Source organism: Mycolicibacterium phocaicum (genome assembly GCF_010731115.1).
Taxonomy (GTDB): domain Bacteria; phylum Actinomycetota; class Actinomycetes; order Mycobacteriales; family Mycobacteriaceae; genus Mycobacterium; species Mycobacterium phocaicum.
The window spans coordinates 3763156-3820826 of the sequence record NZ_AP022616.1; the positions used below are offsets into that span (position 1 = coordinate 3763156).

Below are 57671 nucleotides of genomic sequence, written 5' to 3' on the forward strand. Positions count from 1 at the left end.
CGTGGCAGCTCTCGACAAGCTCGCCAAGTGGAGCCTGCCGCTCCTCAAAGTCGACGGACGGATGCTGGCTCTCAAAGGGGAGCGAGCAGCCGATGAGATCGTCGAACACCGTCGGGCACTCAACTCACTCGGTGCTGTGGACGTAAGGGTGGTGAAATGTGGCGTGAACTATTTGACTCCGCCCGCAACCGTGGTCGTGGCGAAGCGCGGAGCCAAGCGCGCGGCAACCGGCCGGCCGGCCAAGAACCGGCGATGACATCGTCGGCCCGGGGGAGCGACAAGTCCGCCGAGGTTTTGGAAGCGGTCGACCCGGCCGCCACATCAGGAAAGGCAGTGAGCGATGCCAGGGGCGAGCACAGCGACGGGAAGACTGATGTTTCACGTGAAACGTGGTCAAGCGTGACGATGGATACGCCGATCGGGGCGGAAGCCGAACGTGCAGTCCAGATCCTTCACGGCGCAAAGGGTCAGCAGCTGCCGCGCCCGACACACCAGCGGGTGTTCACCATCGCCAACCAGAAGGGCGGGGTCGGCAAGACCACCACTGCGGTCAACATGGCCGCGGCCCTGGCCCTGCAGGGTCTCAACGTTCTGGTCATCGATCTGGATCCCCAGGGCAACGCGAGCACCGCGCTGGGCATCGAGCACCGACCGGGCACCGCTTCGTCGTACGAGGTGTTGATCGGTGAGATCACCCTCGAGAGCGCGCTGCAGCGCAGCCCGCACAACGAGCGGCTGTACTGCGTCCCGGCGACCATCGACCTGGCCGGCGCCGAGATCGAGTTGGTCAGCATGGTGGCACGTGAAACCCGGCTGCGGAACGCGCTCGCGACGCTCAAGGACCACAACTTCGACTACGTCTTCATCGACTGCCCGCCGTCGTTGGGTCTGCTGACCATCAACGCGCTCGTGGCGGCGCCGGAGGTGCTGATCCCCATCCAGTGCGAGTACTACGCACTGGAAGGCGTGGGCCAGCTGCTGCGCAACATCGAAATGGTCAAGGCGCACCTCAATCCCCAGCTGGACGTCACGACCGTCGTCCTCACGATGTATGACGGCCGCACCAAACTCGCCGACCAGGTCGCGATGGACGTTCGGGACCACTTTGGCGATAAGGTTTTGCGGACCGTCATCCCACGCAGCGTCAAGGTTTCCGAGGCACCGGGGTACGGCATGACGATCCTGGATTACGACCCGGGATCACGTGGAGCAATGAGCTATTTGGACGCCAGCCGTGAACTCGCCCAACGCGGCGAGTCGGGAGTGAGGAAGTAACGATGTCGCAGCCGAAGAAGCGTAGCGGACTCGGTCGGGGGCTGGCGGCGCTCATCCCGACCGGCGCACCCGAGGACGGGCAGCAGGACACCTCGCTGCGAATGGGGTCTGCGGCTGCCGATGTGTTGATCGGCGGCGGTCCGGCCGCTCCGGTCAACGGCGCCGCCGCCGCGGAATCGGCCGCGGCCGCCAGGGCCGAAGCCGAGGCGATCGGCGCGGTGTACCGCGAGATCGAGCCGTCGGCCATCCAGCCGAACCCGCGCCAGCCACGCAGCGTCTTCGACGCCGACGCGCTCGCGGAACTGGTGCACTCCATTCGCGAGTTCGGGCTCATGCAGCCCATCGTGGTGCGCGAGCTGAGCCAGCCGTCCGGGCCGCACCGCTATCAGCTGATCATGGGTGAACGGCGGTGGCGCGCCTCGCAGGAAGCCGGCCTGACGGCCATCCCGGCGATCGTCCGCGAGACCGCCGACGACAACATGCTGCGCGATGCGCTGCTCGAGAACATCCACCGGGTCCAGCTGAATCCGCTCGAAGAGGCATCGGCCTACCAGCAGCTGCTGGAGGAGTTCGACGTCACCCACGAGGAACTGGCGACCCGCATCGGTCGGTCGCGGCCGGTGATCACGAACATGATCCGGCTGCTGAAGCTGCCCATCGCGGTACAGCGCCGCGTTGCCGCCGGCGTGCTGTCGGCCGGCCACGCCCGTGCCCTGCTGGCGCTCGAAGGGGGACCGGAGAAGCAGGAGGAGCTCGCCGCCCGCATCGTGGCGGAGGGCCTGTCCGTCCGCGCAACCGAGGAAGCGGTCACCCTGGCCAACCGCGACGGTGACAAGCCGGCCCCGGCGCCGAAGCGCAAGCCGATCCAGATGCCCGGTCTCCAGGATGTGGCCGAGCAGCTGTCGACCGCGTTCGACACGAAGGTCACGGTGAGCCTCGGCAAGCGCAAGGGCAAGATCGTCGTCGAGTTCGGCTCGGTCGACGATCTTCAGCGGATCGTCGAGCTGATGAAGACGGAACAGGGCTAACCGACCCGATTTTGGGGTTGCGACAACCCGACCGGGGACATGGCCTCGTTACGTCACTGTGACAGTGACGTCTGAGGACGTGCGGGACGGGGAGGGGAACCGCGATGTTTCACGTGGAACAGTTTGTTGTCCGGCCGCCGTCGATCCCGACTGAACAAATCGGGTCGACGGCGCCGGCGTCTTTTATCCTGGAAGGGCAGCCTGAGTCGGTCGGGCGGACGACGGGAGTCTGGTGACATCACGAATCACGCCGCTGCGCCTCGAATCATTCGAGCGGCTGCCGAAGCATGCGCGGCGTTGTGTGTTCTGGGAAGTCGATCCGTCGGCGCTCGGGGACAGCGACCATCTCAGTGACCCCGAGTTCGAGAAGGAAGCATGGCTGTCGATGGTCATGCTCGAATGGGGATCGTGCGGACAGCTCGCAGTGGCCTGCGACCCGGACCGCGCCGAGGACCCCAACGATGACGCGCCCTGTCTGGGCTATGCGTTCTACGCGCCGCCCCGCGCGGTACCCCGGGCGGGCCGCTTTCCCACCGGACCGGTCAGCCCCGACGCGGTCCTGCTGACCACGATCGGTGTCGACTGCAGTGACGACGGCGACGCGTTGTCGCGCCACCTGATCGCCGCCGTCGTCGCCGATCTGGTTCGTCGTGGTGTGCGCGCGCTGGAGGCGTTCGGTCGCACCAGCGAGGTCGCCCAACTCGGTGGCGCGCAGGCCTGCCCGGCGGAGCTGGCGGCGACCGTCGAGGCATTCGGAGAGTGCGCTGTGGAGCAGTGCGTGATCGAGGCCGACTTCCTTCAGGACAACGGCTTCGAGATCGTCGCGCCGCATCCGTACTTCCCACGGCTGCGACTGGAACTCGAACAGGGCCTCGGCTGGAAGGCGGACGTCGAAGCGGCGCTGGAGCGACTGCTGGAGAGCAGCGCGTTGCAGCAGCCTGTCGGTGCGGTATCCAGCCCCGTGCTGTGGACGCCGCACACCGGTCGATAGGGGAGCGGGCCTCCACGGTGAACACGCGTGGCTGACGTCCCGCCGATGCCCGGCGACTGCGGGCTGCTCGACGTCGGTGACGGCAACCGGATGTACTGGGAGACCCACGGCAACCCCGCGGGTGCGCCGGTCCTCATCGTTCACGGCGGCCCAGGCGCCGGTAGGTCCCGCCGCGCTCATAAGCAGTTCGAGCCCGAACTGTTCCGCATCGTGCTCTTCGATCAACGCGGATGCGGCGACAGCGTGCCCAGCGCCGCGGATCCGTCGACCGACATGTCGTGCAATACGACCGCGCATCTGCTCGCCGACATGGAAGCGCTTCGTCGTCATCTGGGGATCGATCGGTGGCTGCTGTACGGCGGCTCGTGGGCGTCGACGTTGATCCTCGCCTACGCGCAGCGGCATCCGGATCGCGTGACCGGGGTCGTGCTGATCGGCGTGACGATGACGCGGCCGCAGGAGGTGGACTGGTTGTACCGCGGTCTCCGGCTGGTGCGCCCCGCCGAGTGGCAGCGGTTCCGTGACGGCGTGCCCGAAGCGGATCGGGACGGGAATCTCGTCGAGGCCTATCGCCGGTTGATGGAGCATCCCGATCCCGCCGTGCGTGAGCAGGCGGCGCGGGACTGGTGTGCGTGGGAGGACGCCGCGATCGCCCACGAGACGTTGGGGAAGCCCGGCCAGTACTCGGCCAAGATCGACGCCGACCGTATGGCCTTCGTCCGGATCTGCACGCACTACTTCGCGCACACGGCGTGGTTGGAGGATGGCCAACTGCTGCGGGATGCGCATCGATTGGACGGCATACCCGGCGTGCTGATCCACGGTCGCCTCGACCTGTCAGCGCCCGTCCGGACGGCCTGGGAACTGGCTCAGGCATGGCCTGGCGCCGAGCTCAGAATCATCGAGGACTCAGGCCACACCGGTAGCCCGGCGATGGCGGCGGCGATCGCAGAAGCCGTCGAACGGTTAACTCCGCCGCGGAGCTGATGCGGCGGTTCCACGTGAAACATCGGCCAAGCCGACGGAAGTCAGCGGGGCCCGCAGCACCGAACACCCGTGCGTGAAGGCAGCCCGCACGTCCTCGACGCGAGCGACCTCCGCATCGCCCCAGTAGCGCGGTGCGGAGGTCGGGCAGGGGAGGAGAGCCGAATGCAGCACCCCGACGCATTCACACCGAGCGGCCTACTGGCCGTCCAGCAGTTGGACGATGCGTGCGCGGCGGAGATTCAGGTCGCCGATGCGGGTATCCATCTCGGCCAGTGTCTGCCTGATGGCGGCGGCGATGGCCGGGCACATGTCGACCGTGCTGCCGTCGATGCAGGGCAGTAACTGTCGAATGGTGCGTACGCCGAAACCGGTGTCGATCAGCATCCGGGTCCGGCGCACATCTTCCACGGTGTCGGCGGGGTAGTCGCGGTAACCGTTGGACCGGCGTTGCGGTGCAATGAGACCCTGAGCCTCGTAGTAGCGCAGCGACCTGACCGAACTGCCGGTTGCCGCCGCTTCTTCACCGATCCGCACGCGAGCTCCTCTTGGGTTGACCTTGACGCTGATGTCAGGGTTTAACTTCGCCGCATGCCCAACGATTCCCTGCTTTCCACGCTGACGGTCACCCGCGTCGGCTCCGGTCCCGCCCTGCTTCTCGCGCATGGAGCAGGGGGCTGCGTCGCGCTGAATTTCAGCCAACTCATGGACGAGATGGCCGGCGAGCGAACGTTGATCGGCGTGGACTATCCGGGTTCGGGAGGCAGTCCCTTGACCGCGAATTCCTACCGCGTCGACGATCTGGCTGACGCGATCGTTGACGCCGGGCGGGCGGCCGGCTTCGACCGATTCCCCATACTCGGGCTATCGCTGGGCTCCGCGGTTGCCATCACGGCGGCACTCCGTCATCCCGAGACCGTCAGCGCCTTGGTCCTGACTGTGGGCTTCGCACACGCCGATCCGCAGTTGCGGTTGGTTGTCGATGTCTGGCGCTATCTGGCCGCACACGACCGCGACATCCTGGCGCGGTTCCTGACAACAGTGTCGTCGCCGTCGGCGTTCGACGAGACCGGCAATCTCGACGACATCGTGGCCAACGTCCGTGCGAGCATTCCGGTCGGCAGTCCGCAGCAGGCTGCACTGGCCGCCGAAATCGACCTCCGTGACCGTCTCGCGGAGGTCGTGATCCCGACGTTGGTCGTGGCGGCGGGTGGGGACCGCATCGTGCAGCCGTCCTCCACTCGCGCTCTGGCAGCGGGCATTCCTGGCTCAGTCCTGATGGAATATCCAGACGCGGGTCACATCTTCACACCGGACGAGGGGCGGACATGGATCTCCGATATCCGGACGTTTCTGCTGGCGCACAACCTGTGACGGACGGGTGGCACTGGCGGGTGGCCGTACTGTCTGCCGCCGCCTTCGTCTACCTCGCCGCGGAGATGTTTCCGGTCGGCGTCGTCCCGCAGATCGCCGACGGACTGCACACGACAGTGCCCGCTGCTGGCCTGCTGGTGGGTGTGTACGCGGTGGCTGCTGGTGCGGCAATCATCCCGGTGGCTTTGGCGACCCGTCGCGTCGAGCATCGCGTCATGCTCACCGCCGCCTTGGCTTCGCTGTCGTTGTCGCAACTGCTGCTGGCCGTCGCTCCGACGCCCGGGTGGGCGGTCTTCGCCCGGGTCGTCGGCGCGGTTTTGCATGGTTCGGTGTGGTCCCTGGCGCCGGTGCTTGCCAGTGCCCTCGCACCGGCCGGCCGTGCGGGGCAGGCGACCGCGCTGGTGTTCGTCGGGGCAGCGCTGGGGTTGGCTGCGGGATCGCCGCTTACCACGCAGCTTTCCCTACTCATCGGGTGGAGAGCCGCGTCTCTGGTGCTGGCGGCGCTTGCCTTGATCTTGGCGGCGGCGATTGCGGTCCTGGTTCCCCGCCATATCGGTCGTACCATGGCGGCGCCGGCCGCCGGCCGATCCTGGGAGCCGCACACTGTCGCGGCGGTCTGCGTACTGACGCTGCTGGTGGTGACCGCCGCCTATGCGCCGTATTCTTTCATCACGGTGTTGGCCGGCGACATCGGGATCCCGGCGGCCGGCCGCCCGGTTCTGCTCCTGGGCTATGGCGGTGCCGCGCTGACTGCGGTCGTCGTCGCCGGACGATTGCTCGACCGACACCGCTACGCTGTCGTGGTCGCGGCCCTGACGGGTCTGTTGATTGCATTCGCGACGCTGAGCCTGACTGGCTCGCGGGGGTTGTTCGTCGCGGCAGTTCTGTTGTGGGGAGCGGCCTTTGCGTGTTGGGCGCCGGCGATGCAGACGATCCTCATCAAGCGTTGCCCCAACGCCGCATTCGCGTCCTATCTGTACGTGCTGGCGTTTCAAGTCGGGATCTTCTCCGGCGCCTGGGCGGGAGCGCAGCTCGTGGCCTCAGACGCGGTGGCATCGCTGACAGTGCTCGCGCTGATCGGTATCGGGTGCGCGTCACCGGTGGCGGTGTTGGCCCGACGGTGGTTGTGATCGGGAGAACCAATTCCGGTGAGCGATATCGGGGGATTTCCAAGTCGGAACACCCGCCAGTGGGGCCCGAATCACGATGACCCAGGACCAACCGGAACAAGCGTCACGTGACGCCATGCCGCACTTGCCCTTCAACCGCGGGGCAGCCCGGCTCTAGGAGTCTGCTGAATTAGTGGGGTTTGGGGCGGGGCGTCTCAAGCGCTCGGTGGCGCGTGGGTGAAGTCAGGCCCGGAGGTCGACAGATGCGAGATCACCCCGCCACCATCGACTGTGGCATCGGTTGCCTGGGGTGGCAAGAGGTTGGTCACCTGCTGTTAGGCGATGGCCCAGGTGGTGCCGTTGTGGCCAAGGCCCAGGGCGATCAGCCGTCGAAGATTCAATGCGGCGGCGCGGTGGTGCAGCCAGTGGTCGTTTTTGAGGGTTCCGCGGTAGCGGACTTTGCGGTTGCCGCGGGCCAGCCAGGCGATGGAGCGTTCCACCATGGGCCGGTGCCGGCGGTACTCGTCCTGCCAATCGGGGTCGTGGGCTTGGCGGCGGGCGGCACGCATCAGCGGTTCGTGCTCAGAGACGGTCAGCTGTCGTCCCCGTTTGGCCGTCGTGCACTTGGTCATCAAAGGGCAAGCGCCACAGTATTTTCCGAACTTCACACCACCACGAGGCGCGATACCGACAGTATGGCCGGCGGGGCAGGTCACCGTCCGCGCGGTGAAGTCGACGGCGAAGTCATCGATGGTGAACCCACCGGGCACCGCGGCACGCAACGGCAGCGGTTTGATCACCGCAACATGCTTGCGCTCGGCCAACTCTGCCCGGGCTGCGCCGGTGCCGTAGGCCGAATCACCGAGCACCCGCACCGGGGCATCCTCATCGGCAAGCAATCCCAGCCCGACGACCGCTTCGTGGTTATCGGGGCCGCTGGCTTTGGTCAGCGCGCAGTCGGTGATGATCCCGGTATCGGGTTCGATCGCGATGTGGGCCTTGAAACCGTCCTGGCGCCGATGCACCGTCTTATGAGCGTGCCGGGCCTCAGGATCCACCGTCGAGACGACCCGGTCCGGGGCGACCTTGTGGGCGATGCGCCAGTGCCCGTCGGTGCCATCAGAACCCTCAGCCGGTTCGACATCCTGGCCGGCGATCAACGCCAACAGCGCCACCGCTTCGGCGGCGCGTGGCCCCAGTTCCTGTTCGGGCAGATGCCCCAGAACCCGGTGGGCGTCGCCGACCAGGGCATCGATGAGCTGATCACGGGCAGCCTTGTCGTTCCAGGCGATCGCTGGTTTACCCGGATCATCGTAATTGTGTGCCGTGCACTGGGTTTCGATGACCTCGGCGGCGCCGGGGACCTCACGCCGGACTCGCCGGATCGCGGCGATCAGCTGGGTCACGGTGTCCTGGGTGGCCACCGCGTCGTCGAGGACCGTGGAATCGAGCGCCCGCCGGGTCTTGCCTGCCAACACCGCGGTCTGCGCGACCACGGTGCGCACGGCCTCGAAAATCCGGTTCGGTCGATCCGAGGCCGCCAGCCGGCGCCGCCAATAGGTCAAGGTGGTGGAGTGAAATGCCGGTGCGGTGACCGGCAGCCCGCACGCGGCTTTCCACCGCAGATCGAAGGTGACCGCATCCACGGTCTCGTTGTCCGAGAGCCCATGCAACGCCTGCAACACGATCACCGAGGCCATCACCTCGGCCGGCACACTGGGCCGGCCCCGCCGCGACGGAAACAGATCCGCGAACATCTCCTCGGGAAACAACTCGTGGCGATGGGCCGCCAGGAACGCAAACACACTGTCGGGCTTCAGAAGATGCCCGGCCACCGATTCGGCATCCAACAACTCACGCTGATCATCAGAGCGACCCTGCACCCACCAAGGATCCCAGATACCACCGACCAACCCGCCTTCCGCCACGCGGACTTTTCAGCAGACTCCTAGGGCGCCGCGGAGTCGATCCGGGACCCTTTGGGTGCCATCTGCTTCCTGGTCCACCAGGCGGGCCATGAGGCGTCAGTGGCGGCCCCACGGGACGCGATGGGGGATAAGGAGTTCGGCGCCGCGTGAGCCGAGGGAGGCGGGACGGCACGCGTGATGCATGGCATTACCGCGCCGCCTCGGCGATATCGATCAGGGCGTCGATCACCTTCGGCAGTGGCCGGGTCGTGTCGATCTCGTGGGTGGCCGACCGCCGCAACAGGGGTTCGACCTCGGCGATGTCGGCCAGGATCCGGGCGCGCTCGTCGACACTCTTGCCGAAGGGGTTGTTCGTGCGGCGCTGCACCCTGTCCAACACGACATCGGTTGGGGCGGTGAGGAGTACGACCGCGTCGAAGCGGTTGTAGAAGCGCCACTGGTTGGCCACGGTGCCCTGGACGAACAACGGCCCGTCGCGTCGGCGGTTCAGCAGCTCGTCGATCAGGGACTCACGCCAGAGCGGCTCGCCGTCGACGACGTCGATCCACGCACCGTCGTCGGTGTCGACGGTGGCATAACCCCGCTGGGCAAGGCCGACGAGTGCCGTCGACTTACCGACCCCGGACATGCCCGTCACGAGGACCGCGGCGTGGCGACTCATACCGACTGATTCAACCAGCCTTCACCCGGCGGCGCCGCGAACGTGCAAACAGCGCGCTGCACAACGGATTTGGGCGATCTCACCGCACACTCGCGGCGGGGACGAGTGAAACTACGCGCCGGCCTGGCCGGCCTGCTCCACCGACATCTCGTGCGCCAGCAGCTCGGCGAACGTGAAAGTGCCTGTGGGACGGTCGTTCTTGCCCAACAGGTACAGCCGCTTCACGGCAGCGAGGATGCCTTCGGCGATGGAGTCGCGGTGGCCGGGAGAGGTCAGCAGCTCACGGTCGTGTGGGCTGCTCACATAGCCGATGTCGACCTGCACCGTGGGCATCCGGGTCAGCCGCAGCAGATCCCAGGTCCGTCCGTGGGTCCGGCAGTCGCGGAAACCGCTGCGCGCCACGACTTCCCGCTGGATGAAGTCGGCGAGGTTGCGGCCGATGGTGGACACCGAACCGTGCGAGTTACCGAAGTAGAACGAGGCGACGCCGTTGGCGGCCGGGCTGGGCAGGCTGGCGCACCGGAGGCTGATCATCAGATCGGCACCGACGGCGTTGGCCGTCGCGGCCCGCTCGGCGTCGGACGGGCTGCCGCTGACGGGGCGCGACAGGAACGTGTCCATGCCGATGGCCGTCATGCGGCCTTCCAGCCGGCTGGCCAGATCCCACAGGACGTCGGCCTCACTGACCGGGCCGGAGCGGCTGGTCATGATGAGCCCGCGATCGTCACCGCCGCGGCCCGGATCGATGATGATCCGCTTTCCGGTCAGGCGGGGGCCGCTGCGCCGCACGAGTTCCTCTTCGCGGATGGCGTGCGGCGAACCGCCCGTCACCCGCGAACCGAGGAAGTACAGCGAGCGCAACGTCTCCGGACCGCAGATGCCGTCGGGGAACATGCCGTACTCACGCTGGTACGACATCAGGCCGTTGTGGGTCTGCAAGCCGAAATGACCATCGACGAGACCGGTGTAGAAACCGAGATCCTGCAGCCGGGCCTGCAGGGTGGCGACGTCGTCGCCGTACATCGGGGCACCGAACTGGTGCGAGAGCGTGCGCGCCCCCAGCCGGTACGAGGCCTCTTTCAGCGCGCGGTACGTGGCTTCGCCGACCATGCCGTCGACGAGCAGCCCACGCTGCTGCTGGAAGGCACGCACGGCCTGATCGAGTTCTTCGTCGAAGAGGTCGAGAGCGACGTGCTTGCCGGTGGTGAGATCCGCGTCGGGACTGTCCAGCAGTCCCAGGGCGGCCAGTGCGGCCCGAATCTCGGTGACCGAACCTCCCCGGTCACCGCGACGCAGTATCGACATTCCTGGCCTTTCAATCACGGACGCCAGGCGGGCGGACAGCTAGCGCACTGGCGGGACGCCTGCACCCATTGTCGCAGACGCTCCTCAGGATTCCGCAACTTCACAGGCAGCAGCGGTGCGCCCCGCCGAATCCGGCGGGTGCGCAGCCGCTGCCGCGATCAGAGTTCGTCGGCGATTTCGCGCAGCAGGGCGGCCTTGCCCTTGGCCCCGACGATGCGCTTCACCGGCTCGCCGTCCTTGAACAGGATCAGGGTCGGGATCGAGACGACGTTGAAGCTGCGGGCCGTCTCGGGGTTGGCGTCGACGTCGAGCTTGGCGACCGTCAGCTCGCCCGCCTTCTCGCCGGCCAGTTCCTCGAGCACCGGGGCGATCATCTTGCACGGTCCGCACCAGGTCGCCCAGAAGTCGACCAGCACCGGGGTGCCGCTCTTGATGACGTCGGTGTCGAACGAACCGTCGGTGACGGTCAGCGTTGCGCTGCCCTCGCTCATGTACTGCTCCTCTCGGGTGAACTCTGTGGGGGAAGGACGATCAGCCGTGGTGCTCGGCCAGCCAGCGTTCGGCGTCGATGGCCGCCGCGCAGCCGCTGCCGGCCGCGGTGATGGCCTGCCGGTAGGTGTGGTCGACCAGATCGCCGGCGGCGAACACGCCGTCCAGCGACGTGCTGGTGGTGCGCCCCTTGACCTGTACGTAGCCCTCGTCATCGAGATCGACGAGGTCGCGCACCAGCCCCGACCGCGGGTCGTGGCCGATGGCGACGAACACGCCGGTGACCGGAAGCTTGCTCTCCTCGCCGGTGGCGGTGTTGCGCAGCAGCAGCCCGCTGACCTTCGAATCGCCCTCCACCGCAACAACTTCGGTATTGGTGACGAAGGTGATCTTCTCGTTGGCCTGGGCGCGCTCGAGCATGATCCGCGAGGCGCGGAACTCGTCGCGGCGGTGGATCAGGGTCACCGAGCGGGCGAAGCGCGTCAGGAACGTCGCCTCCTCCATGGCGGAGTCGCCGCCGCCGATGACGGCGATGTCCTGGTCGCGGAAGAAGAAACCGTCACACGTGGCACACGTGCTCACGCCCTGCCCGATCAGCTCCTGCTCACCCGGCACACCGAGGTGACGGGCAGCCGCGCCCATGGCGAGGATGACGGCGCGGGCCTGGTGGGTCTCACCGTCGACCGTCACGGTCTTGATGGGGCCGTCGAGGGAAACCGCCTCGACGTCCTCCATGCGCAGGTCGGCGCCGAACCGCAGCGCCTGCTCGCGCATCTCCTCCATGAGCTCGGGGCCGGTGATGCCCTCCTTGAAGCCCGGGTAGTTCTCCACCTCGGTGGTGGTCATCAAAGCGCCGCCGAACTGGACACCCTCGAAAACCAGCGGCTTGAGCTGGGCACGAGCCGTGTACACCGCAGCGGTGTAGCCGGCCGGCCCCGAGCCGATGATGATCACGTCGTGCACGGTGTCTTGGGTGGTCATGGCCGCCTTTCATCTGGCTCTGGTCAGGCTCATACCTGGTTGGCCTGCTGCCAGAGTCGGTACGCCTATAACACCAGGGTAAGTGCCGGTGTTCCCGGCCGTTTGGCGGGCTCCGGGGGCGCTCAGCGGCCCGGTTGTGTCGGTGGCCCCGCAGCATCGGGGATGACGGCGTCGGCGATCAGGCCGGCGTCGGCCTCGTTGCAGCGGGGAGACACCACCAGGGCCATCACGGCGCCGCCATCGGCCTTCGGGAGCAGCAGGAGCACCTGGGCGCGGTCGTGCATGGTCAGGGTGGCGGCGCCGAGGACAGCCGTCGTGGGGGCGTAACCGAGGCCCGCCAGGCAGGAGCGCAGGCGCTCCGGTGCGGCGAGCGTCCCCAGCTCGGGTGGCCGGGTGCGCAGGCCCAGGATCTGCCGGTCGGGCCAGGGCATCCCGGCCTGACGCTGCACCGTCAGTGACGCTGCCTTGGGGCCGGCCGAGATACGGGCCGGTTCGTCGGATCCGCTCAACACCACGACGGCGCCGATGCCGACCGCGATCACACCCGTCGCGGCGGCGGCGACAACAGCGGGACGTGCGCTCCGCGCACCGTGGCCGGCCGAGCGACCGGGGACGACGGTGTGCCGTGCCGGCGGGGGAGCGGCGTTGCGCAGGGCGGACCCGATGCGCGCGGTGGCTTCCGGGGGCAGGTCACTCGCGGTGGTGTCGTCGGCCAGGTCGTGCAGATCGCGACGCACCTGTTCGAGCTCGGCGTAGCGACGGGCGAGTGCCGGATCGTCGCGGATGCGCCGGCGCAACCGGGCGGCCGTGGCGTCGTCGAGCAGCCCGGCCTGCAGGTCGGCGAGCTGCTCGAGGGAGACGGACTGATCGGCCTGGTCGTCGTCCACCTGCCGAAGCCTAATCCGGCTGGCGTCGGATGCGGTTCGGCCGTGTCAGTCGGCGAGATGTGCCAGTGACTGAGCGAGTTTCGCGCGGGCCCGTGAGCAGCGGCTCTTGACGGTGCCTTCGGCGATACCCAGCATCGCGGCGGTCTCGGCGACCGAGTAGCCCTGCATGTCGACGGCGACCACCGCCGCCCGCTGTTCGACCGGCAGCCGCAGCAGTGCCCGTTCGATGACGATGGTCGTCTCGATGCGCCGCGCGGGGTCCGCGGTCTGGCAGGTGGCGTCGCTGAGCTCTTCGGTGCGGTGAAACTTGTTGTGGCGCAGCCGATCCAGGCAGGAGTTCACCACGATGCGGCAGAGCCAGCTGTGGACCGAACTGTCGTGCCGGAACCGCGGCGCGTGGCGGTGGGCTTTGAACAGCGCGTCCTGCAGGGCATCCAGGGCGTCCTGCGGATCGTGACTCGTCAGGCGGGCCAGCCGGTACAGCTGGTGGCGGTGCCGATAGAACAACTCCTCGAACGCGTACCGCTCACCGGCGATGTGTGCCGCGAGCAATTCTGCGTCTGATGCGTCCGTCTGTGGCGCCCCGAAACTCCCCACTTCCGAACCATAAGTCGGGTCTCGGAACACACCTGACGCGAATTGACCGGAATCACCCTGACCTGCACAGATGGCAGGTCAGGGCCTGTGGATAACTTAGCCGGCGGCCTTGACGACCACGTTGGAGATGTCGGTCTTGCTCTTGCCGTCGACGGTCCCCAGCGTGGAGATCCAGATCAGCAGATGCTGTGTCGGCTGCGCGCCCGAGATCGTGATGGTGTTGGTCCCGGGCTTCATGGTCGCCGGCTGCGTCAGGACGGTCGTGGCGTCCAAGGAGGACGGGGTGGCCGTCTGGGCCGACCGGATCTGGACCGCGGTGCCGGTGCTGGTCAGGTTCAGGCTGACCGACGCGACGGTAGTCGCCTGGGGCAGGTTCAGCATGAGGCCGACGCCGTTCTTGAAGCTGGGGAACGGGGCCGGATCGGTGTAGACGTCGGTGGACCAGGCGTCGCCGGCGGCGCCGGTGATGGCCTTGCCCGCGGTCTCCGGCGAGTCGGCGCCGCCGCCGGGCGAGAACACCGTAACACCAACGGGTTTCACCACATTGCCGGGCGTCGGGGCGCCGCTGGAGGTCGGATGCTGACTGTTGAGGCCGAGTTGCTGCTTGTCCAGGCCGCCGCCGACGTCGCCGAAGATGCCCTTGAGCACCGACGCCAGCACCAGCAGGGCCACCACCAGAATCGCGCCGCCGACGCCCACCCCGATCATCAGGGCCCGGCGCCGCTTGGCGGCGGCTTCGATGGCTTCGGCATCGGCTTCGTCGAGGACCGCCGAGCCGTCGATGGGCTCCAGCAGTTCGGTGGTCTCGGCGACGGTGGTCGCTTGCTGAAGCAGGTTCAACAGCGTTGGGGCCGAACGGATTCCGCCACCGTCCTGGACGGCGCGCGCCGCCGCGGCGGAGATCTGGAACGGGATGGTGCCGTCGATCGAGCGCGGTTCGACGGGCTGGCCGGCGCTGTTCTGCGTCGCGGGCAGCATGCCGCTGAGGGCACCGGCCTCGGGCAGCGGCCACCGGTTGATCAGCAGCGCGTACAAGGTGGCGCCGATGCCGCGGATGTCGTCCTCGGGCGTGGCCGACGGCAGCGTGCCGGGGAAGGCGAGTACTACGTCGCCCTCGATGCTGACCCGGATCCGGCCCGGATGGTCGACAGACAGTGCGACGCCGGCCCGGTGCGCGGACTCGGCCGTCGACGCCAGGGACTGGATGGCGCGGGCCCCGCCCATCGGGGACGGATCGGTGGCCGCGACTTCGGCGAGCGAGCCGCCGCGGATCCATTCGCTGACCACCAGGCCACCATGGCCCAGCCGGGTGACGTCCAGGATCCGGGCCAGCCCGGGTCCTTCGATATGGCTCAGTTTGCTTGTCCGGGTGAGGATTTCCTGGACCATCGACTCGGGCAGCTCGGCATCGGCGTCGACGAACGTCAGCGCCACCTGGCGATCGAGCGCGATGTCGAGTGCGTGCCAGAACTGCAGATCGGGTGGTCCGCCGTGGAAGACGAGCAGCCGGTACCGGCCGTCGGCGACGACCGCGCCGGCCCGCAAAGCGACATCGTCGCCGCCTGAGGTATCCGGCGTGGGGGCGGATCCCTGGTCCGCGGGTGCGTCGGTCACCGCAAATCCTTTCCGAAGCCCGCCCGTGGTACCACCTTTCGGGTTTGCCCCTGGGGTGGCGGCCGCATCCTGCCGCCGTGGTACCGGAGGTGAATTGCCGTGTCCAGGGTACGGGAACCCGGCTCTCGCGGAGTCCGGTACAGCAGAGCTGACCTGGACTGCCGGGGTCGGCGCGGGGGTACCGCGGCCCAGTCGGCGCTGTACGAATGCGATGCCTGCCTGGGCCTCCGGCACCTTGGCGGCGACCAGCACCGCCACGATCACCGGCAGCATGATCAGGCCGAGCAAAACCAGCCGCAGCAACGATCCGCCCGCGCCGCCGTGCTCGGTCAGCCGGGCGAAGCCCAGCAGCTTGTCGGCCAGGTAGGCGAGCAGGCCGGCGCCGAGCGAGGCGCAGATGGTCACCAGGATGGTCCGGATCACCGGCAGCTCGATCATCCGGCCGCCCGGCGGCCGCAGCGCCGACCGCAGCAGCACGTAGCCGACGGTCGCGCCGGCCAGGAAGCCCAGCCCGTTGGCCAGGCCCAGGTAGCCGGCCACGAGTTCGCGATCGTCGGTCAGGTGGGGGACGATCAGCGAGCCGACGATCTTCACCACGGTGATCACGACGATCAGGACGATCGGGATCCACGGCTGTTCGCGCGCGTAGAACACCCGAAGTTCCAGCAGCACCATGGAATACGGGATCAGGGTGAACGCCGACAGGGTGATGGCCATGCCGAGGTAGCCGGCGTCGGTGGCCCCGAAGTTGCCGTACGCGAACAGGGCGCTGCCGATCGCGGGGCCGCCGACGGTCATGAAGGCGACGATCGGGATGAGCGTCACCATGGTCAGCCGGGTGGCCAGCGAGAAGTCGGCGAGCACCGCGGGGGTGTCGTTCGCGGCGGCGTTGCGGGACAGCCGCGGCATCACGACGGTCAGCACCGTCACGCCGATGATGCCGAACGGCAACTGCAGCAGCAGCCAGGCGTAGTTGTAGATCGCGGGGCCGGATGCGGCTGCGTGGCTGGCGATCTCGTTGCCGACGATCAGTCCGATCTGGCTGATCAGGACGTACAGCATCATGGCCACGGCCATGGTCCCGAACTTCTTGAGCCGCTCGTCGATGCCCCACAGTGGCCGGAGGTCGACGTGGTGCCGGTGCAGGGCGTACAGCAGCACCCCGGCCTGGGCCACGACGCCGAGGGTCGTGCCGATGCCGAGCACCAGCAGTTTGGCGTTGCCCATCTCGACGGGATCGATCGAGAGTTCGCCCGGGACAAGCACATACACACCGAGCGTGATGATCGCGACCACGTTGTTGATCACCGGCGCCCAGGCCGGCGGCCCGAAGACGTTGCGGTTGTTCAGGATTGCCATGTAGACCGAGGTCAACCCGTAGAAGATGATCTGTGGCAGAAGCAGATACGCGAAGGCCCTGGTGAGCGGCTGGTTCACCTGCGGGTCGCTGCCGAGCATCAGGCGCACCAGCAGCGGTGCCGCCGCGACCGACAACACCGTCGTCACCAGCAGCAGTGCGGTGGCCAAGGTGACCAGGCGCCGCACGAACGCGGTGCCACCGTCGGCGTCGTCGCGCTCGGCGCGCGCCAGCACCGGCACGAAGATCGCGGTGAACGTCGCCTCCAGCACCAGCGCGGCCACCATGTTCGGCAGCTGGTTGGCGACCGTGAACGAACTCGACAGCGCCGCACCGAGAATCGCGGCGAGCAGCACGATGCGTAGGAAGCCGGTGATGCGGCTGACGAGGGTGGCGACGGCCATGCCCCAGGACCGGGAGACGACGGCGGCGTCGGACAGTTCGGCGCGCCGGGGAGACGTGGCGGCGGGGGCCTCGCCACGGGGGGTTCGCGGCGCGCTCATGAGTCCTCCGGGGCGTGGGCGATGGCGGTGTCGAGCGGATCGGGCCGGATGGGCCGGGTGTGGTGCGGGCGGTCCAGATCGGCACGGTCGGGCTGACCGCGGAACCGGTGCCACAGCCGTCGGCCGGCCAGCAGGAACAGGACCGCGCCGGCGGACAGCGTGATGAAGAACAGCACCTTGCCGTACGCGTTGGAGTGCACCGACAACCGCACCGGTTCCCCGAGCGTCAGCCCGTTGGCGGTGCGCAGGGCGACATCGACCGCGACGCGCTGGGTGAAGTGCACCTCGATCGGCACCCGCAGCGGTAGGTAACCCGGCGGCAGTTCGATCTCACCCATGTCGGTCACGGTCATGCCGGGTGGCGCGTCGATGACCAGCCGCACCCGGATCGGCACGGGCAGGTCGTTGCGCAGGGCCAGGGGGAGGGGACTGCGCTCGGTGGCCAGCGTGTACGAACCGCCGGGGTTGACGACGGTCACGCCGTGGAACAGGTCGGTCATGGTGCGCTGCGTGGTGGTGATGCGCTGTTGGGCCAGGGCCTCGCGGACACTCGGCGGCACCGACTGGGTCAGCGCCCGCAGCATGTCCTCCCGCAGCGGCGCCGTGTACTGATCGCCGGTCAGTCCCGTCTGGGTGTTGACGGTCAGGGCGGCGGTCAGGCCCCAGATGCGCTCCATGGTGGTCGAGATCTGACTGGTGATGCCGTCGCCGTAGCGGGCCTTGGGGTTGCCGGTGCCGTTGTCCGGCGGGGTGGCCGACGGCGTCGGCGGCAGTGCCTGCGCGTCGGCGATCACCGCGGGCATCGGGCGGGCGACGGCCAGCCCGGAATGTACGGCCGTGGCCACCGACGTCAGGATCGCCTGGGCATCGTCGGGTGTCACGTCCCACGCCAGCGGCGGCATCAGGATCTGGTTGCGCGGTTGTGCGTCGGGTTGCAGGCCACGCCACAGCACCGAGGCGATGGCGTCCTGTCGGCGTGCCACCGGGGAGTCGTGGTTGAGCGGCACATGCAGCGAGGTGTCCAGGTACCCGGGCGAGATCGGGGTCCGGCCGGCGCCGGCCAGGGCCGCGGCGACGCATGGGTCGAACGGCGCCACGGTGACCTTGTCGCTGTAGCGGCGGGGCGCGGTGTCGGCGGGATTCGCGGCCTCGTCGGCGGTGATGGGGGCGGCCGCGATAGCGACGGTCGGTTCGGGCTGCGCGGACAGCAGCCGCACCGCCGGGCCGGTGAGCGGCCCGTCACCCACGACGGTGGCGCCGCGCAGGGACTGGACGCCGAGCAGTTGGTTGACGATCGGTCCCGCGTCGGTGGTCGCGGTGGCGCTCAGCACGCCGTCGCCGACGCGTTGCAGCGCCCGCAGGTCGGCCTGGGCGTACACGGTCGGGGTGACGCACACCCGCTGGGCCAGCTCGCGCAGCCGGTTCAGCCATTCGGTCGCGGCCTGCTGTCCGGTGCCGGGGTGGGTGGGCGAGTTCAGACCGGCCGCCGGGTCGTCGGACACGACGTAGCCGCCGCTCATCGCGTTGACGGTGATCAGCAGGTCGGGGTCGACGGCCAGACACATCGCGCCGCGCATGAGGCCGCCGGGATCCACCTGGTCGTTGGTGGCGAAGTCCGCCGCGGCCAGCAGGGTGTCCAGGCGGCCGCCGTTGGCCAGGGAGGCCGCGAGATCGTCGTCGGCGAGGCGTGCCGGTTCGGTGCGTCCGGGGACGCCGGCCGCCAGGTGTGGACGGTCGGCCAGTGGCCACAGCAGCGTCAGCGCGACGGGGTGCGCCGTGTCGGGTGGCACGACGGCGTCGATCGGCTGCTGACCACCGCTGCCGCCGGCGGTGGCCGGGGTGGCGGGCACGCCGAGTACCGGCAGCAGGAAGCGGGCGTCGTCCAGCCGCGCGGCCGACCCGTAGTCGGGCGTCCCGTTGACGTTGACCAGCAGGGGGTACACGCCCGGACGGTCGATGCCGATGGCGGGATGGTCGGTCGAGCGCACCGGGTACGCGAGCCGGAACGGCACGCTCTGCCCGCGCGCGAGGTCCTGCGACACCGTGGTGAAGTCGCCGACGGCCGAGAAGTCCACAGGTTCGCCGGCCAGGGTCGTCCGCAGCGCGGACGACGACGTCACCGCGGCCGCATGCTCGAGCCGCACCATGACGTCGTGCACCGGCCGGTCACCGACATTGGTGACGGTGCCGGTGACGGTCACCACCGGCTCACTGGTGGTGGTGACGACGTCGGGGGTGACGTGGTCGATGCGCAGCTGCAGGAACGTCGTCCCGCCGGGTTCCCCGGCCGACGAAAGTGGCGTCACCGGGGCGGTGAGCAGTAGCAGCAGGACGGTGACAGCGAGGACGCGCAGGAGTGCTGTCGTGGCCGGCCCCGACAGCACTCGGCTGACGCTCACGTCCCGGGTCCGCAGCCGTTCGCGCGGCGGCCGGGCTGGGTATGGGCGGAGTCGTCGGTGCGATGGTTCCGCGTACGGGAATGGGTCTGTGGCCGGCGGCGCGGCGCGGTGCGCGGCAGCGGCGGCAGGGCGCCCGGACCATCGGTGTGCAGTTTGTCGATGAGTTCGCCGGCCACCTCGGCGAGCTTGCGCTCGTCGGCGTAGGCGAGGCGGGACGGCAGCTCCCGCAGCGGCACCCACGCCACTTCGGTGACCTCGACGTCGTCGTCGGAGAGTTCGCCGCCCAGGAATCGCATCAGGTAATGGTGCACTGTCTTGTGCACGCGCCGGCCCTCGGTCACGAACCAGTAGTCGATGCTGCCGAGCGCGGCCAGCACACTGCCCTGCAGTCCCGTCTCCTCGGCGACCTCACGGATGGCGGTCTGTTCGGCCGTCTCGCCGAGTTCGATGTGCCCCTTGGGCAGTGACCACAGCATGCGGCCGCGGCGGTCGATGCGGCCGATGAGCGCGGCCTTCTGGGTGTCTTTGGGGCCGTCGAGCCCGTCGATCACCAGCCCGCCGGCCGAGGTCTCGTGGACGGTGCGCAGCCGGTCGTTGTTCGACTTGCGGGCAGCCGGGGTGGTGGTAGCGGCGGCCGGAGCCGCTTGAGTGGTGTTGTTGCGCGGGGGCGCCGCCGAATCGGTGTCGGTGGCCTGGGTGCTGTCGCTGGGCGGACCTGCCGAGCGTCGACCGCGACGTCGCCCGCGGCGTCGTCGTGGTTTGGCACGCTCGCCTTCCGACACCCAAGCGATAGTAGCTGCTCAGGTTGGGCGCTCTGTCCCCACTCGCCGGTCAGTGGCCCAGTTGTGACCGTGCCGCGATGGTCGGTACCAAACCGCGGGGTGGGCGCATTAGGCTCATCGGACGTGTCGAACGAAGCTAGCGCCGAGGTCGGGTCGGAGCGGAGTCCCAAGAGCGTGCCGTGCGACCCGTCAACTTTGCTGACCGCTGCCGCGGTCGCACTGAACAAGCATGCGGGTTTGCTCGTAGACCTGGGCCGGGTGTTCGCGGCGGCGGGTCATGACCTGTATCTGGTGGGCGGCAGTGTGCGCGATGCGCTGCTGGGCCGCGAGCTGAACGACCTGGACTTCACCACCGACGCCCGTCCGGCCGAGTTGCAGAAGATGCTGCGCGGCTGGGCAGAAGCGTTGTGGGACACCGGGATCGAGTTCGGGACCATCGGGGCGGCCAAGTACGGCCAGCGCATCGAGATCACCACGTTCCGCGCCGACAGCTACGACCAGGTGTCCCGCAATCCCGAGGTGGTGTTCGGCGACCGGCTCGAGGACGACCTGGTGCGCCGGGACTTCACCGTGAACGCGATGGCGGTCCGGATCAACCCGGACCTGCCCGGTGGCATCGGTGAGTTCCACGATCCGCTGGGCGGGCTGACCGCGCTCGCCGACCGGGTGCTCGACACCCCGTCGGCGTCGCAGGTGTCGTTCGGTGACGATCCGCTGCGGATGTTGCGGGCCGCCCGCTTCGTCTCACAGCTGGGGTTCGCGGTGGCGCCCCGGGTTCTCGAGGCCCTCATCGAGATGGCGCCGCAGCTCGGCCGGATCACCGCCGAGCGCGTGGCCGCGGAGCTGGACAAGCTGATGCTGGGCGCCGACCCCACGGCCGGCGTGGATCTCATGGTGCAGACCGGGCTGGGTGACGTCGTGCTGCCCGAGGTCGGCGCCATGCGGATGGCGATCGACGAACATCACCAGCACAAGGACGTCTACCACCACTCGCTGACGGTGCTGCGGCAGGCGATCGACCTCGAGGACGAGGGCCCGGATCTGGTCCTGCGCTGGGCCGCGCTGCTGCACGACATCGGCAAGCCCGACACCCGCCGCCACGAGCCCGACGGCGGCGTCAGCTTCCACCACCACGAGGTGGTCGGCGCCAAGATGACGCGCAAGCGCATGCGCGCCCTGAAGTACTCGAAGCAGATGGTCGACGACGTGTCGCAGCTGGTGTACCTGCACCTGCGGTTCCACGGCTACGCCGACGACAAGGGCACCGGCATGTGGACCGACTCGGCGGTGCGGCGGTATGTCACCGACGCCGGGCCCCTGCTGAGCCGGCTGCACAAGCTGGTGCGCGCCGACTGCACCACCCGCAACCGCCGGCGCGCGGCGCGGTTGCAGGCCAACTACGACGGTCTCGAGCGGCGCATCGAGGAGCTGGCCGCGCAGGAGGATCTGGCGCGGGTGCGCCCGGACCTGGACGGCAACGAGATCATGACGCTGCTGGGCATCCCGGCCGGGCCGCAGGTCGGCGAGGCGTGGCGGTTCCTCAAGGAGCTCCGGCTGGACCGTGGGCCGCTGTCGCACGACGAGGCCGTCGCCGAATTGCAGAAATGGTGGAACGCCAGAGGCTGATCAGCCGTCCATTCAGGTATGGACTATTGCCTGAGTGACGGGGACGGGTCGGCGTCGTGGTGGCCGGGGGAGCCGGCGGTGGATGCCGACGGTGACGGCACGCTGGACGGTGTGCGGCTCGATGTGGACGGCGACGGATTGTTCGACGACGCGCTCGCCGACTTCGACGGGGACGGCCGTGCCGACCATGCCGTGGTCGATGTTGAGGGTGCTCGGCACACGTTCACCGATGACGGCTCGGGCACCTGGGCGGTGGGCTCGGGGCTGCGGTGGTTCGGGCTCGACGGCACCGAGCAGAGCGGGGGAGCGGTCGTCGACTTCGACGGCGACGGCGCGGCCGATGACCGGCTGATCGACACCGATGGCAACGGACTCGCCGACCGGGTGCTGGCCGGGCCGGTGGCCTACGCGGACACCGACGGCGACGGGCGGTGGGATGTGCGGCTGTCCGACTCTGATGGTGACGGCACCGCCGACTCGGCCGGACCGGCGGGCGGTTAGTCCCGGCCCGCCCCGGGCGGTCCGGCGAAGGCCTGCGCGATGGTCAACCATTTCTGGGCGTCGTCGCCGACGGCCTTGACGTCGAGTTCGCGCAGCGGCCGCCGCTGGGTGACCAGCAGACAGAAGTCCTCGGCCGAGCCGGTGACCCGCTGCGCGGCGTCGTCCGGACCCCAGGTCCACACGGACCCGTCGGGCGCGGCAAGTTCCACGTGAAACACGTCGGCCGGCGGCGTGAGCTCGTGCAGCGTGAACGCGAAATCCCTTGTCCGGACCCCGATGTGCGCGATCGACTTGAGCCGGACCGTCGGCTCGCGCCGGACACCGAGCGCGTCGGCGACGTCCGCGCCGTGCGCCCAGGTCTCCATCAGCCGGGCGCTCGCCATGGATGCGGCGCTCATCGGCGGGCCGAACCACGGCAGCTTGCGGCCGTCGGCGACACCCTCCAGCGCGTCGTGCAGCGTGTTCCGGGTGGCGCGCCACTGTGCCAGCATCTCCGCCGGCGGTGTCTGCGCGAGTTCTTCGGCCGCCACGTCGACGAAGCCGAGCGGGTTCTTCCACGCCTCGGCGAGCGTCGCGGCGAAGGCCTCCTCGTCGGTCACCGCGAGCACCGACACCTTGTCGGTCCACCACAGATGCGCGATCTGATGGGCGATCGTCCAGCCCTCGGCCGGCGTCGCAGTGGCCCATCCGGCGGCGGGCAGCTCGGCGACCAGCCGGTCCAGGTCGTCACTCTCGGCACGCAGATCGGCGATCACACCGGCAGCAGCATTGGGGGCCATGGCAGCACCCTAGACGGTACCGCTGGTTCTGCTGCGGGCGTGTGCCGGTGACGGTTCGTCGGCCGGCGGCGGATGCGGCCCGGCAAAACAGCATTCGCACAGTGACCACAGAGGAACTTCTCAGTTTCGGGAACTTTTTGGAGTTCCGCCGCGACTATCCGAGCCGAAAGGTACTGGCGTCGAGGCTGTTTACCGAACACCTCGACGTGCAGGCAGGAATCGATGTGCAGGAGTGTGATGAAGCGATCGACCGGGCTGGCAAAGCAGGCCAGGGTGGCCGTCGGTGGTTGTCTGGCGGCGGTGTGCTTTTTTGCCGCCGCGCCCATGGGTCTGGCCGGTGCGCATCCCGGACATGACCACGGTGGTTCGAGCGACAGCGGTGGTTCGTCGGACAGCGGGGGTGCCGGCGGGTCGGCGAAAGGCGGCGGTGGTGGCAAGAACAACCGCTCCCGATCCCTGTGTCCGGGGGGCGTACCGCGACCGACGTCCAACGTCTGTTCGTCGGCAGGTCGCTGAGTAGCGCTCCTGCGCCAACGCGATGCCCGTGCCCGGTAGCGGCGTCACCGGCACGTATTCCCTTGATTCCACACGGATTTCGCCATGCCGTCGATGTAGTAGAGAAAGGCAGAACAATGTCAGTAGTCAGCCGCGGTGCCTCAGTGCCGGGTCTTGTCGGCGCCACCTTGGTCGGAGCGTTACTGGTGGTCGGCTCCCCGGCCGCGGGCTCGGCCGGCGCCCACGGTTACAGCACCGAATCCGGCGATGCGGTTGGCCGACCGGGTCTGAAGAATCCGGCCCCCGAATTGCGGGTGGTACAGGCGGTGGGAGACCGGGTCTTCAACCAGAGCACGCCGGCGAACCGGGCCCTCGACAACTCAGCGATGGGGACGTACTACCACGACCGCGTCGGGACGCCGAACTACGAGACGCCGACCCACGGCAGCAATGGCGACTATCAAACGTTGCTGAACAGCCCCAAGGTGTTCGGCGGGACCCCGGGGAAGCTGTACGACTTCGCCCAGGCCAACGGGGCGAACCTGCCGGATGAGGCGGACATGGACGCGTCGGTCCTGCGCCGGTTGAGCGGGGCCCCGGCATCGGATCACCACACGCACACGGTGTCGGTCTCAGGGCACACCGCCGCAGCGGCCGTGGCTCCGAGCAAGTGCGGCAAGGCCGTCGGCGGTACGACGATCAGCGCACAGGGCAGCTGCTAGGCGCGCTTGCCCAGCGTCGCGTGCAGGGCTAGGCCCACGAGATAGACCACGGCGCCGGCGGCCATCAGCGCCGACGACTTGCCGTCCGCGGGGATCACCGCCGCCGACGCCGTGATCGCGACGATGAACGCCATCCAGAACAGCGCGTCCTGGACCGCGAACACGTGGCCGCGAAGGGCGTCGTCGACGTCGAGCTGCATCGCCGAGTCCGCGCACAGCTTGACCACCTGCCCGGCCGTGCCCAGCACCAGACTGCAGGCGATCAGCACCGGTATCTGCAGGCCGACGCCGGCGAGCTGAACCACCGCCGCGATGGCGAGCGCCCCGTTCGCGGTCGAGTAGCGACCCCAGCGTCGGACCGCGGCCGGCATGACGACGTTGCCCAGGAACGAGCCGAGGCCCGCTGCGGCCACGAACACGACGGTCACCGCGAACCCCGCGACGTGTTCGCCGCCGCCGTGCCGGACGATCACCAGCACCATGAGGGTGTTGATGCCGAACACCATGCGGTGGGCCGCCAGCCCGGTCAGGGTGGCCATCACGGTCGGCACGTTCGCGACCGACCGGAGTCCGTAGACCCAGCCGGTGATGACGGCGTAGGTGACCGAGCCGTGGACCGCGCGGGCGCTGTCGTCGGGACCCAGGAGGTGGCGGTGGAAGCGCACCGACAGCCACAGCGCCACCGCGACGGCGACCGCCGCCAACCAGATCACCACGGCCGAGCTGGTGTCGCCCGCACCCAGAAGCCAGCGCGGCAGCAGCATCACATTGGCGCCGGCGAAGGCCGAGACGGCTCCGCACGCGGTGGCCACCGAGTTCATCGACACGACTTGTTCGGTGGGCACGACATGCGGCAGTGCCGCCGACAGCCCGGAGGAGACGAAGCGCGTGAAGCCGTTGACGATCAACGCGCCGAACAGGATCCGCTGGTCGGTCGCGGCGGTGGCCAGCAGCGCGCCGACGCAGATCATCACCAGCAGCCGGCCGAGGTTGGCGACGATGAGCACCTGCCGGCGGTCCCAGCGGTCGAGCAACGCGCCGGCGAACGGACCCAGCAGTGAGTACGGCAGGTAGAGCGCGGCGAAGGCCCCGGCGATGGCCAGGGGGGTGGCCTGCCGTTCCGGGCTGAACAGCAGACCGCCCACCAGACCGGCCTGGAAAAGTCCGTCGGCGAACTGGCTGACCGCACGCAGTTCCAGCAGCCGGCGGAAGTCCGGCAGGGCCTGCACCGCATGCAGGACGACGTGGTGGGGACGGCGGTCGGTCACTGGGATATTCGTGTCCTGATTTGAGAGTGCCGGGCGTGATTGAAGCGACCCGCTCCACAGTACAAATATCCCGGCGGGCCGTGTGCGTTGGTCACGGCGACGGCCCTCAAGTGCCATGATGGAGGGCGTGGCGCAGTCAGAGGAACCGGAGGATTACCGGGAATTCGCACCCGCCTCGCATGGGATTCGGGCGGGGACGCTACTGCTCGCCAACACCGATTTGCTGGAGCCGACGTTCCGGCGCAGCGTCATCTACATCGTCGAGCACAACTCTGGTGGCACCCTTGGCGTCGTCCTGAACCGGCCCAGCGAGACGGCCGTCTACAACGTGTTGCCGCAGTGGGCGAAGCTCGCGAAGAAACCCAAGTCGATGTTCATCGGCGGTCCGGTGAAACGCGATTCCGCGCTGTGCCTGGCGACCATGAAGGTCGGCGTCGATGCCGCGTCGGTCCCCGGACTGCGGCATGTGCAGGGCCGCATCGCGATGGTGGATCTGGACGCCGACCCCGAGGACATCGAAGGCGCCGTCGAGGGCGTGCGGATCTACGCCGGCTACTCCGGGTGGTCGGTGGGTCAGCTCGACGGTGAGATCGAGCGCGACGACTGGATCGTGCTGTCGGCGCTGCCGTCGGACGTCCTCGTGGAACCGCGGGTGGATCTGTGGTCGCGGGTGCTACGGCGTCAGCCGATGCCCATGGCGATGCTGGCGACGCATCCGATAGATGTGAGCCGGAACTAACCCGGCGAAATCAGCTGCAGGACAGCGTGCAACTGGCGCAGCTGCCGGCACAGCCGTCCCCGGCGGGGGCATTGTCGAGGGCCATCATGGCGACCCCGGCCTTGGCGCCCTGGTAGCAGCCGGCCGCGAAGGTGCCGACGGCCCCGATGACGCAGACCATCAGCACCATCATCCCGGTGCCGCGCGGTGCCACGAGCGCGGCGGCACCACCGGCGGCGAGCATGACGGCCGTCGCGAGCTGGATCGGTGCCACCGAGCGCAGCACGCGCGGCACGGTGTCGGTCGAATGGGGGCGGCGCAGCGACCAGGCGCCGACGCCCGCGGTCACCACGGCCGCGCACAGGCACAGCACCGCGGCGATCAGCATGCGTCTCAGGATAGGGGCGGCCGGGCGGCCGCTCCAAACCGGCGACCGGTCAGCGGCCCAGGCCTGGGATCGACGCGGTTAGCGGCACGGCGCCGGCGGTGTGCGGCAGGACGGCGGCCGGTGCCGGGACCATCGGCGCGGCCGGAGCCGGGGCGGGAGCAGGTGCGGCCGGCGCCGGCACTGCGGCTGGTGCGGGAACGGCGGCCGGTGCACCCGGCGCGCTGACCTTGAACCCGTTGACGATGGCATCGGTGGCGTTGCCGGACGCGACGGTCACCTGGGCACTTGTGGTCACCGACAGGGTGACCAAGTAGCGGTCTGTGCCCGACGTCGCGATGACGTGCCGCCGCGAGGTGTTCAGCGTCATGTTGTTCTCGCGGTAGGTGCCTTCGATGATCGACGACGGCATGCCGTAGAAGTCGGCCATCGAACCGTCGGTCGAGCGCCACGCGACCTGCTGCTGGCTGTCGATGAAGCCGTGGCTGATGGCTTCGCGCGGGTCGAAGTCGCCGACCAGCTTGTAGACCTGCAGCGCGGCGTTCGAGGTGTAGAGGCCGTCGCCACCGACGCGGTCCGCGATGACGGCGAAGGCGTCGGGCACGTTCGGATCGGGCACCGCGGCCCAGCCCGGGGGCACCGGCAGGACGATGTTCAGCGCGGTGAAGCCGGCGGCCGTCTGCCGCTGCATGGCGACGTTGTGGGCGCGGAAGAACTCGGCGATGGTGCCCGAAGCTGCCGGGGCGATGGCGGGTACCGGGGCCGGCGCCGGGGCGATGACCGGTTGCGCCACCGCGGGCTGGGGAAGCGTGGCCGGCTGAGGTACCCCGGCGGGCTGACCGGCGGGGATGAACGCCGGTCCGGCCGGTTGAGCGGCAGCCGCCGGCGCCGGCGCGGCCTGCACGGTGACCGTCTGAGTCACCGTCGCGGGAGCCGGGACGACGGGCTGGGGCGGCAGGGGATCGGCGGATGCGATGTTGCCTGCGAAGCCGACGACGCCCGCCAGCCCCGCGGCGACACCTCCTGCCAGAAGCCGCCAGTGGCGGGCGTTCTCGAACATGTGGCGTCGGTCCTTCCGCTTCACTTCTGTCTCACGCGTTGCACTGGAGCCGACTGTAGGGAGGTGTGCGCGGTGCCCACCAGATCCGGCGCGCACCTGCAACCGTGCTCTGACCGCACTGCAACGGAACCGAGACCAACGCCTATCGGCTGGCGTGATGCAGGTCGCGCCGGGGGTGTTGACTACCCTGTGCACGTGAGCGATTCCCCGAATGCGCAGGCCAACGTGCGTCCCGAGGCGGCCGTTGCCGTTGACGCCGACAGCCCGCAGCACCGTTACACGGCCGAACTGGCCGGCCGCATCGAGGCCGACTGGCAGCAGGTGTGGACGGACCGCGGCACCTTCAACGTGCCCAACCCGGTCGGATCGCTCGCACCCACCGACGGTTCGCCGGTGCCGGCGGACAAGATGTTCGTGCAGGACATGTTCCCGTACCCCTCGGGCGACGGCCTGCACGTCGGGCACCCGCTGGGCTACATCGCCACCGACGTGTACGCGCGCTACTTCCGCATGACGGGCCGCAACGTCCTGCACGCCCTGGGCTTCGACGCGTTCGGTCTGCCCGCCGAGCAGTACGCGGTGCAGACGGGCACGCACCCGCGGACCCGGACCGAGGCCAACATCGTCAACTTCCGGCGGCAGCTGGGACGGCTGGGCCTGGGCCACGACTCGCGCCGCAGCTTCGCCACCACCGACACCGACTTCTACAAGTGGACGCAGTGGATCTTCCTGCAGATCTACAACGCCTGGTTCGACGCGGCGCAGCAGAAGGCCCGTCCGATCTCCGAGCTGATCGCCGAATTCGATTCCGGCGCACGGACTCTCGATGACGGTCGGGACTGGTCGGCGCTGTCGGCCGCCGAACGGGCCGAGGTCGTCGACGCGCATCGTCTGGTCTACCGCTCCGATTCGATGGTCAACTGGTGCCCGGGTCTGGGCACCGTGCTGGCCAACGAGGAGGTCACCTCCGACGGCCGCAGCGAACGCGGCAACTTCCCGGTGTTCCGGAAGCGGTTGCGGCAGTGGATGATGCGCATCACCGCGTACTCCGACCGGCTGCTCGAGGACCTGGAGGTGCTGGACTGGCCCGACAAGGTCAAGGCCATGCAGCGCAACTGGATCGGCCGCTCCGTCGGCGCCGAGGTGCTGTTCTCCGCGGGGGATTCCGACATCGAGGTCTTCACCACCCGCCCGGACACGCTGTTCGGCGCCACGTATCTGGTGCTGGCCCCCGAGCATGACCTGGTGGATTCGCTGCTGGCCGGTTCGTGGCCCGCCGGCGTCGACGACCGGTGGACCAACGGTGCGGCCACGCCGGCCGAGGCGGTCGCCGTGTACCGCGCCGCCATCGCCGCGAAGTCCGACCTGGAGCGCCAGGAGAACAAGACCAAGACCGGCGTCTTCACCGGCGCCTACGCCACCAATCCGGTGAACGGACAGCAGGTTCCGATCTTCATCGCCGACTACGTGCTGGCCGGCTACGGCACCGGCGCCATCATGGCGGTGCCCGGCCACGACCAGCGTGACTGGGAGTTCGCGACGGCGTTCGGTCTGCCCATCGTGGAAGTCATTGCCGGTGGCGATCTTTCGGAGTCGGCGTACACGGGCGACGGCGCGCTGGTGAACTCCGGCTACCTCGACGGGCTGAACGTCGTCGACGCCAAGGCCGCCGTGACCGAGAAACTGGTCGCGGACGGCCGCGGCCAGGCCCGCGTCGAATTCAAGCTGCGGGACTGGCTTTTCGCGCGCCAGCGGTACTGGGGCGAGCCGTTCCCGATCGTCTACGACGCCGACGGCCAGGCCCACCCGCTGCCGGATTCAGCGCTGCCCGTGGAACTTCCGGACGTGCCCGACTACTCGCCGGTGCTGTTCGACCCGGACAACGCCGACAGCGAGCCGTCGCCGCCGCTGAACAAGGCCACCGAGTGGGTGCACGTCGACCTCGATCTCGGTGACGGGCTCAAGTCCTACACCCGCGACACCAACGTCATGCCGCAGTGGGCCGGCAGCTCCTGGTACGAGCTGCGCTACGCCGACCCGCACAACTCGGAAGCGTTCTGCGCCAAGGAGAACGAGGCCTACTGGATGGGCCCGCGGCCCGAGATCCACGGCGCCGGCGATCCGGGCGGCGTCGACCTCTATGTCGGCGGTGTCGAGCACGCGGTGCTGCACCTGCTGTACTCGCGGTTCTGGCACAAGGTGCTGTTCGACCTCGGCCACGTGTCGTCGCGCGAGCCGTACCGCCGCCTGGTGAACCAGGGCTACATCCAGGCGTTCGCCTACACCGACGCCCGCGGTAGCTACGTGCCGGCGGCGGAAGTCGTTGAACGCGAAGGCAAGTTCTTCTGGACCGGCCCGGACGGCGAGATCGAGGTCAACCAGGAGTTCGGCAAGATCGGCAAGAGCCTGAAGAACTCCGTCTCGCCCGACGAGATCTGCGAGGAATACGGCGCCGACACCCTGCGCGTCTACGAGATGTCGATGGGCCCGCTGGAGGCGTCGCGGCCCTGGGCCACCAAGGACGTCGTCGGCGCGCACCGGTTCCTGCAACGCGTGTGGCGTGTCGCAGTCGACGAAACCACGGGTGAGCCAAGGGTTTCCGACGATGCGGTGTCCGAGGAGACGCTCAAGCAGCTGCACAAGACCATCGCCGGTGTGAACGAGGACTACGCGGCGCTGCGCAACAACACCGCCGCCGCCAAGCTCATCGAGTACACCAACCACCTCACCAAGGAGGGCGTGACCGCGCGCGCCGCGGTCGAGCCGCTGGTGCTGATGGTCGCGCCGCTGGCGCCGCACCTGGCCGAGGAGTTGTGGCGCCGTCTGGGCAGCGAGAAGTCGCTCGCCCACGGCCCGTTCCCGGTCGCCGACGAGCGCTACCTGGTCGACGACACCGTCGAGTACCCGGTCCAGGTCAACGGCAAGGTGCGCGGCAAGATCGTCGTCGCTGCCGATGCCGACAAGGCCACGCTGGAAGCCGCGGCCCTCGCCGACGAGAAGGTGCAGGCCTTCCTGGCCGGGGCCACACCCAAGAAGGTCATCGTCGTCCCCGGCCGACTGGTCAACATCGTCGCCTGACCTGGGATTTGTGCACGATTTTCCGCGCCGACCGCGGAAAATCGTGCACAAATCCCTCGGGAATCAGCGGGGGCGGATGATCACCTCGTGCTGGTGGGCGTCGTCGGGGGTCGCCACGACCTGGGCGATCACCTGGGCGACGGTCGAGGGCTTGAGGAAGCGCTCCGGCTTGTATTCGCCGCCTTCATAGGCCACCAGGTTCCACTGCATGTCGGTGTCGATCCGGCCGGGGTAGACCGTCGTCACCCGCAGTGCCGGTTCGTCGGCGCGAAGGGCATCGGCGAAGCCCCGCAGCGCGAACTTGCTGGCCGTGTACGACGCCAGCCCGGGGGACGGGCTGCGGCCGGCACCGGAGTTGACGAAGATCACCTGACCCCGGGCCGCCCGCAGGGCCGGCAGCAGCGGCAGGGTAAGCCCCACGGCGCCAAGCACATTGACTTCCATGGTGGCCCGCCACTCCTCGATGGAGGATTCGCCCACCCGGCCCGGGTATGCCACGCCGGCATTGTGGATCAGTACGTCGAGTTCCACGATCGGCTCGACCGTCGCCTCGACGCCCTCGTAGTCGGTGAGGTCCATGGGCCACGTCGTCGCGCCCAGTCGCTCGGCCACGGCGTCGAGTTCGGCCGTCGGCCGGCCGGCCAGGAACAGCGTGTGGGTCGGCGCGAGGGCTTCGGCGATGGCCATTCCGAGGCCCCGGGACGCGCCGGTGATCATTGCGGTCGGCATGGCGTGAGCCTACCGATCAGCGAATCCCCGGGCGGCGACGCACAATAGACAGCGATGCCACCCGACCACAGCTTCGCGCCCACCCAGCTCTCGGCCCGCGCCGCCTACCTGCTGCGCGGTAATGACCTGGGCGTCATGACGACGGCCGCGCCGTTGCTGTATCCGCACATGTGGAGCTGGGATGCCGCGTTCGTATCGATCGGCCTGGCGTCGCTGACGGTCGAGCGTGCCGTGGTCGAGCTGGATACGCTCCTGTCGGCGCAGTGGGCCAACGGCATGATCCCGCACATCGTGTTCGCCAACGGCGTCGACGGCTATTTCCCGGGGCCGGCCCGGTGGGAGACCTCGAGCCTGGCCGTCAACGCGCCGCGCAACCGGGACACCTCCGGTATCACCCAGCCGCCAGTGCATGCCATTGCGGTGCAACGGATTCTGGACCACGCCCGCACCCGCGGGCGCTCGACCCGGGTGGTCGCCGAGGCCTTCCTGGACCGCCGGTGGGACGACCTGGTGCGCTGGCACCGCTGGCTGGCCGAGGCCCGCGACCCCCAGGAGCACGGCCGGGTGACGCTGTACCACGGCTGGGAGTCCGGCATGGACAACTCACCGCGCTGGGACAGCGCGTACGCCAACGTGGTTCCGGGTGCGGTGCCCGAGTACCAGCGCGAGGACAACGCGATCATCACCGACACCAGCCAGCGGCCGTCCGATGTCGAGTACGACCGCTACCTGTGGCTGCTGGAGGAGATGAAGTCCGTCCGGTATGACGACGCGCTGCTGCCGAAAGTGTTGAGCTTCCAGGTCGAGGACGTCTTCGTCTCGGCCATCCTGTCGGTGGCGTGCACGGTACTCGCCGAGATCGGCGAGGACTACAAACGGCCGAATTCCGATGTGCGCGAACTCTATTCGTGGGCCGAACGGTTCCGGCAAGGCGTGGTGGCGACCACCGACGAGCGTACCGGCGCGGCGCGCGACTTCGATCTGCGGGCCGGCAAGTGGATTCCGAGTGAGACCGTGGCGCAGTTCGCACCGTTGCTCTGCGGCGGTCTGCCGCACGATCGCGAACGGGCGCTGCTGCGCCTGCTGGAGGGTCCGCGGTTCTGCGCGCACCCAGATCTCAAGTATCCGCTGATCCCGTCGACGTCACCGGTGTCGCGCGATTTCCGGCCACGCGAATACTGGCGCGGCCCGGTGTGGCCGGTGATGACGTGGTTGTTCTCGTGGTGTTTCGCGCGCCGCGGCTGGTCCGAGCGCGCCTCGATCCTGCGCCGGGAAGGCTTGCGGCAGGCCAGCGATGGCACGTTCGCCGAGTACTACGAACCCTTCACCGGGGAACCGCTCGGCAGCATGCAGCAGTCGTGGACCGCCGCCGCCGTGCTCGACTGGCTGGGCTGACCCGGCGGACCTAGTCGTCGTTGCTGGTGGCCAGCTTCTCCAGCGGCGCAAGGGCCTTGGAGATGTTGTCGATGTCCTCGGGTGTCAGCTTGGCCATCATCGCGATGAGCACCTGACGACGGGCCTCGAGAGCCTCGCGGTGCTGCACCAGTCCGCGCGGCGTGACGTTCACCAGGACGGCGCGCAGATCGGAAGGGTCACGGGACCGCTTGACCAGTCCCAGCTTCTCCAAGCGGCGGATCGCCACCGTGGTGGTGGGCGTGCGGACCCGTTCGTGGGCGGCCAACTCCGTCATCCGGATGGGCCCCCGGTCCAGCAGGGTGAGCAGGATGGACAGCTGCGCCAACGTCAGATCGGCACCGGCTTCGGCGTCCTTGGGGATCTCGACGCGGCGGCGCATCACGTTGAACAGCTTGGAGAGGACCTGTTGCAGGTCTCCTGCAAGGTCCGCCACCTGCGGCTCCGTCGACGACATAGTTCGATAGTCTAACGTGTATGCCGGATACTGGTCGGTATTAGACAACCTGCGCCAGAAATTGACGTAAACGTTGAGTTTCGGCGGATTCGAAGATCTGCTCGGGCGTTCCGGTCTCGATCACCCGGCCGCCATCCATGAACACCACCGAATCTGCCGCTGACCGGGCGAAACCCATCTCGTGCGTCACCACCACCATGGTCATGCCGTCCGCTCCGAGTTCGCTGATGAGCGTCAGGATGCCCTTGACCAATTCGGGATCCAGCGCCGAAGTGGCCTCGTCGAAGAACATCACCTGAGGGCTCATGGCCAGGGCGCGGGCGATCGCGACACGTTGCTGTTGCCCGCCGGAAAGGGTTGCCGGGCGCACGTCGGCCTTGTGTTTGAGCCCCACGCGGTCCAGCAGTTGCAGCCCGAGTTCGCGGGCCGCGGCACTGTCCAGGCCCTTGAGTTTCCGGGGCCCCAGCGTGACGTTCTCCAGCACCGTCCGGTGCGGGAAGAGGTTGAAATGCTGGAAGACCATCCCGATCCGCTGACGCAGCTGATCGGGGTTGTCCTTCAGCACCGATCGGCCGTCGAGCAGGATGTCGCCACGGTCCGGCTCGTACAACCGGTTCAGGGTGCGCAGCAGCGTCGACTTGCCCGAGCCCGACGGCCCGATGACTGCCGTCGTGGTGCCGGCCGGGACGTCGAGGTCGACGCCGCGCAACACCGTGTTGGCATCGAACGACAGGTGAATATCGTTGGCGGCCAGGGAAACTGCCTGCGGCGTGGTCATATGATCTCCTGGGTCGCGATCTCGGCTGCGACGGGCTTGCCCCTGCTGAGTCGCCGGTCGATGTAGTTGACCAGATGGGTCAGCGGAACGGTCAGGGCCAGATAGAACAGTCCGGCGGCCACCAGGGGTGACAGGTTCCCGGTCTGCGCGTTGAGGTCGCGGCCGACCTGGAACAGCTCCCGTTGGCTGGCGATCAACCCGAGGAAGTACACCAGGGACGACGCCTTCAGCAGCGAGATGAACTGGTTCATCAACGCCGGCAGTACCCGTCGCACGCCCTGCGGCACCACCACCAGGCGCATCGACGCCGGATAGCCGAAGCCCAGCGCGCGCGACGCCTCGAGCTGGCCGGCGTCCACACTCTGGATACCCGAGCGCAGAATCTCACCGATGTAGGCGCCCGCCATCAGGCCCAGCGCGGCAATTCCCAAGGGGTACGGGTTGTTTCCCGTCAGCGAGCCGACGACGGGCCCGATACCCAGCCCGATCACCAGGATGATCACCACTTCGGGCAGGCCGCGGAAGATGTCGGTGTACACCCGGGCCGGCCAGCGCAGCCAGCGTGACCGGGAGATACCGGCGATGGCCAGTGCCATGCCGATGATCAGGCCGATGACGCTGGCGCTGACCGTCAGGATCAGCGTGTTCGGCAGACCGGTCTTGAACAGGTCGGGAATGGCCTGCCGGTACAGATGCCAGTCAAGGAACGCGTCTTTCAGTTGGGACAGCGTCGATTTGGGCGCGGGCCCGGCCGACGGGGCCGCCGACGCGTGCGACGCGGCGATGGCGTTGAAGTCGGGCAGCTGCGGCACCGGTGCGGCCTTCGATCCGGGCTTCCAGCCCGGCGGTAGCGCCCGGGGGACCCAGTCGGCGTAGAGCCGCGCCCAGGTGCCGTCGGCGATCACCGCGTCGAGCCCTGCGTTGAGCGCGTCGATCAGCGGCTTGTTCTCCTTGGCGACCGCGTAGGCCACGAAATTGTCCAGGCTGAAGGTGTTTTCGACGATGCGCGCCGGATCGCCCGGTTGCACCGTGCCGGAGGCCTGCTGCGACGGCGCCACCCAGGCGTCGATCTGCCGGGTCTTGATGTTGGCGTACACCGTGGCGTAGTCCGGGAACTTCACCGGTTCCAGGTGCAGGGTGTCGACGACGTACGCCTCCTGAACGGTGCCCTGCACGACGCCGATGCGCTGCCCGGCCTTCAGTGCGCCGAATCCGTTGATGGCCGATCCGGTGGGCACGACGAGCGAAAAGTAGCCGAAGTCATAGCCGTTGGTGAACCCGACGGTGCGCCGCCGGGCGTCGGTGGTGGTGATCGATGACGAGCCGACGTCGAAGCGCCGGGAGGCGACCTGGGCCAGCAGGCCCGCGAAGTCGGTGCCGACGAAGTTGACGCGCAGGCCGATCTTTGCGGCGATGGCCCGCAGCAGCTCGTTGTCGAACCCGGTGAACTGGCCGCTGGAGTTGATACAGATGCTCGGCGGGGCGTCGGACAGCGTGCCGACGGTCAGCACGCCGGGCGTGCCCAGCCCCAAGGACTCCGGGCGCACCGTCGAAAGTGGTTGGGTACCAGGTGTCGTGTACTTGTCGGTGCCGTCGCCTTGGGCGGCGGTGGCCAGGTTGGTGGGCAGGGCGCTGGCGCTCTGCTCGCCCGGTGGCGCGCACTGGTCCGTGGTGGCGCGGGCCGGCACGCCCACGCTCAGCGAGCCGACCAGGAGTGCCACCAGTATCGCTACCGTCGCACGCAGGAATGAGGTCACGCAGGTCAACCTAGCCGGTACCCGGCCGAATGCCCCGGCTTCAGCTCGTCGGGAATTCATCCGGCCGGGCAGTCACCGCTACCGGCTGTCGCGCCACCGGCACAGCTTCTCGGCGTCGCCCAGGTCGTAGTCGGGCCCATTGACGCCCACCGTCAGCAACGAAACGCCCAGCGCGGTAAGGGCTTCGGCGTTGGCGATCAGGCCGTCACCGCTGTTGTCGACGCCGGCCGACCGGACGATGGTGCTCGGATCGCGGCCGACGTCGGCGCAATGCCTGTCCAGCACGGCGGCCTTCTCCGGGTAGGTCGACGCCGTGGTGAAGCTGTGCCACATCTGCGCGTACTGCGCGACGAGCTTGAGCGTCTTGCGCTCGCCCTGCCCGCCGATCAGGATCGGGATGTCGCGCACGGGCTGAGGGTTCAGCTTGCCCAGCCGCGCGATGATGCGCGGCATGGCCGCCGCCAGGTCGTCGAGTCGGCTTCCGGCCGTGCCGAATTCGTAGCCGTACTCGTCGTAGTCCTTCTCTTTCCAGCCCGATCCGATGCCCAGGATCAGCCGTCCGTCGGAGATGTTGTCGACGGTGCGGGCCATGTCGGCCAGCAGTTCGGGGTTGCGGTAAGAGTTACAGGTGACCAGCGCGCCGATCTCGATGCGCGACGTCTGCTCGGCCCAGGCGCCCAGCATGGTCCAGCATTCGTAGTGCGCGCCGTCGGGGTCGCCGTACAGCGGGAAGAAGTGGTCCCAGTTGAAGGCGACGTCGACGCCGAGGTCCTCGGCACGGCGGACGGCGTCGCGCATGAGGCCGTAGGCGGGGGAGTGTTGGGGTTGCAGCTGAACCCCGATGCGAATGGGAAGGGTCATGACCCCACGCTAACCGCCGAGCACGCCCCGCAGGATCTCGACGAGCGCGACGGGCTGGTCGCCCTGCACCGAATGCCCGGAATCGGGGACCACGTGGGTGCGCTGGAAACCCGGCGCACCGGCGGCGAAGGCGGCGGCATCGTCGTCGTGGACGAAGTACGACTTGGCACCGCGCACCAGCGTAGTCGGCATGGTGATCGACGGGACGTCGTCCCACAGCCCGACAAAGCCGTCGCCGACGCGGAGCGCGTCGTACCGCCAGGTCCAGGTGCCGTCGTCGAGTTGCGTGGCGTTGTGAAACACGCCGCGTCGCAACGAGTTCCGGCTGCGGTGCGGTGACGCCGCCACGGTGACGTCGAGCATCGCCTGGAAACTCGGGAAGCTCCGCTCACCCTTGACCAGGGCCACCGCGCCCAGCTGCGCCTGCGTCATCTGCTCATGCCGCTCCGGTGCCGACGGCGTGACGTCGACCAGCACCAGCTCGGGCACCAGGGCGGGTTCTGTCGCCGCGATCCGCAGCGCCGTCAGCCCGCCCAGGGACATGCCGACGACCAGCCGGGCTTCGGGGGCGTGCGCCCGAATCACCGGCGCCACTGTCGCGGCGTTGAGCTTCGGGCCGTAGTCCCCGTCCTCGCGCCACGCCGACCGCCCGTGCCCGGGCAGGTCGATGGCCAGCGCCGGCACGCCGAGGCCGAGGATCACGGTGTCCCAGGTGTGGGCGTTCTGCCCACCGCCGTGCAGGAACACCACCTCGGGTGCCGCGACGCCCCACTTCAGCATGCTGATCGGGCCGGCGTCGATCCGCGCCACCGTCGGCAGCGGACCGTCGGCGCCGATCTGCTCGGCGTTCTCGTGCAGCAGCCCGAACTCGTCGAGCGTCAGCAGGTCGTCGTCAGAAATCTCCTGGGCCACGTCTTCGGACACTACGCCCGAGCCGTGGAGCGCTCAGCTGCCGACCGGGGCGGTGGTCCGGATCAGGTGATCGAACGCCGAGAGTGCCGCGGTGGCACCGGCTCCGGCGGCGATGACGATCTGCTTGAACGGCACCGTCGTGCAGTCGCCGGCGGCGAACACGCCGGGGACGGACGTCTGGCCGCGCTCGTCGATCACGATCTCGCCGCGCTTGGACAGCTCGACGCTGCCCTCGAGCCACTCGGTGTTGGGCAGCAGCCCGATCTGGACGAAGACGCCCTGCAGGTCGAGGTTGTGCGACTCGCCGGTGGTCCGGTCCTGGTAGGTCAGGCCGGTGACCTGGTCCCCGTCGCCGAGGACCTCGGTGGTCAGCGTGCTCAGCAGGATGTCGACGTTCGGCAGGCTGCGCAGCTTGCGCTGCAGCACCTCGTCGGCGCGCAGCACCGAGTCGAACTCGATGAGCGTCACGTGGGAGACGACGCCGGCGAGGTCGATCGCGGCCTCCACGCCGGAGTTGCCGCCGCCGACGACGGCGACACGCTTGCCCTTGAACAGCGGTCCGTCGCAGTGCGGGCAGTAGGTGACGCCCTTGTTGCGGTACTCAGCCTCACCCGGCACGTCCATCGCGCGCCAGCGGGCGCCGGTCGCGAGGATGACGGTGCGCGCGGTCAGCGAGGCGCCGCTCTCCAGCGCGATCTCGACGAGGCCGCCCTCGTCGAGCGCGGGCAGCAGCTTGGCGCCGCGCTGCGTCTTCATGACGTCGACGTCGTACTCACCGACATGGGCTTCCAGCGCCGCGGCGTACTTCGGTCCCTCGGTGTGCGGGACGGAGATGTAGTTCTCGATGGCCATGGTGTCGAGCACCTGACCGCCGAAGCGCTCGGCGACCACACCGGTGCGAATTCCCTTGCGGGCGGCGTAGATCGCGGCCGCGGCGCCGGCAGGACCGCCGCCGACCACCAGCACGTCGAAGGGGTCCTTCTCGGCGATGGCCTCGGCGGTGCGCTGCGCTGCGCCGGTGTCGACCTTGCCGATGATCTGCTCGAGCGTCATGCGGCCCGAGTCGAACACCTCACCGCCCAGGAAGACGGTGGGAACGGCGAGCACCTTGCGCTGTTCGACCTCGTCCTTGAACAGCGCACCGTCGATGGCGACGTGGCTGATGCGCGGGTTGAGGATCGCCATCAGGTTCAGGGCCTGCACCACGTCGGGGCAGTTCTGGCAGGACAGCGAGAAGTAGGTCTCGAAGTGCAGGTCGGCATCGAGGTTGCGCACCTGCTCGAGCAGCTCGGGGGCTTCCTTCGAGGGGTAGCCACCGACCTGCAGCAGCGCCAGGGCCAGCGAGGAGAACTCGTGGCCGAGGGGGATGCCGGCGAACCGCACCTCGACGTCGGTGCCGGTGCGGCGGATGGCGAACGACGGCCGGCGGGCGTCGTCGTCGGTGCGCGTGTAGGTGATCTTGTCCGACATCGCCGCGATCTCGGTGAGCAGTTCGGCGAGCTCGGCGGACTTGGGACCGTCATCGAGGGAGGACACCAGCTCGATCGGCACGGTCAGCCGCTCCAGCAGGGACTTCAATTGGCCGGCGAGTGAGGTGTCGAGCATGCGGATCAACTCCATCGAGGATAGGAATGGCTGGGCCGTTGCGGCCCGAAAGATGTTGGGGTGAAGCAGTTCTGGTGAGCGGTACGGGCCCGGGTGGACCAGGCCCGTACCGTCATCAGCAGTGCGGAACTAGATCTTGCCGACGAGTTCCAGCGACGGGGCCAGGGTCTCTTCGCCCTCTTCCCACTTGGCCGGGCAGACCTCGCCCGGGTGGTTGCGCACGTACTGGGCGGCCTTGACCTTGCGGACCAGTTCGGCGGCGTTGCGGCCGATGCCCTCGGCGGTGACCTCGGTGAACTGGACGACGCCGTCGGGGTCGACCAGGAACGTGCCGCGGTCGGCCAGGCCCTGGTCCTCACGCAGCACCTCGAAGTTGGTGCTGATCTGCAGGGTCGGGTCGCCGATCATGGCGTACTGGATCTTGCCGATGGTGTCGGACGAGTCGTGCCACGCCTTGTGGGTGAAGTGGGTGTCGGTGGACACCGAGAACACCTCGACACCGAGGCGCTGCAGCTCCTCGTAGTGGTCGGCGAGGTCGCCGAGCTCGGTCGGGCACACGAAGGTGAAGTCGGCCGGGTAGAAGAAGAAGATGGCCCACTTGCCCTTGATGTCGGCGTCCGACACGGGGATGAAGGTGCCGTTCTTGTATGCGGTCGCGGTGAACGGCTTGATCTGCTTGTTGATCAGGGCCACGAGAACCTCTCTTCGGGTTTATCGGATGTCTGTTACGAGTCCCCACACTAGTCGCTTTTTCTGGACTCGATCCAGTTTGAAGGCGAGTTGTGGTCAGTCTCACAAACCCGGGCCGGCGGTTCCGATGCCCCAAACGCCAAGTGGGCGACCAGGTTTCACCTGGCCGCCCACTCTGACGTCGATATTTACCCCTCGATGAAGGTTTCCAGCTGCTGGCGGGCGAGGTCGTCGGCGACCTGCACCGGCGGGCTCTTCATCAGGTAGGCCGAGGCCGGCAGGATCGGGCCACCGAGGCCGCGGTCCTTGGCGATCTTGGCGGCGCGCACGGCGTCGATGATGATGCCGGCCGAGTTGGGGGAGTCCCACACCTCGAGCTTGTACTCCAGGTTCAGCGGCACGTCACCGAAGGCGCGGCCCTCGAGGCGCACGTACGCCCACTTGCGGTCGTCGAGCCACGCGACGTAGTCCGACGGGCCGATGTGCACGTTCTTGTCGTAGACCTTGTCGGCCAGCGAGCCGGTCAGGTTCGAGGTGACGGCCTGCGTCTTCGAGACCTTCTTGGACTCCAGGCGCTCGCGCTCGAGCATGTTCTTGAAGTCCATGTTGCCGCCGACGTTCAGCTGGTAGGTGCGGTCCAGCGTGACGCCGCGGTCCTCGAACAGCTTGGCCATCACGCGGTGGGTGATGGTGGCGCCGACCTGGCTCTTGATGTCGTCACCGACGATCGGCACGCCGGCGTCCTCGAACTTCTTGGCCCACACCGGGTCCGAAGCGATGAACACGGGCAGGGCGTTGACGAACGCGACCTTGGCGTCGATGGCGCACTGGGCGTAGAACTTGTCGGCCTCTTCGGAGCCGACGGGCAGGTAGGAGACCAGGACGTCGACCTTCGCGTCCCTGAGGGCCTTGACCACGTCGACGGGCTCGGCGTCGGAGACCTCGATGGTGTCGGCGTAGTACTTGCCGATGCCGTCCAGGGTCGGGCCGCGCTGCACGATGACGTCGGTCGGCGGCACGTCGGCGATCTTGATGGTGTTGTTCTCGGAGGCGCCGATGGCCTCGGAGAGGTCGAAGCCGACCTTCTTGGCGTCCACGTCGAACGCGGCGACGAACTTCACGTCGCGCACGTGGTACTGCCCGAACTTGACGTGCATCAGGCCCGGGACGGTCGAACTCTCGTCGGCGTCCTGGTAGTACTGCACGCCCTGGACGAGCGACGCCGCGCAGTTGCCTACGCCGACGATTGCGACGCGAACCTCGTTCGACTCAGACATGTGACGGTCTCCTTTTCCTACTCTTTCAGTGCATTCACCCGGGGGCGCGTGCGCTCAGGTTTGGTCGGCGTGGCCTTGTGACGGCGGCACCGTCGGTCCGGCAGTTGCCACGCGTTCGGCAGCAATCAGCTCGTTGAGCCATTTCACTTCGCGCTCACTGGACTCGAGCCCGAGCTGATGCAGCTGCCGGGTGTAGCGGTCGAGTGAACTGCTGGCCCGTGCGATCGCCTCGCGCAGACCTTCGCGACGTTCCTCGACCTGACGCCGCCGACCTTCCAGGATTCGCATCCTGGCCTCGGCGGGAGTCCGGTTGAAGAACGCCAAGTGCACACCGAATCCGTCATCGGTGTAGTTCTGGGGGCCGGTGTCGGCGACGAGTTCGGTGAACCGTTGCTTGCCGGCGTCGGTGAGTTGGTAGACGCGACGGGCGCGACGCACCTTCGTCGCACCGAGCGGTGCCGCGTCTTCGACGATCAGGCCGTCGGCCTGCATGCGACGCAGCGCCGGGTACAGCGAGCCGTACGAGAACGCCCGGAACGCGCCGAGCAGTCCGGTCAGCCGTTTGCGCAGCTCATAGCCGTGCATGGGGGACTCCAGCAGAAGCCCCAGGATGGCCAGCTCCAGCACAGTGTCACCTCCCGACATGAATTGACGGACTCGCATATTGAGCGCTAGGACGCTTCAACACCTCGCGCCATAGTATCGCGCCGATATATACGCGGCCAATCGACGCCGCATACGGAGATGAACGGCGCTGGATGCGGCCGTCAACACCGGCCGAACAGGGGGCGAATCAGCCGGGGTAGTTGATGCGCTTGGTATTGCCTTCGGGATCCATCTCGATGTAGCCGCTGTTGTTGAACTTCCCGGATACATAGATCGAGATCGCGACGGTGTCCGGCGGGGCGGTGGTGTCCTTGCTGGCCTTGAAGATCAGGTAGACGGTGTTGATCTCGTTACGCTTGATGCCCAGCGTCTCGGGCGCGCCGTGCAGGATTCCGGTGATCTTCTCGAAGTTGAACTTCCCGAGGTCGACGACGCGTTCGTCACTGCTCACCGTCGTGGTGTCGGGGTCGTCCCAGCCGCCGCGGTAGTCGTACCGCAGCACCCGGCGGGGTTCGCCCGGGTCGGGGCGCTCGAGGATCGCGTAGTCCGGGTAGATGGTCAGCTCGTAGCCGGTGGTATCGCCGAACTTCTTCTTCATCTGGGTGAACAGTCCGGTCAGCCCGCCGAGCGACTGCAGCTGGCGCGGCGGGGTGAGCACCACGGGAGCGACGCCGTCGGGCTTGGCACCCGGGTCTTCGGCGGCAGTCAGCGGGGACTGGCCGGGCGCGGCGTAGAAGCCCCAGCCGATGGCGATACCGACCACGAGCATCACCGCGGCGCCGGCGGCCAGGATGCCCCAGCCGGTCGACCGCACCGCGCGGCCCGCGCCGGTCTTCAACGGCGGCAGTTTGACCGACGAGTTCGCGGTCTGCAGATCGGTTACCAGCGAGCGCAGTTCGCCGAGCGTGACGGCCCGGGTCGCCGCCGCGACGCGCTGCCGGTGCTCCTCGGCGGACAGCTGGCCGTCGGCCAGTGCCGTGTCCAGGATCTGGCAGGTGTCGTTGCGGTCGCTGTCTTTCGCCCGGGTCGCTGCGGTGGCCACCGGGAAAGCGTAAAGGTCAGGTGGTGCGCGCGCGTGAGCCCGGCCACAAGCCGTTTACCGCTGCACCTATCGAGCCGGCTACAACCCGGCTACATGCGCGCCATCACGCGTCGGCGCTCAGGTGCCCGACGTACTCTGGTCAACGTGCGATTGCAGCGGCAGGTGGTCGACTATGCGCTCCGGCGCAGGTCGCTGCTGGCCGAGGTCTACTCGGGCCGTACCGGCGTCACCGAGGTGTGTGACGCCAACCCCTACCTGCTGCGCGCAGCAAAATTTCATGGTCGTACCAGTTCGGTGATGTGCCCGATCTGCCGGAAAGAACCGCTGACATTGGTGTCGTGGGTCTTCGGTGATCATCTCGGAGCGGTGTCGGGTTCGGCCCGCAGCACCGAAGAGCTCGTCCTGCTGGCGGCCAAATTCGACGAATTCGCGGTTCACGTGGTGGAGGTATGCCGCACTTGCAGTTGGAATCATTTGGTCAAGTCATATGTATTAGGGACGCCGAGTCCCCCGAAGGCGGCGAAGCCTCGTGGCACCCGCGCGGCGCGCTCGAAAGCGCGCACCGCCAGTGAGTGACGGAATGAGTGGGGCTGGGCGCCACAGCCGATCGGACAACGACGCGACCAGAGGACCGGGCGCCGGCGCTCCGCAAGGACGCCCCGGACCCGTGCCGCCGGACGACCGGCGCACCATGATCCTGCCGCCCGTCGGCAAGGCCGACGATGCGCGGCTGCGGGATCCGATCGACGCCGTGAAGGCAGCGCTCGACGGCACCAAGCGGCCGGGCCAGGCTCCGGTCGGCATGGGCGCGGGCATGAACCCGCCACCGAAGTCGCCGCCTCCGCCGCCCCCGCGGACCGGCGGCGGAAGTGGTGGTAACTCCGGCGGTCCGAAGTTGCCGCAGTTCAAGTGGAACTGGAAGGTGTTCCGCCGGCTCTGTTACGCGGGCGCCGTGGTGTTGTTGGTGCTGCCGATCGTCACGTTCGCGATGGCGTACCTCATCGTCGACATCCCCAAGCCGGGCGACATCCGGACCAACCAGGTGTCGACCATCCTGGCCAGCGACGGTAGCGAGCTCGCGAAGTTCGTGCCGCCGGAAGGCAACCGCGTCGATGTCAACATCGACCAGATCCCGGTGCACGTCCGCAACGCGGTGATGGCCGCCGAGGACCGGGACTTCTACACCAACCCGGGCTTCTCGTTCTCCGGCTTCGCGCGGGCGTTCAAGAACAACATCTTCGGTGGTGACCTGCAGGGCGGGTCGACCATCACGCAGCAGTACGTGAAGAACGCGTTGGTCGGTGACGCCCGCTCCGGCGTGGGCGGCTTGGTCCGTAAGGCCAAGGAGCTGGTGATCGCCACCAAGATGTCGCGGCAGTGGTCGAAAGACGAAGTGCTGCAGTCGTACCTGAACATCATCTATTTCGGCCGCGGCACCTACGGCATCGGCGCGGCGTCGAAGGCGTACTTCGGCAAGCCAGTCGAGCAGCTCGACGTGGCCGAGGGCGCGCTGCTCGCGGCACTGATCCAGCGGCCGTCGACCCTGGATCCGGCCGTCGACCCGGAAGGCGCCGCCGAGCGCTGGAACTGGGTGCTCGACGGCATGGTGACCATGGGCGCGCTGTCCAAGGAGGACCGCGCACAGCAGAAGTTCCCGGCCACGGTGCCGCCCGAGCAGGCGCGCCAGGCGAACCAGACCGAAGGACCCAACGGACTGATCCAGCGGCAGGTGATGAAGGAGCTGCAGAGCATCTTCAACATCAACGAGCAGGCGCTGAACACCGAGGGGCTGCAGGTCACCACGACCATCGATCCGAAGGCACAGTCGGCGGCCGAGGATGCGGTGTCGAAGTACCTGGACGGCCAGGCCGATGACATGCGCGCGGCGGTGGTGTCGGTCGACCCGCACACCGGCGGTATCAAGGCCTACTACGGCGGCTCCGACGCCAACGGCTTCGACTTCGCGCAGGCCGGTCTGCCGACGGGTTCGTCGTTCAAGGTCTTCGCGCTGGTGGCGGCCCTCGAGCAGGGCATCGGGCTGGGGTACCAGATCGACAGCTCGCCGGTGACGGTCAACGGCATCAACATCACCAACGTCGAGGGCGAGGGCTGCGGCACCTGCAGCATCGCCGAAGCGCTCAAGCGGTCGCTGAACACCAGCTATTACCGGTTGATGCTCAAGCTCAAGCACGGCGCGCAGGACGTCGCCGACGCCGCGCACAAGGCGGGTGTCGCCGACAGCTTCCCGGGCGTCGAGCACACGCTGTCCGAGGACGGCAAGGGCGGCCCGCCGAACAACGGCGTCGTGCTCGGTCAGTACCAGAGCCGTGCGCTGGACATGGCGTCGGCGTACGCGACGCTCGCGGCGTCCGGCGAGTACCACAAGCCGCATTTCGTGCAGAAGGTCGTCAACGGCGACGGACAGGTGCTGTTCGACGCGGCATCCCAGGACAACTCGGGTGAGCAGCGGATCCCGAAGGCCGTCGCCGACAATGCGACCTCGGCGATGCAGCCCATCGCCGGATACTCGCGCGGCCACAATCTGGCCGGTGGGCGGCCGTCGGCCGCCAAGACAGGCACAGTTCAGCTGGGTGACACCGGCGCCAACCGCGACGCGTGGATGGTCGGCTACACGCCGTCGCTGTCCACCGCGGTGTGGGTCGGTACGACGAACGGGACGCAGCCGCTGGTGAACAAGGGCGGCGGGCCGGTGTACGGCTCGGGCCTGCCGTCGGACATCTGGAAATCCACGATGGACGGCGCGCTGAAGGGCACCGACAACGAGTCGTTCCCGAAGCCGACGGCCATCGGTGGCTACGCGGGCGTGCCGCAGGCACCGGTGATCAAGCCGCCGGCGCCCGATGACCCCCAGGCGCCCATGCCGGGCGCGCCGTCGGAGACGGTGGTCCAGCCGACGCTAGTCATCGCGCCGGGCATCACGATCCCGTTCGGGCCGCCGACCACGATGCAGGTTGCCCCGCACCAGGATGCGCCGCCGCCTCCGGCCGGTGGCGACCCGAACCAGCCTGGCCCCCCGCCGCCGCCGTGACGGTCGACGAACCAGACGAGTCCGGCGTCCCGACGGTCTCGCCGGCCCGCTTGGCCCGGGACCTGCGCAGCGCCGACGATCGGGACCTGCCCAGCCGGACCGACGTGATGGGTGCGGCGCTGTCCGGGGTCGTGGGCGGGCCGGTGGGCCGGCACGCCATGATCGGCCGGGCGCCGTTCCTCACACCGTTCCGGGTGATGCTGATCATCGCGCTGGTCTTCCTCGGGCTGGGCTACACCACCAAGGCACCGTGCCTGGTGACGACGGGCACGGGCACCGCCGATCAGCGCGTCGCCAACTGGCAGAACCAGCGCGCCTACTACGAGTTCTGCTACTCGGACACCGTGCCGCTGTACACCGCGGAGCTGCTGAACCTGGGCAAGTTCCCGTACAAGTCCAGCTGGATCGAAACCGACAGCGCGCAGAAACCCCGCGTCCAGTACGACGGCACCCGCGCGATCCGCTACATGGAGTATCCGGTGCTGACCGGCATGTACCAGTACGCGTCCATGTCGGTGGCCAAGACGTACACGGCGCTGTCCAAGCTGGTCCGGATGCCGGTGGTCGCCGAGGTGATCATGTTCTTCAACATCTCGGCGTTCGGGCTCGCGCTGGCCTGGATGGCCACCGTGTGGGCGACCATGCGAATGTCCGGCCGGCGGCCGTGGGACGCCGCCGTGGTGGCCGGATCGCCGATCCTGATCTTCCAGGCGTTCACCAACTTCGACGCGCTCGCGACCGCATGTGCGGCCGGCGCCATGCTCGCCTGGTCTCGCCGAAAACCGGTGGTGGCCGGACTGCTGATCGGCGTTGGGGTTGCCCTCAAGCTGTATCCGCTGCTGTTGCTGATCCCGCTGGCGATGCTGGCGGTGCGGACCGGCAAGTGGCGGCCGGTGGCCAAGACGGCGATCACCGCGCTGGTCACGTGGATCGCGGTGAACCTGCCGATCATGGTGATGTTCCCGCGCGGGTGGTCCGAGTTCTTCCGGCTCAACACCCGGCGCGGCGACGACATGGACTCGCTCTACAACGTCGTGAAGTCCTTCACCGGCTGGGGCGGGTTCGACACCAACCTCGGTTTCTGGGAGCCGCCGACGGTCCTCAACACCGTCACCGCGTTGCTGTTCGTCTTGTGTTGTGCGGCAATCGCTTACGTCGCGTGGACGGCGCCGCAGCGGCCGCGGCTGGCGCAGCTGGCGTTCCTGGTCGTCGCGGCGTTCCTGCTGACCAACAAGGTGTGGAGCCCGCAGTACTCGCTGTGGCTGGTACCGCTGGCCGCGCTGGCGCTCCCGCATCGCCGAATCTTGTTGGCGTGGATGACCATTGATGCGCTGATCTGGATTCCGCGGATGCTGTACCTGTACGGCGACCCGAAGCTCGGGCTGCCCGAGCAGTTCTTCACCACCACGGTGCTGCTGCGCGATATCGCGGTGATCGGCCTGTGCGCGTTGGTGATTCGCGCCATCTACCGGCCGGAGGTGGATCTGGTGCGCTGGGGTGGCCGCGTGGATGATCCGTCCGGCGGCGTGTTCGACGAGGCCGACGACAATCCGCCACGCTGGTTGCCCGCCCGGCTTCGGCCCCGGCCGATCGCCGTCGCCGAACCCGATCCCGACCCGGAACCGGAGCTTGCGCCCACGGCATAAATGGGCTGCGTTCCCGCGCGCGCGGTGGCAGGGTCGAGGGCGTGACCGACCTGACGTTCTCCGATTCCGTTGTCATCGATTCCGATCCCGAGACCCTCTACGCCCTGGTGTCCGACGTGACCAAGATGGGTCAGTGGAGCCCGCAGTGCAAAGCGTGCTGGTGGGAGGACGAGGACGGCGGCCCGGTGGCCGGCGCCTGGTTCAAGGGCCGCAACGAAACCAGTGACCGAACCTGGGAGACGCGCAGCCAGGTGGTCGTCGCCGAGCCCGGCCGCGAGTTCTTCTGGGAGGTCAATGGCGGTTGGGTTCGCTGGGGCTTCACGCTGGATCCCGCCGACGGTGGCACGCGCCTGACGCAGTCGTGGGAGTTCCTGCCGGCCGGCATCGCGGGCTTCCACGAGCGCTGGTCCGACGACGCCGAGGCGCAGATCGCGCTCCGGACGAAGTACGCGAAAGAAGGCATCCCGCTGACGCTGGCGGCGATCAAGAAGACGGCCGAGGCCTAGGTTCTTTCGCGGTCGCCGCGAGCGTGCGCACAGACTGCGCAAGTCGGCGGTGCGGCGCGCTGGCTGCACAGTCGCGGCGTACGCCGCTCTCTCCCTTGGCAACTTCGATCTGGAGCCGTCAACTTGCCTTGACGGTCAATGAAAGTTGACGGCTCGGGATCGAACATGTCCAGAGGAGAGCTCTCTCGAACTCAGCCCTGGTACGACGGCGGGTACTGCGGAAAGTATTGCGGCGCCGCCCGGTTCTGCTCCGCCCTGATCCACGCGGTGGTCGACGGCAGCAATGCCAGGACCATCGTGATGATCGGGAACGCCAGGCCCAGAAGGGCGCTGACGACACCTTCGGGCGAGTACCAGTCGTCCGATGTCACGGCGGTGGTGAAGACGGAGGTCATCAGGTTGCTCACGATGGCCACCGCACAGCCACTGACCACGAGCCACCGGCCGAGCATCTTGCGCCGGAAGAGCAGCACTGCGCCGGCGATGAGCAACACGCTCAGCAGCGTGCCCAGCACGAGCGCGATGATCACCACGGCGACCAGTCCGATGGCCAGAACGCCGAAGATGCTGTCGAGGAATTCGACATCAGAGCGGTCGAAGTTGCTGCCGATCGATGCGATGACGATCAAGAAGAACAGCGAGACCGCGGTGATGCCGAGGCTGAGCAATCCGCCCAGCGCCGCCAGCACGCCGGCGGTGATCGCGGTGCCGCCGCTCGGCTGGGCTGGTGCCGCCGGCGGGACGGGGTAGGCGCCTGGCTGCGGGTACTGCGGATATGTCATGTGTTCCCTTTGACGCCGGCTTGATCCATTTAGCCCTGATGCGGCGGGTAGGGCGGAAAGTATTGCGGCGCAACGGGAGTGCGCTTGGCCTGAAGCCACGCGACGGTTGAAGGCCGAAGGGTCAACACGAGAGTCAAGATCGGGAAAGCGAGCGCCGGGACTCCAAACCTAGGGCCGCCCTCGTACTCGGAGATGGCGTTGTGTAGTCCATAGCTGATGACGGTCCCGGCCATGACCAGTACGCATCCGGCGACAATCAGCCAGCGCCCGGGCATCTTGCGCATGAGCAACATCGTCGCGCCGGCCAAGAGCAGTAAGGCCGCGACGACACCTGACAAGCAGAACATGACCGCGAGGGCATAGGTCCCACCGGGGAATGCGGCGGCGGACTCGCTCCTGACCCTGGCGATCGACGACAAGCCAGACAGGCCCATTCCGCCGTTGGCCAGTGCACCCAGAATCGACAGGACTGCCGCGCTGACCGCCGTGCCGCCACTTGGCGGGGCCGATGGCACAGGCGGATACCCGCCGGGAAACCCACCGGGATAGCCGCCCGGCTGTGGGTAGCCCTGCTGGTAGACCGGCTGGGCCGGATAGCCCTGCGGATACCCCGGCTGCTCGGGATACCCGGGCTGCCCCGGAAACCCTTGGCCGTACGGCCCCTGCGGATACGTCATGCGTCCCCCTCGCTGGCAAACGGTGAAGCCAGCCTATCGGCGGGCCGCGTATACCGGGGTCGCAGAAGGCTTTTGCATCGACTGCGAACTGACGCCGCGAAAGCTCCCGAGCCATCGTGTGCGTGGATTCGCAGTGAACGCCGGCCGCCCACCTCAGCGCTGATATGGCGGCGGGTACTGCGGAAAGTATTGCGGCGCAACGGGAGCGCGCTTCGCCTGGATCCATCGGGTGGTCGAGGGCAGGAAGGTCAACACGACGGTCACCACCGAAAAGATCGCAACCGGGAGGGCGATCACCCCTATGACGCCATCCCCGTCGGCACTTGCCGCCAGGAAGCCCATCAGGCCGAACGCGAAGATGGGTACGCAGCCGACGGCGATGAGCCACCGACCCGCGGTCTTGCGCGCCAGCAGCAGGAAGCCTCCGGCCAGAATCAGCAGACCGCCGACGACCGACACCGACAGGACCACGTCGCCGAAGTGCGATGAAGAGCGGGTGCCGAAAGAGTTCGGTTCTTTCGTGAGGGAGTCGAACAACGTCATGCTCCCGATGCCCCCATGCAGCACTCCGCCCATGATCGCCAGCACGCCCGCGATGACCCCACTGACACCGCCAGTCGACGCGGGCGGCACGGGTGCGGGCGGAAATCCGCCCGGAAAACCGCCCGCCTGCGGGTATCCCTGCTGGTAGCCGGGCTGGGTCGGGTAGCCCTGTGGATACCCCGGCTGCTGCGGGTAACCGGGCTGCCCCGGGAAACCCTGGCCGTAAGGCCCCTGCGGATACGTCATGCGTCCCCCTCGCCGACAATGATCTTGGACCCAGACTAGCGATCTTGACGGCCCCGTCAGGACAGCTCTTCGGAGAGCCGATTTCGCAGCTCAGGGGCTCTTCGGGTAACCTGACCCGGTTGCCGACGCAGGCGACCCTCCTGCCACGGAACACGCCGTGGCCGATACGACCATAGGAGGTGATGGGTTCCACATGCGTCCATACGAAATCATGGTCATTCTCGACCCCACACTTGACGAGCGCACCGTAGCTCCGTCGCTGGAGACGTTCCTGAACGTCGTCCGCAAAGACGGCGGCAGCGTCGAAAAGGTGGACATCTGGGGCCGTCGCCGGCTGGCTTACGAGATCGCCAAGCACGGTGAAGGCATCTACGCGGTTGTCGACCTGAAGGCCGAACCGGCCACGGTCAACGAGCTCGACCGTCAGCTGAACCTGAACGAGTCGGTGTTGCGTACCAAGGTCCTGCGGACCGACAAGCACTAGAAGCGCCGAAGCTCTGCGGATTTGTCGCGGGCCTTGCGTAGGCTCGCGCCTAATTCACCCAATCCGTCCCAGGAGGATCTCGTGGCTGGTGACACCACCATCACCGTTATCGGAAACCTGACCGCTGACCCGGAACTGCGCTTCACGCCGTCCGGTGCTGCTGTTGCGAACTTCACCGTGGCCTCGACGCCGCGGATGTTCGACCGGCAGAGCAATGAGTGGAAGGACGGGGAGGCGCTGTTCCTCCGCTGCAACATCTGGCGCGAGGCGGCCGAGAACGTCGCCGAGAGCCTGGTCCGGGGGTCGCGTGTCATCGTGACCGGCCGGCTGAAGCAGCGCTCGTTCGAGACCCGTGAGGGCGAGAAGCGCACCGTGATGGAGGTCGAGGTCGACGAGATCGGCCCGTCCCTGCGGTACGCGACGGCGAAGGTGAACAAGGCCAACCGCAGTGGCGGAGGCGGTGGCGGCTTCGGCGGAGGCGGCGGGGGTTCCCGTCCGTCCGCTGGTGGCGGCGCTCCGGCCGACGACCCGTGGGGCAGCGCCCCGGCATCGGGTTCGTTCGGCGGCGCCGACGACGAGCCGCCCTTCTGATCCACGTAATTGGCTGGGCAACCAGCTAGACCCAGAAAGAGAAAGACATGGCCAAGGCCACCAAGCGGCGTCCGGCGCCGGAAAAGCCGGTCAAGACCCGCAAGTGCGTGTTCTGCTCCAAGAAGGCGCAGACCATCGATTACAAGGACACCGGACTGCTCCGGACCTACATCAGCGAGCGCGGCAAGATCCGTGCCCGCCGCGTCACCGGTAACTGCGTGCAGCACCAGCGTGACATCGCCATCGCCGTGAAGAACGCCCGCGAGGTTGCGTTGCTCCCGTTCAGCTCGTCGACTCGATAGGGAGGACTGAGAAATATGAAGCTCATTCTGACCACCGAGGTCGACCACCTGGGCTCGGCCGGCGACACGGTTGAGGTTCGCGACGGCTACGGCCGTAACTACCTGCTGCCCCGCGGCCTGGCCATCGTGGCCACCCGCGGTGCGGAGCGTCAGGCCACCGAGATCCGTCGTGCGCGTGACGCCAAGACGGTTCGCGACCTGGACCACGCCAACGAGCTGAAGCAGGCGATCGAGGCCCTCGGCCCCGTGTCGCTGGCTGTCAAGGCCGGTGCCGACAGCGGCAAGCTGTTCGGTTCGGTGACCGCGGGCGACGTCGTCGCCGCGATCAAGAAGGCCGGTGGCCCGAACCTGGACAAGCGCACCGTCGAGCTGCCCAAGGCGCACATCAAGTCGGTCGGCACCCACAAGATCGCGGTGCGTCTGCACCCGTCGGTCAACGTGCCGGTGTCGCTGGCTGTCGTCGCCGGATAGGCACGCAGTAGCTCAAACAGCAGAACGCCCGGGTGGAGTCAATCTTTGACTTCGCCCGGGCGTTTTCTGTTGACAACGGGCGAATCTTTTCCGCCAATCTGCAAACAGTGATCTACGCCGGCTGTTAACCTGCGCGGCCCTTTTCCGCCACGCCCGCGCAACACAACACGCCCGAGATGGCCACCTGGCACGACACGCCGCACCAATTCTCATACACAGGGTGAAAGTCGATATATAGCCCTCTGACCTTTGGGTTTGGGAATTTACTCGCGGGTATTCCACAAGTTCTCCCCAACCGGTCAACATCGTTGTCCACGCCTTTCCACATTTCATCCACAAGGTTGCTAACAGGGGTGGTTTCGGGCCGCGCCAGCAATGCCTAACGTGATGCGTCGCGCGACAGGTGAGCGGCTTGCGGGCCGGACCTGTCGGCGGGGTGAAGTACGGTCACAGGTAGCTCGTTTCGAACGTTTGTTCATATTGATATTCGGGGAGGAGGAGCGCTTCGTGGCTGTCGCTGACGACCTGGGTCGGTCCGACATGGAGGAGCCGCCCAGCGAGGATTTCGGCCGTCAACCGCCGCAGGACATGGCTGCCGAGCAGTCCGTGCTGGGTGGCATGTTGCTGTCCAAGGACGCGGTCGCTGATGTCCTGGAGCGCCTCCGTCCCGGCGACTTCTACCGTCCGGCGCACCAGAACGTCTACGACGCGATCCTCGACCTGTACGGCCGCGGGGAGCCCGCGGACGCCGTCACGGTCGCCGCGGAGCTCGACCGCCGCGGTCTGCTCAAGCGCATCGGTGGTGCGCCGTATCTGCACACCCTGATCTCCACCGTGCCCACCGCCGCCAACGCCGGCTTCTACGCCGGCATCGTCGCGGAGAAGGCCACGCTGCGCCGTCTCGTGGAGGCCGGCACGCGCGTCGTGCAGTACGGCTATGCGGGCGCTGAAGGCGCCGACGTCGCTGATCTGGTGGACCGGGCGCAGGCCGAGATGTACGACGTCACCCAGACCCGCAGCAGCGAGGACTTCACGGTCCTGGAGGAGCTGCTGCAGCCCACCATGGACGAGATCGACGCCATCGCGTCGCAGGGCGGCATCTCGCGCGGCATCCCGACCGGGTTCACCGAGCTCGACGAGATCACCAACGGTCTGCACCCGGGCCAGATGATCATCGTGGCCGCGCGCCCCGGTGTGGGTAAGGCGCTGGCGCTCGACACCCCGCTGCCCACGCCCGGCGGCTGGACCACCATGGGCGACGTGTCGGTCGGTGACGAGCTGATCGACGCCAACGGACGGGCCACCCGCGTCATCGCCGCGACTCCGGTGCTGGAGGAGCGGCCCTGCTACGAGATCGACCTGTCGGACGGCACCACCATCGTGGCCGACTCCTCGCACCAGTGGCCGACGGGCCGCGGCATCGTCACCACCGCGACCTTGCGGCCCGGCGCCGACCGGCTCGAGCCGGCGTTGACCGCCGGTGGGCTGGCCGTGCTGACCCGCCCTGTGACGATCACCGATGTGCGCCGGGTGGATTCGGTGCCGGTGCGCTGCGTCGAGGTCGACAACCCGGCCCACCTGTATCTGGCCGGACGGTCGATGGTGCCCACGCACAACTCGACGATCGGCCTGGACTTCATGCGGTCCTGCTCCATCAAGCACCAGCAGGCCAGCGTCATCTTCTCGCTGGAAATGAGCAAGACCGAGATCGTCATGCGACTGCTCTCGGCTGAAGCCAAGATCAAGCTGGGCGACATGCGCTCGGGCCGGATGAGCGACGACGACTGGACCAAGCTGGCCCGCCGCATGAGCGAGATCTCCGAGGCGCCGCTCTACATCGACGACTCTCCGAACCTGACCATGATGGAAATCCGGGCCAAGGCCCGTCGTCTGCACCAGAAGGCCAACCTGCGGCTCATCGTCGTGGACTACATGCAGCTGATGACCTCGGGTAAGAAGTTCGAGTCCCGGCAGCAGGAAGTCTCGGAGTTCTCCCGGTCGCTGAAGCTGATGGCCAAGGAACTCGAGGTGCCCGTGGTCGCCATCAGCCAGCTGAACCGTGGTCCCGAACAGCGCACCGACAAGCGCCCGCAGGTGTCGGACCTCCGCGAATCGGGGTGCCTGACGGCGTCGACCCGGATCCTGCGCGCCGACACCGGCGCCGAGGTCACCTTCGGTGAGCTGATGGCGACGGGGGAGCGGCCGCTGGTGTGGTCGCTCGACGACCGAAAGCGCATGGTTGCCCGGCCCATGACCAACGTGTTCTATAGCGGACACAAGGAAGTCTTCCTGCTGCGCCTGGCCTCCGGACGTCAGGTGGAGGCCACCGCCAACCACCCGTTCATGACCCTTGATGGCTGGGTATCGTTGGGCGACTTGGCTGTTGGTGATCGCCTTGCCGTGCCGCGCCGCGTGCCGGAGCCGGTGCACACCGAGCGCATGGACGAGGCCGAGATCATCATGCTCGCGCACATGATCGGCGACGGCTCGTGCGTCAAGCGTCAGCCCATCCGGTACGCGTCGATCGACGAGGCGAACCTCGTCGCTGTCGCTGGTGCGGCGAAGCACTTCGGTATTACGGCCGTGCGCGACGAATATCCGGCGGCCCGCGTGACCACGTTGCGCATGCCGGCGCCGTACCGGTTGACCCACGGCAAGCGGAATCCCATCGCGGCCTGGCTGGACAAGCTGGGGCTGTTCGGGAAGCGGAGCTACGAAAAGTTCGTTCCCCAAGAGGTTTTCGCGCTGCCCAACGATCAGGTGGCGCTGTTCCTGCGGCACCTGTGGGCGACGGATGGTTCGGTGCGATGGGACGAGAAGGTTGGCATTGGGCGTGTCTACTACGCGACGACCAGCCGGCAGCTGGCCGACGATGTGGTGCAGCTGCTGCTGCGAGTGGGAGTGCAGGGCCGGATTGCTCGTGCGAAGAAGGCCGGCTATCGCGATTGCTGGCATGTCTGCATTGACCGAGCAGAGAATCAGACCGCGTTCATAACGAAGGTTGGGGCGCACGGTGCTCGCGATGAGAACGCCCTTGAGGTACTCGCCCAGTTGAGGAAGCGGACGGGTAGGCCGGGTAGCGACACGTTGCCCGCCGAGGTCTGGGACCTCGTCCAGTCGGAAATGGCCGAGAAGGGCTGGACAAATCGCGATCTCAAACTCGCGACGAATGTCACGGCGTGCGAATCTCGTTGGAAGACTTCACCGGGTCGCCACATAATCCACCGCATCGCGGCCGCGTTGGGGAATCGTGAACTGCACGACCTGGCTACCAATGATGTGTTCTGGGACGAGATTGTCGAGATCACCAGCATCGGTGAGCAAGACGTCTACGACGGTACCGTTGATGGAACGCATAACTTTGTGGCACAAGGTATTTCGGCGCATAATAGTTTGGAGCAGGACGCCGACATGGTCATGCTGCTGCACCGCCCGGACTCCATCGACCGCGACGACCCGCGCGGTGGTGAAGCGGACATCATCCTCGGCAAGCACCGTAACGGCCCGACCGCGAATATCACTGTGGCGCACCAGCTGCACTTCTCGCGGTTTACGAATATGGCGCGGTAGGTCGACCACACTTGTGTAGGGTCTCACGGATCGTGGCACAGTCTCACGGTTGATGGCACACCGATGGCATAAATGCCAGGTTGGTGAGACACGCGGGCGGCTCAATACCCGCGCACTCCTTGCGGTCGTGTGACGATCGAATCACCTACAGCAGTTTGATCCAGTTGCAGGATCGGGTGATTGTCATGGGCCACATTGGAGACCAGGCATCGACTGCCGCCGTCTCTTATCGATGTTCGGCGGACCTGAGTGAGGTCACGCACGAGTGGGCTGCCGCCGGGATTGATTGGCTCGCCGCAGCGGCACCTTGGCGGACTTTTCGGTGGTATCACGGGCAAAGGCACTATTCCGGTACGTATTGGTCGAGCACCATGAGTGCGCACGTCATCTATGAGTCTCGACTTGAGTTGGCGCGCTTACTCTTTGCCGACTTTGATCCCGCGGTGCGGCACGTTGTTGCCCAACCGTTCCTGCTTAGGACAACGGTCGACCGAAAGCCGCATAAGCATATCCCTGACTATCTATTGATCACCGATACGGGCCCGGTGCTCGTAGATGTGAAACCAGCCCACCGTCTCGCCGATCCCAAGGTGGCCTTCACCTTCGAGTGGACCCGCGAGCTCGTCGAAGCCCGCGGCTGGCGCTATGAGGTCGCGACCGAACCCGACGCCGTCGAGCTCGCCAATGTCCGCTTCCTTGCCGGGTACCGGCGTGAATGGCTATTTCCCGTCGACCTTCTAGCGCAAATTCGGGACGCGGCCCTCGATGCGATGTCACTGGCCGAGGCGTTCTACTGCGTGCCAGGACGACCAGGGCATCTCGTGAAAGCTGCTGTACTGCACCTGCTGTGGCGACAGGAAGCACTGATCGATATCAGCGAGCCCCTCAGCGGCCGGACACAACTGAGGAGGCTGGCGTGACGCCTTCGGCAGTGGTGCGGGTCGGTGTGGGGACCCGTCTGGTGCATGACGGGGAGCTGGTTGAGATCGTCGAGGCCCGAGCGGGCCAGACTGGTATGGACGTGACATTGAAATGCCCGTCCACGCAGACGTTTCTCCGCTCGAGTCTGCATGAGCTACTGATGGCAGAGGGCACCCGGGTGATAGCGGACTCTGAGGGGCCTTGCAGCGATGATGGTTTCGAAGTCGCAGGGGTGGTCTTCTCTCAGCTCGGCGCCAGTGAACGTAAAGAAGTGGTTGAGCGTGCCGCTCACATTCGCGAGGTACTTACCGGGTTTCGTTCGGGCAGTGAAGAATTGGCTCTTCCGGACGAGCCGAGACCGCAGTACGGCACCGATGTGCCATTGTCGAAGCGCTACGCCAGCAAGGCGCATGAGCTTGGTGTTGGGAAGCGTACGGTCCAGCGTTGGGTTCAGCAGTTCCAAGAATGCGGTGAAGCAGGGCTTGTTTCGACGCGAGACAAGACGTCCGCGGGCCTGGGCGCCAATGTGGATCCGCGGTGGACTGACATCGCGGTTGAAGTGATGGTCGAGCATGCAGACCAGTCGCGGCCGTCGCAAACGATGGTCATCAAGCGGACCAACGCCAGAGCCATCGCCCGATTCGGTGAGGGTATTGTCGAAATACCGTCGCGCGCTACGGCATTTCGCGTGCTTGCCGACTTGGAGAAACGACATCCGACGTTCCGGCTGAGCACCAAACGCAACCGCGACATCGCTGACCGCCCAGATGGGGTGTACGGAAAGCTCCGCCCGACCAGACCCGGCGAGTACATGCTAATGGACACCACGCGCCTGGATGTCTTCGCGATGGATCCGATCA

The 57671-nt window shown here is 67.8% G+C and carries 53 protein-coding genes (2 of these 53 only partly in view); 24 read left to right on the forward strand and 29 right to left on the reverse strand.

From position 1 onward, the window contains the following. The 5 genes from rsmG to pip all read left to right on the forward strand — a co-directional run. Window positions 1-256 carry the 3' portion of a 16S rRNA (guanine(527)-N(7))-methyltransferase RsmG gene (gene rsmG / locus G6N46_RS18075; RefSeq protein ID WP_138247522.1) on the forward strand. 428 nt of this gene lie to the left of the window's left edge, so only the last 256 of its 684 coding nucleotides appear in the window; its start codon lies beyond the left edge, outside the window; the stop codon is at window positions 254-256. Window positions 257-405: 149 nt separating this feature from the next. Beyond that, the gene (locus tag G6N46_RS18080) at window positions 406-1275 is read left to right on the forward strand and encodes a ParA family protein (RefSeq protein ID WP_020099888.1); all 870 of its coding nucleotides are present in this window, start codon (window positions 406-408) and stop codon (window positions 1273-1275) included. 2 nt (window positions 1276-1277) lie between these two features. Further along, window positions 1278-2303, forward strand: a complete 1026-nt coding sequence (locus G6N46_RS18085; protein ID WP_138247521.1) for a ParB/RepB/Spo0J family partition protein — start codon at window positions 1278-1280, stop codon at window positions 2301-2303. Window positions 2304-2535: 232 nt separating this feature from the next. Further along, window positions 2536-3294, forward strand: coding sequence for an acetyltransferase (locus G6N46_RS18090; protein WP_138247520.1), 759 nt, complete (start codon window positions 2536-2538; stop codon window positions 3292-3294). A 45-nt stretch (window positions 3295-3339) separates the two neighbouring features. Beyond that, a complete protein-coding gene (gene pip / locus G6N46_RS18095) occupies window positions 3340-4281 on the forward strand; it encodes a prolyl aminopeptidase (protein ID WP_138247534.1) in 942 nt (313 codons plus the stop codon). 195 nt (window positions 4282-4476) lie between these two features. Here the strand turns inward: pip and G6N46_RS18100 are convergent, their stop codons facing one another. Next, on the reverse strand, window positions 4477-4815 hold the full coding sequence (locus G6N46_RS18100; protein WP_138247519.1) for a MerR family transcriptional regulator: 339 nt from the start codon (window positions 4813-4815) through the stop codon (window positions 4477-4479). Window positions 4816-4869: 54 nt separating this feature from the next. Between G6N46_RS18100 and G6N46_RS18105 the strand changes: the two genes are divergently transcribed. Next, a complete protein-coding gene (locus G6N46_RS18105; RefSeq protein ID WP_138247518.1) occupies window positions 4870-5652 on the forward strand; it encodes an alpha/beta fold hydrolase in 783 nt (260 codons plus the stop codon). A 20-nt stretch (window positions 5653-5672) separates the two neighbouring features. Further along, complete coding sequence (locus G6N46_RS18110) at window positions 5673-6782, forward strand: MFS transporter (RefSeq protein WP_163692859.1); 1110 nt, start codon at window positions 5673-5675, stop codon at window positions 6780-6782. A 314-nt stretch (window positions 6783-7096) separates the two neighbouring features. Here the strand turns inward: G6N46_RS18110 and G6N46_RS18115 are convergent, their stop codons facing one another. From G6N46_RS18115 to G6N46_RS18160, 10 genes are all read right to left on the reverse strand, one after another. Continuing rightward, window positions 7097-8644 (reverse strand): IS1182 family transposase, encoded by a 1548-nt coding sequence (locus G6N46_RS18115; protein ID WP_138251208.1) that lies wholly within the window; start codon window positions 8642-8644, stop codon window positions 7097-7099. 232 nt (window positions 8645-8876) lie between these two features. Beyond that, window positions 8877-9350 carry a shikimate kinase gene (locus tag G6N46_RS18120; protein WP_138251321.1) on the reverse strand — a complete coding sequence of 158 codons (474 nt, stop codon included), beginning with the start codon at window positions 9348-9350 and terminating at the stop codon, window positions 8877-8879. 111 nt (window positions 9351-9461) lie between these two features. Beyond that, the gene (locus G6N46_RS18125; RefSeq protein WP_061006394.1) at window positions 9462-10655 is read right to left on the reverse strand and encodes an N-acetylmuramoyl-L-alanine amidase; all 1194 of its coding nucleotides are present in this window, start codon (window positions 10653-10655) and stop codon (window positions 9462-9464) included. A gap of 158 nt (window positions 10656-10813) precedes the next feature. Beyond that, on the reverse strand, window positions 10814-11146 hold the full coding sequence (trxA, locus tag G6N46_RS18130; RefSeq protein WP_133428075.1) for a thioredoxin: 333 nt from the start codon (window positions 11144-11146) through the stop codon (window positions 10814-10816). A gap of 40 nt (window positions 11147-11186) precedes the next feature. Then, window positions 11187-12125, reverse strand: a complete 939-nt coding sequence (gene trxB, locus G6N46_RS18135) for a thioredoxin-disulfide reductase (protein ID WP_061006396.1) — start codon at window positions 12123-12125, stop codon at window positions 11187-11189. A 122-nt stretch (window positions 12126-12247) separates the two neighbouring features. Further along, a complete protein-coding gene (locus tag G6N46_RS18140) occupies window positions 12248-13012 on the reverse strand; it encodes an RsmA family anti-sigma factor (protein ID WP_138251320.1) in 765 nt (254 codons plus the stop codon). A gap of 45 nt (window positions 13013-13057) precedes the next feature. Continuing rightward, window positions 13058-13609, reverse strand: coding sequence for an RNA polymerase sigma factor SigM (gene sigM / locus G6N46_RS18145; RefSeq protein WP_138251319.1), 552 nt, complete (start codon window positions 13607-13609; stop codon window positions 13058-13060). A gap of 96 nt (window positions 13610-13705) precedes the next feature. Further along, complete coding sequence (gene murJ, locus G6N46_RS18150; protein ID WP_179967690.1) at window positions 13706-17083, reverse strand: murein biosynthesis integral membrane protein MurJ; 3378 nt, start codon at window positions 17081-17083, stop codon at window positions 13706-13708. Continuing rightward, window positions 17080-19482, reverse strand: a complete 2403-nt coding sequence (locus G6N46_RS18155; RefSeq protein WP_234880831.1) for a hypothetical protein — start codon at window positions 19480-19482, stop codon at window positions 17080-17082. Before G6N46_RS18155 ends, murJ begins: the two co-directional genes overlap by 4 nt. Further along, window positions 19479-20264, reverse strand: a complete 786-nt coding sequence (locus G6N46_RS18160; RefSeq protein WP_138251318.1) for an NUDIX hydrolase — start codon at window positions 20262-20264, stop codon at window positions 19479-19481. Before G6N46_RS18160 ends, G6N46_RS18155 begins: the two co-directional genes overlap by 4 nt. A gap of 174 nt (window positions 20265-20438) precedes the next feature. Here G6N46_RS18160 and G6N46_RS18165 point away from each other — a divergent pair, with 174 nt between their 5' ends. Then, the gene (locus G6N46_RS18165) at window positions 20439-21890 is read left to right on the forward strand and encodes a CCA tRNA nucleotidyltransferase (protein WP_138251326.1); all 1452 of its coding nucleotides are present in this window, start codon (window positions 20439-20441) and stop codon (window positions 21888-21890) included. 18 nt (window positions 21891-21908) lie between these two features. Continuing rightward, entirely contained in the window at window positions 21909-22391 is a 483-nt protein-coding gene (locus G6N46_RS18170; protein ID WP_061006400.1) for a hypothetical protein, read from the forward strand. Here G6N46_RS18170 and G6N46_RS18175 read toward each other — a convergent pair. Next, the gene (locus tag G6N46_RS18175; RefSeq protein ID WP_138251317.1) at window positions 22388-23170 is read right to left on the reverse strand and encodes a TIGR03084 family metal-binding protein; all 783 of its coding nucleotides are present in this window, start codon (window positions 23168-23170) and stop codon (window positions 22388-22390) included. The two genes, G6N46_RS18170 and G6N46_RS18175, sit on opposite strands and share 4 nt — an antisense overlap. A gap of 659 nt (window positions 23171-23829) precedes the next feature. Between G6N46_RS18175 and G6N46_RS18180 the strand changes: the two genes are divergently transcribed. Next, entirely contained in the window at window positions 23830-24387 is a 558-nt protein-coding gene (locus G6N46_RS18180) for a hypothetical protein (RefSeq protein ID WP_131808642.1), read from the forward strand. Here the strand turns inward: G6N46_RS18180 and G6N46_RS18185 are convergent. Further along, window positions 24384-25655: an MFS transporter gene (locus G6N46_RS18185; RefSeq protein WP_138251316.1), complete on the reverse strand. Its 1272-nt coding sequence runs from the start codon at window positions 25653-25655 to the stop codon at window positions 24384-24386. The genes G6N46_RS18180 and G6N46_RS18185 overlap by 4 nt on opposite strands. Before the next feature lie 118 nt (window positions 25656-25773). Between G6N46_RS18185 and G6N46_RS18190 the strand changes: the two genes are divergently transcribed. Continuing rightward, a complete protein-coding gene (locus G6N46_RS18190; RefSeq protein WP_456093948.1) occupies window positions 25774-26394 on the forward strand; it encodes a YqgE/AlgH family protein in 621 nt (206 codons plus the stop codon). Window positions 26395-26404: 10 nt separating this feature from the next. On the opposite strand, the gene G6N46_RS18195 is transcribed toward G6N46_RS18190, so the two are convergent. Continuing rightward, window positions 26405-26761 carry a hypothetical protein gene (locus tag G6N46_RS18195; RefSeq protein ID WP_133428083.1) on the reverse strand — a complete coding sequence of 119 codons (357 nt, stop codon included), beginning with the start codon at window positions 26759-26761 and terminating at the stop codon, window positions 26405-26407. 49 nt (window positions 26762-26810) lie between these two features. Then, complete coding sequence (locus G6N46_RS18200; protein WP_138251314.1) at window positions 26811-27818, reverse strand: LpqN/LpqT family lipoprotein; 1008 nt, start codon at window positions 27816-27818, stop codon at window positions 26811-26813. 225 nt (window positions 27819-28043) lie between these two features. Between G6N46_RS18200 and leuS the strand changes: the two genes are divergently transcribed. Continuing rightward, the gene (gene leuS, locus G6N46_RS18205; RefSeq protein ID WP_138251325.1) at window positions 28044-30896 is read left to right on the forward strand and encodes a leucine--tRNA ligase; all 2853 of its coding nucleotides are present in this window, start codon (window positions 28044-28046) and stop codon (window positions 30894-30896) included. Between the two features lie 63 nt (window positions 30897-30959). Here leuS and G6N46_RS18210 read toward each other — a convergent pair whose 3' ends face one another. Continuing rightward, entirely contained in the window at window positions 30960-31625 is a 666-nt protein-coding gene (locus G6N46_RS18210) for an SDR family oxidoreductase (protein ID WP_138251313.1), read from the reverse strand. A 54-nt stretch (window positions 31626-31679) separates the two neighbouring features. On the opposite strand from G6N46_RS18210, the gene ggh reads away from it, so the two are divergent. Then, entirely contained in the window at window positions 31680-33020 is a 1341-nt protein-coding gene (ggh, locus tag G6N46_RS18215) for a glucosylglycerate hydrolase (protein ID WP_061006195.1), read from the forward strand. Between the two features lie 10 nt (window positions 33021-33030). On the opposite strand, the gene G6N46_RS18220 is transcribed toward ggh, so the two are convergent. The 10 genes from G6N46_RS18220 to G6N46_RS18265 all read right to left on the reverse strand — a co-directional run bounded on the left by G6N46_RS18220 (window position 33031) and on the right by G6N46_RS18265 (window position 43023). Next, on the reverse strand, window positions 33031-33495 hold the full coding sequence (locus tag G6N46_RS18220; RefSeq protein WP_061006194.1) for a MarR family winged helix-turn-helix transcriptional regulator: 465 nt from the start codon (window positions 33493-33495) through the stop codon (window positions 33031-33033). 40 nt (window positions 33496-33535) lie between these two features. Then, window positions 33536-34273, reverse strand: coding sequence for an amino acid ABC transporter ATP-binding protein (locus G6N46_RS18225; protein WP_138251312.1), 738 nt, complete (start codon window positions 34271-34273; stop codon window positions 33536-33538). After that, the gene (locus tag G6N46_RS18230) at window positions 34270-36018 is read right to left on the reverse strand and encodes an ABC transporter substrate-binding protein/permease (RefSeq protein WP_138251324.1); all 1749 of its coding nucleotides are present in this window, start codon (window positions 36016-36018) and stop codon (window positions 34270-34272) included. The genes G6N46_RS18225 and G6N46_RS18230 overlap by 4 nt, the downstream gene beginning before the upstream one ends. A gap of 90 nt (window positions 36019-36108) precedes the next feature. After that, the gene (locus G6N46_RS18235; protein ID WP_138251311.1) at window positions 36109-36891 is read right to left on the reverse strand and encodes an LLM class F420-dependent oxidoreductase; all 783 of its coding nucleotides are present in this window, start codon (window positions 36889-36891) and stop codon (window positions 36109-36111) included. Window positions 36892-36900: 9 nt separating this feature from the next. Continuing rightward, entirely contained in the window at window positions 36901-37815 is a 915-nt protein-coding gene (locus G6N46_RS18240; protein WP_174814062.1) for an Rv0045c family esterase, read from the reverse strand. Window positions 37816-37836: 21 nt separating this feature from the next. Beyond that, window positions 37837-39408: an alkyl hydroperoxide reductase subunit F gene (ahpF, locus tag G6N46_RS18245; protein WP_138251309.1), complete on the reverse strand. Its 1572-nt coding sequence runs from the start codon at window positions 39406-39408 to the stop codon at window positions 37837-37839. Window positions 39409-39537: 129 nt separating this feature from the next. Beyond that, a complete protein-coding gene (gene ahpC / locus G6N46_RS18250) occupies window positions 39538-40101 on the reverse strand; it encodes an alkyl hydroperoxide reductase subunit C (protein WP_061006190.1) in 564 nt (187 codons plus the stop codon). Between the two features lie 185 nt (window positions 40102-40286). Next, complete coding sequence (locus G6N46_RS18255; protein ID WP_138251308.1) at window positions 40287-41375, reverse strand: inositol-3-phosphate synthase; 1089 nt, start codon at window positions 41373-41375, stop codon at window positions 40287-40289. A 54-nt stretch (window positions 41376-41429) separates the two neighbouring features. Beyond that, complete coding sequence (locus G6N46_RS18260) at window positions 41430-42002, reverse strand: PadR family transcriptional regulator (RefSeq protein ID WP_064857478.1); 573 nt, start codon at window positions 42000-42002, stop codon at window positions 41430-41432. Between the two features lie 166 nt (window positions 42003-42168). After that, a complete protein-coding gene (locus tag G6N46_RS18265; protein WP_082934498.1) occupies window positions 42169-43023 on the reverse strand; it encodes a DUF1707 SHOCT-like domain-containing protein in 855 nt (284 codons plus the stop codon). Between the two features lie 144 nt (window positions 43024-43167). Here G6N46_RS18265 and G6N46_RS18270 point away from each other — a divergent pair, with 144 nt between their 5' ends. Genes G6N46_RS18270 through G6N46_RS18285 form a run of 4 tightly spaced genes read left to right on the forward strand, consistent with a single transcriptional unit; the run spans window position 43168 to window position 48224 of the window. Further along, window positions 43168-43599, forward strand: coding sequence for a DUF5318 domain-containing protein (locus G6N46_RS18270; RefSeq protein ID WP_020099850.1), 432 nt, complete (start codon window positions 43168-43170; stop codon window positions 43597-43599). A gap of 4 nt (window positions 43600-43603) precedes the next feature. Further along, window positions 43604-46072 carry a transglycosylase domain-containing protein gene (locus G6N46_RS18275; protein WP_163692862.1) on the forward strand — a complete coding sequence of 823 codons (2469 nt, stop codon included), beginning with the start codon at window positions 43604-43606 and terminating at the stop codon, window positions 46070-46072. Beyond that, window positions 46069-47718, forward strand: coding sequence for a glycosyltransferase family 87 protein (locus G6N46_RS18280; protein WP_138251306.1), 1650 nt, complete (start codon window positions 46069-46071; stop codon window positions 47716-47718). The genes G6N46_RS18275 and G6N46_RS18280 overlap by 4 nt, the downstream gene beginning before the upstream one ends. A gap of 41 nt (window positions 47719-47759) precedes the next feature. Beyond that, on the forward strand, window positions 47760-48224 hold the full coding sequence (locus G6N46_RS18285) for an SRPBCC family protein (RefSeq protein WP_138251305.1): 465 nt from the start codon (window positions 47760-47762) through the stop codon (window positions 48222-48224). Window positions 48225-48415: 191 nt separating this feature from the next. Here the strand turns inward: G6N46_RS18285 and G6N46_RS18290 are convergent, their stop codons facing one another. The 3 genes from G6N46_RS18290 to G6N46_RS28955 form a co-directional block, all read right to left on the reverse strand. Continuing rightward, the gene (locus G6N46_RS18290) at window positions 48416-49006 is read right to left on the reverse strand and encodes a hypothetical protein (protein WP_138251304.1); all 591 of its coding nucleotides are present in this window, start codon (window positions 49004-49006) and stop codon (window positions 48416-48418) included. 29 nt (window positions 49007-49035) lie between these two features. Further along, window positions 49036-49683 (reverse strand): hypothetical protein, encoded by a 648-nt coding sequence (locus tag G6N46_RS28950; protein WP_138251303.1) that lies wholly within the window; start codon window positions 49681-49683, stop codon window positions 49036-49038. 153 nt (window positions 49684-49836) lie between these two features. Next, window positions 49837-50472: a DUF2076 domain-containing protein gene (locus tag G6N46_RS28955; RefSeq protein WP_138251302.1), complete on the reverse strand. Its 636-nt coding sequence runs from the start codon at window positions 50470-50472 to the stop codon at window positions 49837-49839. A gap of 193 nt (window positions 50473-50665) precedes the next feature. Here G6N46_RS28955 and rpsF point away from each other — a divergent pair, with 193 nt between their 5' ends. The 7 genes from rpsF to G6N46_RS18335 form a co-directional block, all read left to right on the forward strand. Then, window positions 50666-50956, forward strand: a complete 291-nt coding sequence (rpsF, locus tag G6N46_RS18305; protein ID WP_020099843.1) for a 30S ribosomal protein S6 — start codon at window positions 50666-50668, stop codon at window positions 50954-50956. An 81-nt stretch (window positions 50957-51037) separates the two neighbouring features. After that, entirely contained in the window at window positions 51038-51547 is a 510-nt protein-coding gene (locus tag G6N46_RS18310; protein ID WP_138251301.1) for a single-stranded DNA-binding protein, read from the forward strand. 47 nt (window positions 51548-51594) lie between these two features. Then, the gene (gene rpsR / locus G6N46_RS18315; RefSeq protein ID WP_020099841.1) at window positions 51595-51849 is read left to right on the forward strand and encodes a 30S ribosomal protein S18; all 255 of its coding nucleotides are present in this window, start codon (window positions 51595-51597) and stop codon (window positions 51847-51849) included. A 15-nt stretch (window positions 51850-51864) separates the two neighbouring features. Continuing rightward, window positions 51865-52320: a 50S ribosomal protein L9 gene (rplI, locus tag G6N46_RS18320; protein WP_138251300.1), complete on the forward strand. Its 456-nt coding sequence runs from the start codon at window positions 51865-51867 to the stop codon at window positions 52318-52320. Between the two features lie 507 nt (window positions 52321-52827). Next, window positions 52828-55890 (forward strand): replicative DNA helicase, encoded by a 3063-nt coding sequence (locus G6N46_RS18325; RefSeq protein ID WP_407665124.1) that lies wholly within the window; start codon window positions 52828-52830, stop codon window positions 55888-55890. 281 nt (window positions 55891-56171) lie between these two features. Then, complete coding sequence (locus tag G6N46_RS18330) at window positions 56172-56810, forward strand: TnsA-like heteromeric transposase endonuclease subunit (protein ID WP_197746750.1); 639 nt, start codon at window positions 56172-56174, stop codon at window positions 56808-56810. A gap of 161 nt (window positions 56811-56971) precedes the next feature. After that, a protein-coding gene (locus tag G6N46_RS18335) for a TnsB C-terminal domain-containing protein (RefSeq protein ID WP_407665195.1) crosses the window boundary here: on the forward strand, window positions 56972-57671 show its 5' portion. The gene runs 1289 nt beyond the window's last position; the window shows 700 of its 1989 coding nt (coding positions 1-700); the start codon lies at window positions 56972-56974; the stop codon falls past the right edge of the window.

Coding starts and splice junctions, on each gene's coding strand:
- G6N46_RS18080 (WP_020099888.1), top strand. CDS start 406: ATGGATACGCCGATCGGGGCGGAAGCCGAACGTGCAGTCCAGATCCTT.
- G6N46_RS18085 (WP_138247521.1), top strand. CDS start 1,278: ATGTCGCAGCCGAAGAAGCGTAGCGGACTCGGTCGGGGGCTGGCGGCG.
- pip (WP_138247534.1), top strand. CDS start 3,340: ATGCCCGGCGACTGCGGGCTGCTCGACGTCGGTGACGGCAACCGGATG.
- G6N46_RS18105 (WP_138247518.1), top strand. CDS start 4,870: ATGCCCAACGATTCCCTGCTTTCCACGCTGACGGTCACCCGCGTCGGC.
- G6N46_RS18120 (WP_138251321.1), bottom strand. CDS start 9,350: ATGAGTCGCCACGCCGCGGTCCTCGTGACGGGCATGTCCGGGGTCGGT.
- G6N46_RS18125 (WP_061006394.1), bottom strand. CDS start 10,655: ATGTCGATACTGCGTCGCGGTGACCGGGGAGGTTCGGTCACCGAGATT.
- trxA (WP_133428075.1), bottom strand. CDS start 11,146: ATGAGCGAGGGCAGCGCAACGCTGACCGTCACCGACGGTTCGTTCGAC.
- trxB (WP_061006396.1), bottom strand. CDS start 12,125: ATGACCACCCAAGACACCGTGCACGACGTGATCATCATCGGCTCGGGG.
- murJ (WP_179967690.1), bottom strand. CDS start 17,083: ATGAGCGCGCCGCGAACCCCCCGTGGCGAGGCCCCCGCCGCCACGTCT.
- G6N46_RS18170 (WP_061006400.1), top strand. CDS start 21,909: ATGGACTATTGCCTGAGTGACGGGGACGGGTCGGCGTCGTGGTGGCCG.
- G6N46_RS18175 (WP_138251317.1), bottom strand. CDS start 23,170: ATGGCCCCCAATGCTGCTGCCGGTGTGATCGCCGATCTGCGTGCCGAG.
- G6N46_RS18190 (WP_456093948.1), top strand. CDS start 25,774: ATGGAGGGCGTGGCGCAGTCAGAGGAACCGGAGGATTACCGGGAATTC.
- G6N46_RS18195 (WP_133428083.1), bottom strand. CDS start 26,761: ATGCTGATCGCCGCGGTGCTGTGCCTGTGCGCGGCCGTGGTGACCGCG.
- G6N46_RS18200 (WP_138251314.1), bottom strand. CDS start 27,818: ATGTTCGAGAACGCCCGCCACTGGCGGCTTCTGGCAGGAGGTGTCGCC.
- G6N46_RS18210 (WP_138251313.1), bottom strand. CDS start 31,625: ATGCCGACCGCAATGATCACCGGCGCGTCCCGGGGCCTCGGAATGGCC.
- ggh (WP_061006195.1), top strand. CDS start 31,680: ATGCCACCCGACCACAGCTTCGCGCCCACCCAGCTCTCGGCCCGCGCC.
- G6N46_RS18220 (WP_061006194.1), bottom strand. CDS start 33,495: ATGTCGTCGACGGAGCCGCAGGTGGCGGACCTTGCAGGAGACCTGCAA.
- G6N46_RS18225 (WP_138251312.1), bottom strand. CDS start 34,273: ATGACCACGCCGCAGGCAGTTTCCCTGGCCGCCAACGATATTCACCTG.
- G6N46_RS18235 (WP_138251311.1), bottom strand. CDS start 36,891: ATGACCCTTCCCATTCGCATCGGGGTTCAGCTGCAACCCCAACACTCC.
- ahpF (WP_138251309.1), bottom strand. CDS start 39,408: ATGCTCGACACCTCACTCGCCGGCCAATTGAAGTCCCTGCTGGAGCGG.
- G6N46_RS18255 (WP_138251308.1), bottom strand. CDS start 41,375: ATGTCTGAGTCGAACGAGGTTCGCGTCGCAATCGTCGGCGTAGGCAAC.
- G6N46_RS18275 (WP_163692862.1), top strand. CDS start 43,604: ATGAGTGGGGCTGGGCGCCACAGCCGATCGGACAACGACGCGACCAGA.
- G6N46_RS18290 (WP_138251304.1), bottom strand. CDS start 49,006: ATGACATATCCGCAGTACCCGCAGCCAGGCGCCTACCCCGTCCCGCCG.
- G6N46_RS28950 (WP_138251303.1), bottom strand. CDS start 49,683: ATGACGTATCCGCAGGGGCCGTACGGCCAAGGGTTTCCGGGGCAGCCC.
- G6N46_RS28955 (WP_138251302.1), bottom strand. CDS start 50,472: ATGACGTATCCGCAGGGGCCTTACGGCCAGGGTTTCCCGGGGCAGCCC.
- rpsF (WP_020099843.1), top strand. CDS start 50,666: ATGCGTCCATACGAAATCATGGTCATTCTCGACCCCACACTTGACGAG.
- rpsR (WP_020099841.1), top strand. CDS start 51,595: ATGGCCAAGGCCACCAAGCGGCGTCCGGCGCCGGAAAAGCCGGTCAAG.
- rplI (WP_138251300.1), top strand. CDS start 51,865: ATGAAGCTCATTCTGACCACCGAGGTCGACCACCTGGGCTCGGCCGGC.